The 57,671-nt window shown below is 36.5% G+C and carries 59 protein-coding genes (1 of these 59 running past the window's edge); 22 read left to right on the top strand and 37 right to left on the bottom strand.

Going from position 1 to position 57,671, the window contains the following annotated elements:
• Positions 1 to 765 carry the 5' portion of a transporter substrate-binding domain-containing protein gene (locus FHL05_RS00875; RefSeq protein ID WP_153521803.1) on the bottom strand. It extends 45 nt beyond the left edge of the window, so the window shows 765 of its 810 coding nt (coding positions 1–765); it begins with the start codon at positions 763 to 765; its stop codon lies beyond the left edge, outside the window.
• Between the two features lie 525 nt (positions 766 to 1,290).
• Positions 1,291 to 2,280, bottom strand: a complete 990-nt coding sequence (locus FHL05_RS00870) for a choloylglycine hydrolase family protein (protein ID WP_153385402.1) — start codon at positions 2,278 to 2,280, stop codon at positions 1,291 to 1,293.
• A gap of 165 nt (positions 2,281 to 2,445) precedes the next feature.
• Between FHL05_RS00870 and FHL05_RS00865 the strand changes: the two genes are divergently transcribed.
• The gene (locus FHL05_RS00865) at positions 2,446 to 3,390 is read left to right on the top strand and encodes a Dyp-type peroxidase (protein ID WP_153385401.1); all 945 of its coding nucleotides are present in this window, start codon (positions 2,446 to 2,448) and stop codon (positions 3,388 to 3,390) included.
• A gap of 336 nt (positions 3,391 to 3,726) precedes the next feature.
• Here the strand turns inward: FHL05_RS00865 and FHL05_RS12785 are convergent, their stop codons facing one another.
• Positions 3,727 to 3,879 (bottom strand): DUF6095 family protein, encoded by a 153-nt coding sequence (locus tag FHL05_RS12785; protein ID WP_420360960.1) that lies wholly within the window; start codon positions 3,877 to 3,879, stop codon positions 3,727 to 3,729.
• A gap of 189 nt (positions 3,880 to 4,068) precedes the next feature.
• Between FHL05_RS12785 and FHL05_RS00860 the strand changes: the two genes are divergently transcribed.
• Together FHL05_RS00860 and FHL05_RS00855 are read left to right on the top strand one after the other, a co-directional pair.
• Positions 4,069 to 5,178 (top strand): SLC13 family permease, encoded by a 1,110-nt coding sequence (locus tag FHL05_RS00860; RefSeq protein ID WP_153385400.1) that lies wholly within the window; start codon positions 4,069 to 4,071, stop codon positions 5,176 to 5,178.
• 133 nt (positions 5,179 to 5,311) lie between these two features.
• Positions 5,312 to 5,614, top strand: coding sequence for a hypothetical protein (locus FHL05_RS00855; protein WP_153385399.1), 303 nt, complete (start codon positions 5,312 to 5,314; stop codon positions 5,612 to 5,614).
• 340 nt (positions 5,615 to 5,954) lie between these two features.
• Here FHL05_RS00855 and FHL05_RS00850 read toward each other — a convergent pair whose 3' ends face one another.
• The 10 genes from FHL05_RS00850 to FHL05_RS00805 all read right to left on the bottom strand — a co-directional run bounded on the left by FHL05_RS00850 (position 5,955) and on the right by FHL05_RS00805 (position 17,338).
• Positions 5,955 to 6,509: a ClbS/DfsB family four-helix bundle protein gene (locus FHL05_RS00850; protein WP_153385398.1), complete on the bottom strand. Its 555-nt coding sequence runs from the start codon at positions 6,507 to 6,509 to the stop codon at positions 5,955 to 5,957.
• A gap of 146 nt (positions 6,510 to 6,655) precedes the next feature.
• The gene (locus FHL05_RS00845; RefSeq protein ID WP_153385397.1) at positions 6,656 to 8,065 is read right to left on the bottom strand and encodes a C69 family dipeptidase; all 1,410 of its coding nucleotides are present in this window, start codon (positions 8,063 to 8,065) and stop codon (positions 6,656 to 6,658) included.
• 30 nt (positions 8,066 to 8,095) lie between these two features.
• Entirely contained in the window at positions 8,096 to 8,962 is an 867-nt protein-coding gene (sdaAA, locus tag FHL05_RS00840; RefSeq protein ID WP_153521801.1) for an L-serine ammonia-lyase, iron-sulfur-dependent, subunit alpha, read from the bottom strand.
• Positions 8,963 to 8,973: 11 nt separating this feature from the next.
• A complete protein-coding gene (gene sdaAB / locus FHL05_RS00835) occupies positions 8,974 to 9,645 on the bottom strand; it encodes an L-serine ammonia-lyase, iron-sulfur-dependent subunit beta (protein ID WP_153385396.1) in 672 nt (223 codons plus the stop codon).
• A 551-nt stretch (positions 9,646 to 10,196) separates the two neighbouring features.
• Positions 10,197 to 11,624 carry a C69 family dipeptidase gene (locus tag FHL05_RS00830; protein WP_153385395.1) on the bottom strand — a complete coding sequence of 476 codons (1,428 nt, stop codon included), beginning with the start codon at positions 11,622 to 11,624 and terminating at the stop codon, positions 10,197 to 10,199.
• A gap of 36 nt (positions 11,625 to 11,660) precedes the next feature.
• A complete protein-coding gene (locus tag FHL05_RS00825) occupies positions 11,661 to 12,020 on the bottom strand; it encodes a PqqD family peptide modification chaperone (protein WP_153385394.1) in 360 nt (119 codons plus the stop codon).
• A 12-nt stretch (positions 12,021 to 12,032) separates the two neighbouring features.
• Positions 12,033 to 13,946, bottom strand: a complete 1,914-nt coding sequence (locus FHL05_RS00820; RefSeq protein WP_153385393.1) for an OPT/YSL family transporter — start codon at positions 13,944 to 13,946, stop codon at positions 12,033 to 12,035.
• 459 nt (positions 13,947 to 14,405) lie between these two features.
• Complete coding sequence (locus FHL05_RS00815) at positions 14,406 to 14,585, bottom strand: hypothetical protein (protein ID WP_153385392.1); 180 nt, start codon at positions 14,583 to 14,585, stop codon at positions 14,406 to 14,408.
• Between the two features lie 2 nt (positions 14,586 to 14,587).
• The gene (locus tag FHL05_RS00810) at positions 14,588 to 15,928 is read right to left on the bottom strand and encodes a PTS sugar transporter subunit IIC (RefSeq protein ID WP_153521799.1); all 1,341 of its coding nucleotides are present in this window, start codon (positions 15,926 to 15,928) and stop codon (positions 14,588 to 14,590) included.
• Between the two features lie 27 nt (positions 15,929 to 15,955).
• Positions 15,956 to 17,338 carry a glycoside hydrolase family 1 protein gene (locus FHL05_RS00805; RefSeq protein WP_153521797.1) on the bottom strand — a complete coding sequence of 461 codons (1,383 nt, stop codon included), beginning with the start codon at positions 17,336 to 17,338 and terminating at the stop codon, positions 15,956 to 15,958.
• 174 nt (positions 17,339 to 17,512) lie between these two features.
• Between FHL05_RS00805 and FHL05_RS00800 the strand changes: the two genes are divergently transcribed.
• Positions 17,513 to 18,232 carry a GntR family transcriptional regulator gene (locus tag FHL05_RS00800; protein ID WP_153385389.1) on the top strand — a complete coding sequence of 240 codons (720 nt, stop codon included), beginning with the start codon at positions 17,513 to 17,515 and terminating at the stop codon, positions 18,230 to 18,232.
• A gap of 50 nt (positions 18,233 to 18,282) precedes the next feature.
• Here the strand turns inward: FHL05_RS00800 and FHL05_RS00795 are convergent, their stop codons facing one another.
• Entirely contained in the window at positions 18,283 to 19,305 is a 1,023-nt protein-coding gene (locus tag FHL05_RS00795) for an LCP family protein (RefSeq protein WP_153385388.1), read from the bottom strand.
• A gap of 152 nt (positions 19,306 to 19,457) precedes the next feature.
• Here FHL05_RS00795 and FHL05_RS00790 point away from each other — a divergent pair, with 152 nt between their 5' ends.
• Positions 19,458 to 19,946: an isochorismatase family protein gene (locus FHL05_RS00790; RefSeq protein ID WP_153385387.1), complete on the top strand. Its 489-nt coding sequence runs from the start codon at positions 19,458 to 19,460 to the stop codon at positions 19,944 to 19,946.
• Between the two features lie 38 nt (positions 19,947 to 19,984).
• Here the strand turns inward: FHL05_RS00790 and FHL05_RS00785 are convergent, their stop codons facing one another.
• Entirely contained in the window at positions 19,985 to 20,254 is a 270-nt protein-coding gene (locus FHL05_RS00785; RefSeq protein WP_153385386.1) for a hypothetical protein, read from the bottom strand.
• Positions 20,255 to 20,366: 112 nt separating this feature from the next.
• A complete protein-coding gene (locus tag FHL05_RS00780; RefSeq protein ID WP_153385385.1) occupies positions 20,367 to 20,690 on the bottom strand; it encodes a thioredoxin family protein in 324 nt (107 codons plus the stop codon).
• A 166-nt stretch (positions 20,691 to 20,856) separates the two neighbouring features.
• On the opposite strand from FHL05_RS00780, the gene FHL05_RS00775 reads away from it, so the two are divergent.
• Entirely contained in the window at positions 20,857 to 21,126 is a 270-nt protein-coding gene (locus FHL05_RS00775) for a metal-sensing transcriptional repressor (protein ID WP_153385384.1), read from the top strand.
• Positions 21,127 to 21,506: 380 nt separating this feature from the next.
• Here FHL05_RS00775 and FHL05_RS00770 read toward each other — a convergent pair whose 3' ends face one another.
• Together FHL05_RS00770 and FHL05_RS00765 are read right to left on the bottom strand one after the other, a co-directional pair.
• Positions 21,507 to 22,784 (bottom strand): L-cysteine desulfidase family protein, encoded by a 1,278-nt coding sequence (locus tag FHL05_RS00770; protein WP_153385383.1) that lies wholly within the window; start codon positions 22,782 to 22,784, stop codon positions 21,507 to 21,509.
• 162 nt (positions 22,785 to 22,946) lie between these two features.
• Positions 22,947 to 23,456 carry a MerR family transcriptional regulator gene (locus FHL05_RS00765; RefSeq protein ID WP_153521795.1) on the bottom strand — a complete coding sequence of 170 codons (510 nt, stop codon included), beginning with the start codon at positions 23,454 to 23,456 and terminating at the stop codon, positions 22,947 to 22,949.
• 98 nt (positions 23,457 to 23,554) lie between these two features.
• Here FHL05_RS00765 and FHL05_RS00760 point away from each other — a divergent pair, with 98 nt between their 5' ends.
• Positions 23,555 to 24,394 (top strand): oxidoreductase, encoded by an 840-nt coding sequence (locus tag FHL05_RS00760; RefSeq protein ID WP_153385381.1) that lies wholly within the window; start codon positions 23,555 to 23,557, stop codon positions 24,392 to 24,394.
• 61 nt (positions 24,395 to 24,455) lie between these two features.
• Positions 24,456 to 25,019 carry a sugar O-acetyltransferase gene (locus tag FHL05_RS00755; protein ID WP_153385380.1) on the top strand — a complete coding sequence of 188 codons (564 nt, stop codon included), beginning with the start codon at positions 24,456 to 24,458 and terminating at the stop codon, positions 25,017 to 25,019.
• A 290-nt stretch (positions 25,020 to 25,309) separates the two neighbouring features.
• Here the strand turns inward: FHL05_RS00755 and FHL05_RS00750 are convergent, their stop codons facing one another.
• Together FHL05_RS00750 and FHL05_RS00745 are read right to left on the bottom strand one after the other, a co-directional pair.
• On the bottom strand, positions 25,310 to 26,011 hold the full coding sequence (locus FHL05_RS00750) for a VIT1/CCC1 transporter family protein (protein ID WP_153385379.1): 702 nt from the start codon (positions 26,009 to 26,011) through the stop codon (positions 25,310 to 25,312).
• A 15-nt stretch (positions 26,012 to 26,026) separates the two neighbouring features.
• On the bottom strand, positions 26,027 to 26,716 hold the full coding sequence (locus FHL05_RS00745; protein ID WP_153385378.1) for a VIT1/CCC1 transporter family protein: 690 nt from the start codon (positions 26,714 to 26,716) through the stop codon (positions 26,027 to 26,029).
• Positions 26,717 to 26,917: 201 nt separating this feature from the next.
• On the opposite strand from FHL05_RS00745, the gene FHL05_RS00740 reads away from it, so the two are divergent.
• From FHL05_RS00740 to FHL05_RS00720, 5 genes are all read left to right on the top strand, one after another.
• Positions 26,918 to 27,376, top strand: coding sequence for a Fur family transcriptional regulator (locus FHL05_RS00740; protein WP_153521793.1), 459 nt, complete (start codon positions 26,918 to 26,920; stop codon positions 27,374 to 27,376).
• A complete protein-coding gene (locus tag FHL05_RS00735; protein ID WP_162000149.1) occupies positions 27,376 to 27,795 on the top strand; it encodes an arsenate reductase/protein-tyrosine-phosphatase family protein in 420 nt (139 codons plus the stop codon). Before FHL05_RS00740 ends, FHL05_RS00735 begins: the two co-directional genes overlap by 1 nt.
• 127 nt (positions 27,796 to 27,922) lie before the next feature.
• Positions 27,923 to 28,828 carry a metal ABC transporter solute-binding protein gene (locus FHL05_RS00730; RefSeq protein WP_153385376.1) on the top strand — a complete coding sequence of 302 codons (906 nt, stop codon included), beginning with the start codon at positions 27,923 to 27,925 and terminating at the stop codon, positions 28,826 to 28,828.
• Positions 28,829 to 28,833: 5 nt separating this feature from the next.
• Positions 28,834 to 29,502 carry a metal ABC transporter ATP-binding protein gene (locus FHL05_RS00725; RefSeq protein ID WP_153385375.1) on the top strand — a complete coding sequence of 223 codons (669 nt, stop codon included), beginning with the start codon at positions 28,834 to 28,836 and terminating at the stop codon, positions 29,500 to 29,502.
• A 2-nt stretch (positions 29,503 to 29,504) separates the two neighbouring features.
• Positions 29,505 to 30,302, top strand: coding sequence for a metal ABC transporter permease (locus tag FHL05_RS00720; protein ID WP_153385374.1), 798 nt, complete (start codon positions 29,505 to 29,507; stop codon positions 30,300 to 30,302).
• A gap of 231 nt (positions 30,303 to 30,533) precedes the next feature.
• Here the strand turns inward: FHL05_RS00720 and FHL05_RS00715 are convergent, their stop codons facing one another.
• The 3 genes from FHL05_RS00715 to FHL05_RS00705 all read right to left on the bottom strand — a co-directional run bounded on the left by FHL05_RS00715 (position 30,534) and on the right by FHL05_RS00705 (position 31,792).
• On the bottom strand, positions 30,534 to 30,812 hold the full coding sequence (locus FHL05_RS00715) for a helix-turn-helix domain-containing protein (RefSeq protein ID WP_153385373.1): 279 nt from the start codon (positions 30,810 to 30,812) through the stop codon (positions 30,534 to 30,536).
• Positions 30,802 to 31,185, bottom strand: a complete 384-nt coding sequence (locus FHL05_RS00710; RefSeq protein WP_153385372.1) for a type II toxin-antitoxin system RelE/ParE family toxin — start codon at positions 31,183 to 31,185, stop codon at positions 30,802 to 30,804. The genes FHL05_RS00715 and FHL05_RS00710 overlap by 11 nt, the downstream gene beginning before the upstream one ends.
• 169 nt (positions 31,186 to 31,354) lie before the next feature.
• A complete protein-coding gene (locus tag FHL05_RS00705; RefSeq protein WP_153385371.1) occupies positions 31,355 to 31,792 on the bottom strand; it encodes a Fur family transcriptional regulator in 438 nt (145 codons plus the stop codon).
• Positions 31,793 to 31,932: 140 nt separating this feature from the next.
• On the opposite strand from FHL05_RS00705, the gene FHL05_RS00700 reads away from it, so the two are divergent.
• From FHL05_RS00700 to FHL05_RS12495, 8 genes are all read left to right on the top strand, one after another.
• Positions 31,933 to 32,625 (top strand): response regulator transcription factor, encoded by a 693-nt coding sequence (locus FHL05_RS00700; protein WP_153385370.1) that lies wholly within the window; start codon positions 31,933 to 31,935, stop codon positions 32,623 to 32,625.
• The gene (locus tag FHL05_RS00695; RefSeq protein ID WP_153385369.1) at positions 32,622 to 33,998 is read left to right on the top strand and encodes a sensor histidine kinase; all 1,377 of its coding nucleotides are present in this window, start codon (positions 32,622 to 32,624) and stop codon (positions 33,996 to 33,998) included. The genes FHL05_RS00700 and FHL05_RS00695 overlap by 4 nt, the downstream gene beginning before the upstream one ends.
• A 390-nt stretch (positions 33,999 to 34,388) precedes the next feature.
• A complete protein-coding gene (locus FHL05_RS00690) occupies positions 34,389 to 35,891 on the top strand; it encodes an AMP-binding protein (RefSeq protein WP_153385368.1) in 1,503 nt (500 codons plus the stop codon).
• A gap of 2 nt (positions 35,892 to 35,893) precedes the next feature.
• Entirely contained in the window at positions 35,894 to 36,700 is an 807-nt protein-coding gene (locus tag FHL05_RS00685; protein ID WP_153385367.1) for an ABC transporter permease subunit, read from the top strand.
• A gap of 11 nt (positions 36,701 to 36,711) precedes the next feature.
• Positions 36,712 to 37,422, top strand: coding sequence for an ABC transporter ATP-binding protein (locus FHL05_RS00680; RefSeq protein WP_153385366.1), 711 nt, complete (start codon positions 36,712 to 36,714; stop codon positions 37,420 to 37,422).
• A 343-nt stretch (positions 37,423 to 37,765) separates the two neighbouring features.
• On the top strand, positions 37,766 to 37,996 hold the full coding sequence (locus FHL05_RS12425) for a hypothetical protein (protein ID WP_153385365.1): 231 nt from the start codon (positions 37,766 to 37,768) through the stop codon (positions 37,994 to 37,996).
• A gap of 97 nt (positions 37,997 to 38,093) precedes the next feature.
• On the top strand, positions 38,094 to 38,909 hold the full coding sequence (locus FHL05_RS00670; RefSeq protein ID WP_153385364.1) for a MerR family transcriptional regulator: 816 nt from the start codon (positions 38,094 to 38,096) through the stop codon (positions 38,907 to 38,909).
• A gap of 91 nt (positions 38,910 to 39,000) precedes the next feature.
• Entirely contained in the window at positions 39,001 to 39,909 is a 909-nt protein-coding gene (locus FHL05_RS12495) for an alpha/beta fold hydrolase (protein ID WP_162000148.1), read from the top strand.
• Between the two features lie 52 nt (positions 39,910 to 39,961).
• On the opposite strand, the gene FHL05_RS00660 is transcribed toward FHL05_RS12495, so the two are convergent.
• The 13 genes from FHL05_RS00660 to FHL05_RS00600 all read right to left on the bottom strand — a co-directional run bounded on the left by FHL05_RS00660 (position 39,962) and on the right by FHL05_RS00600 (position 55,504).
• Complete coding sequence (locus tag FHL05_RS00660; RefSeq protein ID WP_153521791.1) at positions 39,962 to 40,945, bottom strand: aliphatic sulfonate ABC transporter substrate-binding protein; 984 nt, start codon at positions 40,943 to 40,945, stop codon at positions 39,962 to 39,964.
• On the bottom strand, positions 40,942 to 42,459 hold the full coding sequence (locus FHL05_RS00655; protein WP_153385362.1) for an AMP-binding protein: 1,518 nt from the start codon (positions 42,457 to 42,459) through the stop codon (positions 40,942 to 40,944). The genes FHL05_RS00660 and FHL05_RS00655 overlap by 4 nt, the downstream gene beginning before the upstream one ends.
• Positions 42,416 to 43,618, bottom strand: coding sequence for an acyltransferase (locus FHL05_RS00650; protein ID WP_153521789.1), 1,203 nt, complete (start codon positions 43,616 to 43,618; stop codon positions 42,416 to 42,418). Before FHL05_RS00650 ends, FHL05_RS00655 begins: the two co-directional genes overlap by 44 nt.
• 117 nt (positions 43,619 to 43,735) lie before the next feature.
• Positions 43,736 to 43,933, bottom strand: a complete 198-nt coding sequence (locus tag FHL05_RS12420) for a hypothetical protein (protein WP_153385360.1) — start codon at positions 43,931 to 43,933, stop codon at positions 43,736 to 43,738.
• A 537-nt stretch (positions 43,934 to 44,470) separates the two neighbouring features.
• The gene (gene argH, locus FHL05_RS00640; RefSeq protein WP_153385359.1) at positions 44,471 to 45,853 is read right to left on the bottom strand and encodes an argininosuccinate lyase; all 1,383 of its coding nucleotides are present in this window, start codon (positions 45,851 to 45,853) and stop codon (positions 44,471 to 44,473) included.
• Positions 45,850 to 47,091, bottom strand: a complete 1,242-nt coding sequence (locus FHL05_RS00635; protein WP_153521787.1) for an argininosuccinate synthase — start codon at positions 47,089 to 47,091, stop codon at positions 45,850 to 45,852. The genes argH and FHL05_RS00635 overlap by 4 nt, the downstream gene beginning before the upstream one ends.
• A 131-nt stretch (positions 47,092 to 47,222) precedes the next feature.
• Entirely contained in the window at positions 47,223 to 49,529 is a 2,307-nt protein-coding gene (locus FHL05_RS00630) for a glycoside hydrolase family 65 protein (RefSeq protein WP_162000147.1), read from the bottom strand.
• A 196-nt stretch (positions 49,530 to 49,725) separates the two neighbouring features.
• Entirely contained in the window at positions 49,726 to 50,535 is an 810-nt protein-coding gene (locus FHL05_RS00625; RefSeq protein WP_153385357.1) for an SDR family NAD(P)-dependent oxidoreductase, read from the bottom strand.
• 16 nt (positions 50,536 to 50,551) lie between these two features.
• Complete coding sequence (locus tag FHL05_RS00620; RefSeq protein ID WP_153385356.1) at positions 50,552 to 52,882, bottom strand: glycoside hydrolase family 65 protein; 2,331 nt, start codon at positions 52,880 to 52,882, stop codon at positions 50,552 to 50,554.
• Positions 52,883 to 53,048: 166 nt separating this feature from the next.
• Positions 53,049 to 53,300, bottom strand: coding sequence for a RodZ family helix-turn-helix domain-containing protein (locus FHL05_RS00615; protein WP_153521785.1), 252 nt, complete (start codon positions 53,298 to 53,300; stop codon positions 53,049 to 53,051).
• 384 nt (positions 53,301 to 53,684) lie between these two features.
• Complete coding sequence (locus FHL05_RS00610) at positions 53,685 to 54,173, bottom strand: hypothetical protein (protein ID WP_153386738.1); 489 nt, start codon at positions 54,171 to 54,173, stop codon at positions 53,685 to 53,687.
• A 134-nt stretch (positions 54,174 to 54,307) separates the two neighbouring features.
• Positions 54,308 to 54,763, bottom strand: coding sequence for a flavodoxin (locus FHL05_RS00605; RefSeq protein ID WP_153386740.1), 456 nt, complete (start codon positions 54,761 to 54,763; stop codon positions 54,308 to 54,310).
• A 132-nt stretch (positions 54,764 to 54,895) separates the two neighbouring features.
• Positions 54,896 to 55,504, bottom strand: a complete 609-nt coding sequence (locus FHL05_RS00600) for an NAD(P)H-binding protein (protein ID WP_153386742.1) — start codon at positions 55,502 to 55,504, stop codon at positions 54,896 to 54,898.
• Between the two features lie 218 nt (positions 55,505 to 55,722).
• On the opposite strand from FHL05_RS00600, the gene FHL05_RS00595 reads away from it, so the two are divergent.
• Positions 55,723 to 56,295, top strand: a complete 573-nt coding sequence (locus FHL05_RS00595; protein WP_153386744.1) for a sugar O-acetyltransferase — start codon at positions 55,723 to 55,725, stop codon at positions 56,293 to 56,295.
• Between the two features lie 61 nt (positions 56,296 to 56,356).
• On the opposite strand, the gene FHL05_RS00590 is transcribed toward FHL05_RS00595, so the two are convergent.
• Positions 56,357 to 57,421: a baeRF8 domain-containing protein gene (locus tag FHL05_RS00590; RefSeq protein ID WP_153386746.1), complete on the bottom strand. Its 1,065-nt coding sequence runs from the start codon at positions 57,419 to 57,421 to the stop codon at positions 56,357 to 56,359.
• Positions 57,422 to 57,671 lie beyond the last annotated feature (250 nt).

Raw genomic sequence — 57,671 nt, 5'->3', positions numbered from 1 at the left:
ATAATTCGATTTGTTACTGGAAACGACCTGATTGACTTTCTTGATTAAATCCTTTGTAGTGCTCTTTGACATTGCCACCGCAGCTCCTGAGCTTGCATCTTTATGACGCCAACTAGTCATGGCCAATTTCGGATTTTGTCGTAGAAGAATAGTAGCCGTTGGTACATCGATTGAAAAAGCATCCACCTTGTTATTATTGAGTGCTAAAGCTAAATCCGTTACTTTTGAGAATTTCGTCAATTTTGCATTGGGGAACTTCTTTTCAATCATTGGCTGCTGCGTAGAGTTATTAATGACGGCAATACTAGACTCGGATAAATTATTAATGTTCTTATTATATTTATTCAAATCACTCTTCCTAACTACCAAAGTATTCGTACTACGGAAATAAACTTTTGAAAATGTTGCACCTTTCTTACGTTCTGCTGTAGGACTTAAGGAAGTTACCAACATATCAACCTTTCCAGATTGAACTGCTGGCAAGAGGCCATCCATATCCATTGTTTTGATTTTATATTTAACGCCTAGTTTTTTCGCAATCTTTTTAATCAATTTAACATCGGCACCTTTAGTCTCTTGCTTGCCATCTTTATTAACTTGATATTCATATGGTGGATTGGAACTGATCATTCCGACCGTTAAAGTACCTTTATTTTGAATCTTCTTTAATGATGAACTGCTGCTATTTGAATTGCTTCCACAGGCTGTCATGAAAACTAACATTACCAATAAAATAGAACCAAGATACCAAAACCTTTTTTTCATACTTTAAATCTCCCTTCCAACTAACATAACGTTATATAACGTTATTTATATTGTGGATTATATTCTAATTATTTTTTAATGTCAATCTAATTTTAAATTTCAACAATTATTCTTGTAATCACCGAAGAATAGGCGTTTATAGCCCTGTCAATTTTAAGCCAGCTTCAAATAAGATTAGCCAAAAATTAGACTAATTATCTTAAATTAGATATTTTTTAATTTAAAGAGTATAAAAAAAGGAATCTCAACTTTTACGATGAGGTCCCTTCATCAAGCCCTCATTTGATAAGCAAAAATAGGGCTTGACATATCAATTGTCTAAGTCCTACTTCAAATCAAAATGACGAGCAAGGTTACTAATACATTACAACTACTTTGATTTTCATTAAACATAATTAATAACCTCCTTATTGAATTGTGATTATAGTAGCACTTATTTTTTTATCTTCAAAATCTTTTTGGCACAAAAAAGCGTCATATCAATTCAGATTACACTGATATCACGCTTTCTTAATTATTATTTTTTTAATTCAATGCCTTAAATTCTTGATTCATATCTACTGGGAATTCTTTTGGTTCCTTTTGATTCTTGATCAAGTTATCAGTTAATTCAATCGAATAAACTGTTCTATTGCCATATGGCACGAAGTACATAACTTTGTTCGTCAAATCAAGCACTGTTTGATATTGAGTGTAGCTGGCTTCCCCATCTTCTTTGAGGTTAACGCCACGAGGAATAGTTACGCTATCGAGCATATGTAAAATTGTATTTACCGCTTGCTTGGCATCTTTTGGTTCTTCAGTTGCATTGCGAATAAATGCTGTTCGAACAAAACGGTCAACTGCAGTGAAGCCTCCGGGCAATCTGAACGTACCATTTTGTCCTAAAGGAATAACTTCTTGGTCGCCAAATGTTTTAGCACCAAAGTTAGTTGTTTGAGCACCTAAATAGTTAGCCAAGTTAGTCTTATGCCAATTGTAATCAGGTGTATTCGTCATCACGCCTACTTTATCTTCTTGAAGAGTCAAGCCATTTCCTTCTGGTTCAAGAATATAGGTGGCTCCTGTAGCATCGCTGAAAATCCAGTGAAGTGGTTGATTTTGTCCCATAACGCCACTATTTGATTCAATCAAGTGAACTTGTTTGAGATTTTCTTTCAAATCTTCAATTGACTTGTTATTACCCAAGGCCCAAAGAATAAATTCTTCAGCAACTAAATTGATTTCACCATCTGTTGGTTCTGTTTCATATTTAGCAGCGTGAGAGAAGTATAATTCTGCAGCAGACAATCCGTATTCATTGAATCCATCAGCTACCATATAGTTATTGCCGTATTTAGCACCGGTTCCCATAACGGCGTAATCTGCGGTATATGTTTTATTATCATAGGAAGAAATCCATTGATATTGTTCTGGCAAAAAAGTTGGTCTGCCATTTAATTCAAAGGCAAAATCCATTGTTCTTGCCAAAAATTTTGAGCCGTCTAAAGCTCCTAAACTAAGACTAGTACACATATTTCTGTACTTCCTTTCAGGAATTATCAAAAAGCAATTATTAATTTAATTATTCGCCAATTTAGGAACATAATCAAGAATTTTATTTTGCAGATTTTAATTATAACAATTGAATTTATAGTATGATAAGCTAACTGTGTATACAAATATTCTGGAGGTAAATTCATGACAGTCGACATAAAAAAAGCTCAAGATGTTTACAAAGATGCCGGTGAAAGTGTCATCTTCACAACATTGATGCTAAACCATAAAGATTTGCAAAAAGAAAAAGATGCTATCGCAGAATTTTCCGATATGTCTAATTCGATTATTAATAGTATGAGAATTCGTGACCCCGAAGCTCAAGCTCACATTGCTTGGGGATTTGGATCAGATGCTTGGGATTATCTTTTCCCAGACGCTCCAAAGCCAAAAGAACTAGAAAACTTTAAAGAAATAAAAGGCCCTAAATATACAGCTGTTTCTACACCTGGCGACATCTTCATTCACGTACGTTCCAAGAAAATGGCCGTCTGTTATGAATTAATGGACCAATTTATGGGTATTTTACGCCCTATCACTTCAGTTGAAGATGAAACTCACGGTTTCCGTTATATTGAAGGTCGTGCCATTATCGGTTTTATTGATGGAACTGAAAATCCAGCTGGTATCGAATCAATGGATTACACTTTGATCGATGATGATGAAGACCCAGAATTCGTGAATGGTTCTTATGCTTTTGCTCAAAAATATACCCATAACATGGATGCTTGGAAAAAACTTAAAACTGAAGATCAAGAAAAAGCCATCGGACGTCACAAATTTTCTGACCGCGAACTAGATGATGATGAAAAATTACCAAATGCCCACAATGTTGTTTCTAAAGATGAAGAAGGCGGCGTTGAACATAAAATTGTCAGAATGAACGTGCCATTTTCAGACCCTGCAAAGGATATCACCGGTACTTACTTCATTGGCTACTCAAAAGGTTTTGCTATTACTAACCGTATGTTGAAAAACATGTTCACTCAAAGTGACCGTTTGTTAGATTTCAGTACGCCAATTACCGGTAACCTGTTCTTTATCCCATCTAAGACAACTTTAGAAAAAATTGCTGATGGCGATTATTAATTAAATAATAAATGTTTCCTGTGAAACATTGTTTCATACAAAAAAATAGGAGAAATATGTCAAACAATGACATGTCTCTCCTATTTTTACGATTCATTACTTTTTATTTGGACTAAATCGCCACAAACTCTTTACAAATAGCAGTGATAATAAAACTAGCAACGCTCCCGAAAAGACCAAGGATATGCGTCCTAGGAAAAATCCGGGATCTACGGTCATCTCGACTACACTTAAGAGCATTGAGACTAAAACCAAAAGAGATGTACGTTTCAAAATCATGGAAATCCCTCCCCTATTTGATAGTTCGATTATACCAATTACAAAATAAATTGACCATTATTTAGGAAAAATTAGGTAAATTCCTGCAAAAAAGACAGCTACTCCAATTATTAGAGTTATGTAATAAATTAACTCTTTTTTAGCTTTGAATGAGATACTCATAATTGCTATTCCTAAGATAAACATTATTATCGATAAAATAATTTGCATTTATAATCCTCGCTTGTGATTGAAATTTAGTATACTATGGTTGCAGTATAATGGACTTTTTATAAAAATATTTTTTGAAATTAATAAGTTTTAGAAGTTTATTTTGATTTTTTTGTATAATTATCTTTTTTAACAGTACTTTTATCTTTATACTATATAAGGTACTTCTTTTTTGTAGGGGAAACGTAAATGGCTGTATTAAAACGAGTATTTTCTGATAAAGTATTATGGATTGCCGGGGCAGCAGCAATCATTACTTCTATCTTCATAAGTCCACCGCAATTGATGGACATTAACTGGAAAACATTGGCATCGATACTTTCTATGATGATTATAATCCAAATTTACGATTATTTGGACTTTCTAAAATATTATGCCGCGTACATGACACATAAAGCCAAGACCACGCGACAAATGATCTTCATGCTAGCTTCCTTATCTTTTTTTGGAGCGATGTTCTTAACTAATGATGTTACAATTTTAACCTTAGTTCCACTGTTTTACCAACTTTCTAAACGAATAAAAGTTAATCCTATTCTACCAGTAATTATCATTGCAATGGCAGCAAATTTAGGAAGTATTTTTACTCCGTTCGGAAACACGCACAACTTGTTCTTATTGACACATTTCAACCTTGGCATTAAACAATTCTTTATTATGTCGACTCCAATCACAATCGTAACTTTTTTGGCGGTATTTCTGATTACCAGATTTTTCCCCAAAGATCCAATTGAATTGACTGAATTGCCTGCTGTCGAGTTGAATATTCCTAGTTTGGCTTTAACGGTTGCCGTAACAATCGTAATTTTCTTAGGGATATTCTCCGTTATTCCAATGTGGGGATCTTTGATTGCAGCTTTATTGTTAGTAATCTTCATTAATCCTCATATTTTGCAGTCGGTTGACTATTCGATTGTACTGATTTTCATGTGTTTCTTTATTGCCGTTGGTAATATCAACCGTGAACCAGCAATCGTCAATCACTTGCAACAATTTATTCAAACAAGAACTAGCACTTATTTGACTTCAATTATCACTAGTCAATTTATCAGTAACGTTCCTACGACTATCTTAGTTTCTAAGTTCTCAAAATATGTTCATGCCATCTTCTTAGGCTCGAACATTGGTGGACTTGGTTCTGTTGTAGCTTCACTTGCTAACTTGCTAGCTTTTAAACAATATCGTTTCTTCTTTAAGAAAAATCCTGGTAAGTATCTCGCAATGTTTGCCATTATTAATTTCACGATGTTAATCATTATCGGTACTATTGGATTCTTCTTAATTGATTTTGGACTATAAACTACCCACTCTTATTTTAAAGAGTGGTTTTTTTTCAAGCTAATTTTTAAAAAAAGTATATACTTTTACTGAGAAAAACGTTTACATAGTCTAAATATTGTTGGATAATTGTTTTAAAAGGAGTTAATTTATTATGAAATTATTATCTTCCATTGTAATTAATTTGATTGGTATTCTAATCATTCTCGTCCCATTATGGTTGATTGGACGCAAGAATACTTCTATTTCGATGAAACCATTTAAAGATGGCTTTTACACTTATGCTTGGGCGTTTGAAAGCAATAAATTAAAACTTTTGCACAGCTCTACTTATGCTAAGGGGTCTTTGATTGGTACGCCTCAGGGGCAGAGATTTGAGATTAAGGATGTTTCTTCTTCTAAGTTTTTGTTTGGGTTTCAGGAGAGGTTTGATTTTGTTACTGAGAGGGTTCAATAGGTTTTTGGGGTTATTTCAAGGTTAGAAGCTTTGAAATGGCCTTATTTTTTTGTGGAATAACCATGGGCCTATTTTTAGATAACCATGGTTTTTCTGCTGCATAGTGGAAACGAGCTCCACAAGCCAGCTACTTCCGGTTAAGCCTATTTCCCAAACTGCTCGCACAGTACGCGAGCACTTCGTGAAATTGTCTTAATCCTCGGTAGCTCCCGGGCTTGCTGCGCTCTCTTAATAACAAAAACCCCAATCAACTTGCCTATATATACTACAAGCAAATCAATTGAGGTTTAATGTTAAAGCCTGAAATTTAAGTCCGTATTCCTCTACCTTCATTTCAGTCCTATGAATTAACAGCATTTTTCTTGTCTCTAAGATTAAAGTTCTTCCACTTGCGAACTTGGCGGCTGTAATTATTGAATGGTGATACTGCATTGATTCTGATCCATTTTGCTACTGGCCACATGGCTTTGGTCGTTGCCCATTTACGCTCTCCGGGTTTGAATAATTCATCATGTGACATATCGGAAATCCAGGAAATCAATTCGGCTACTACGCTTCCAAGTTCTGCTTTCTCATTTTCAATACCGTTGGAACCGTATTTAATATTAAAATCGTGGTACAACTGACGCATTTGATCCCACTTGTATCCGGGAGTTGGGGTTGTAATCTTTTCCCCACCTGCTTCGGCTTTTTCCCATGATAAAATCATATTAATCCAACCAACTTGATATGAGAGCATCTCTCTTGGTGTTTTATCTACTTGATCAATTCTTTCATCAGCGACATCATCGCCAATACCCTCATACTCATCAATGAATTTATGATAACTCTCTTTAATCTGGTCTATCAATTCTTCTGAATTTTTATATACCTGCATGCCTTCGCTACCTTTCATCGATTTTGTTCCCACAACGGGGAAGTCCCAATATCTATTATAGACTCGAAACTGTCACTTTGGGGAAAAAAAGCTCATGATATATCAAAAAAGTAGTGAGAAAGCGTTTTAATTGTGTTATATTAGTTGGTTATGCAAAAAAATCTTTATAAATTGGGGTCCATTTTGAAAGTTAATCGGGATAATTCTGTCCCTTTCGTCACTAAATCAGCTAGATGATTTTGAGTTGCTTTGTCAAAATGTTCAATGATTTCTTTATTTTTGCTCGTCAAATATTCAGTTAATTGCTCCACTGAATATTTTGGTGCTTCATTCTCTACTGAATGAATTTTTGCTCGAGCCCACTTTGACAGTTTGATTTGATAATCCAAATTGTCTTCAACGAAAGCTTGATAATGGCTCTCAACTACAAAAGCTAAAGTTTCGTACAACCAATAGGCACTTTTCAAATCTAATTTTTCTGGTACTATGCGATATGATTCGTCAGTATCATTAGCATTGGTAAAGAACGGTACATAAGCAGAAAAACTTGGAATACCATAAGCTTTCCATTCGATGGCTCGAGAATCTTTTAACTGTAAGATATGAGAATTAGCTGTTCTTGATAAGGAAATGGCCCGATAGCGATTTTTATCTTCCTCATTACCACTGCCTAGAGGATCAAATTTCGTTTCGTTATAATGCGATTTCAAAATTCTTTGGATATCTTCCAATGAAATTTTCTTTTCAGGCTTTCTTATAAATGGCAAGTCTGATGATTCCGGGTCTTGTTCAATTGAAGGATTCAATAATTTTTGACCGTACCAAACACGTGGCGTGTTGTAATGGCGGTCTTTTTTAGTATCTGTTCCGAATATATGACGAAAATTCCAGCCAGAGAAATCAGGGTTCAAATTATACTTTTCGACAAATTCTTCAATTCCAGACGACCAGATATAATTCTTCGAGTCGTCGAAATCAATGTCTTCAATTCCAATCTGATTAGCCGCTACTGCATAACAGTCATCCGGAATTCGAATTGCTACAAAATGGTGCCCTGTGGCAATTTCCATGTACCAAACTTCATTTTTATCGCTGAATAAGACGCCATTTCCTTCAGCCGAACCAAATTTAGCAATCAATTTGCCTAAATACTCCACGCCAGCTCTAGCAGAATCGATATAAGGCAAAACTAAGGTCGTGATTGAATCTTCTGCCACGCCATTTTCAACCAATGGATCATAGGCGAGAACTTTTTCGTTGGCAAACACGCTTTCAGTTGCGCTCATCGCCACATTTTTTTCGTTGATACCATCTTCTTCATACAGGCCTTCGTCTTGATTAGCATCGGGAGACGAAGTGTAACGCAAGCCCTCACTTGGCAATTGAACCGTTAAATTATTGTATGGCGAGACATATGTTTCTTTTCGATTATGAACTTGTGGCTGGACAAAAAATTTCTTAGGCCAATTGGCAACGTAATTATCCTCATTTCTAGCTATGTAGGTTGCTCCATCTAATGAAGCTTTCTTACCTACTAAGATAGAAGTACAAGCAGCGTGTTTGTGTTGTTTCATAGTGCATCCCTCTTTTAAAATTAAAAAATATTATTCACCGAAAATATCTTTTTTCAGTTTCAAAGCTGTTGGCGTAGTAGCTAAACCACCTTCAGCTGTTTCCTTAAAAATAGATGGCATCTGTTGTCCAACTTTGTGCATTGCTTCGACTACTTCATCAGTTGGTATAACACTTGTGATTCCTGCTAAAGCCATATCGGCTGAAATCATCGCTTGAGAAGAACCCAAAGCATTACGCTTTACGCAAGGAACTTCTACCAAGCCAGCCACAGGATCACAAACTAGTCCCATCATATTTTGCAAAGTAATTGAAACTGCTTCAGCTGCTTGTTGAGCACTGCCGCCTTTAGCACAAACTAAAGCAGCTGACGCCATAGCTGAAGCTGAGCCGACTTCTGCTTGGCATCCACCTTCTGCTCCAGCAATTGAAGAATTATTGGCAATCACTAAACCAAAAGCTCCAGCTGTAAACAAAAAGTCAACTTGTTGTTCGCGAGTCATTTTTAAGCGGTCTCTGACAGCTACTAAAACTCCAGCTAAGACCCCAGCACTACCTGCAGTCGGCGTCGCACAAATCAAGCCCATCTTAGCGTTGACTTCATTGACCGCTACAGCATTTCTGGCTGCTTCAAGAATCGGTTGTCCGCTTAAAAAGTCGCCTTTTTTGATATAAGCATCCATTTTTTTAGCATCGCCACCAGTTAAACCAGTTACTGATCTAACGCCAGCAATTCCTTCCGCAATCGACTGTTCCATAACTTTTAAATTGCGTTCCATTTGTGAACGAATAAATTCTTTTGAACGGTTTGTATTTTCCATTTCCGTTTGAACCATCAAGTCGGCAACAGAATCATAATCAGCACTCTTTTTAACTAACTCTTTAATTGTATAAAACATTGTCTCATCCCCTATTCAAAGTAAGTGGCATTATCCACGTTGGGCAATGCTTGGAGTTTTTTCAAAATATTTTCCTTGTCATAGCGTTCATCGACTTCAAGTATCATCAAAGCCTTTTCGCCCTTGGCTGTTCTGGTAACGGTCATCGTACCGATATTGATATCGAATTCGGAGAACACTTCCGTTACTTTGGCAATCATCCCAGCAATATCTTTATGGACAGTAATGTATGTTGGCGTGCCTAAACTCAAAGACATCTTAAAACCATTGATTTCAGAAATTTGGATATTTCCGCCACCAATGGAGATTCCGGTAACTGATAATTGATGGTCTCCTTTGACCAAATTGATTTTAGCGGTATTAGGATGATCGACTTTATCGCTTTTAGGTACGAAAGCTACCTTGATTCCTTCTTCATAAGCAATCTTCAAGGAATCGGATAATCTTCTATCGTCTGGTTCCATTCCTAATAAACCGCCGACAATGGCTACATCGGTTCCATGACCGCGATAAGTTTTAGCAAAGGATTCGTAAAGATCGATAGTGATTTTTTCTGGCTTTTCGCCAAAGATATCGTGAACAACTTTGCCAATTCTGGCTGCTCCGGCAGTATGGGAACTGCTGGGTCCTATCATAACTGGACCAATGATATCGAAGACACTTTTGAAACGGATATCTTTCATGATTATTTACCTCGGTTTTTCTTGTTTTAGTGATTTTTTTATATATTATTTATAAGTTTACAATTTTTTTGGTTTGAGGTCATTGTTATTAGTTGGAGTTTTATGGACATTTTAGATAGTTGGAATTGTCTTATGGACGTGTTTTATTATGGGCTTTGTGGAGATTTTTAGACATAGAAAAAACACCTAATCTGGATTTATCTCTGTTATTTTTGGAGATTTTTTGGGATTGGGTGTTTTTTTTGGTTTGGTTTGGTATTTTTTGGTTGGAGATTCGTTTCGTTTTGCTGATTTTTGGTGAAGCGTTTTGAAGTTATCAAGTCTTATTATGTCTAAAATTCCTGATTTTTTGCTTATTAACGGAAATTTGCTTTGGAATTTTGAATTTTTAATAGCTCTAAACTGATTCGCTTCTTTGCAGCATAGTGGAAACGAGTTACACAGGGGCAACTCATTGCGGCTAAGCCTATTTCCCAAACTGCTCGCAAAATGCGCGAGCACTTCGTGAAATTGTCTTAGTCCTCGTGAGCTGGGCGCCCCTGTTTCACTCTCTAGAGATTTGGATCCATCTTAAATGTCAACTTGGACAGCTCCGTTCCTTGTGTTACCAAATCTGCTAGGTGTTTCTTTGTTTCTTCATTATAATGTTTAACTATTTCATGATTTTGCTCTGTTAGGTATTCTGTTAATTCTTTACCTTCCATTTTCACTGCTTTTTGGTCGACTGCATCGATTTTTCTTCTGGCCCATTCTGATAAGGCTTTTTGATAGTCTAGGTTTGGTTCTACGAATTCTTTGTAGTGTGATTCTACTACCATTGCTAAGGCTTCATATAACCAATAGGCGCTCTTTAGGTCCATCTTTTCTGGTGTATAGCTGTATGATTCGTCGATGTCGTTGGCGTTTGTAAAGAATGGTACTTGTGGGCAGAAGCTTGGGATTCCAAAGCCTGTCCATTCTACTCCGGCAGCTCCATTCTTGTCTGAGTCTCTCATTTGCAAGATGTGTGAGTTGGCTGTTCTTGATAGTGAGATTGAACGATATGTTTTCTTGTCGTGCTCGCTGCCGTTTCCTAGTGGGTCATACTTTGTTTCATTGTAGTGTGACTTCAATAGGTATTGAATATCCTCAACTGAAATTTTCTTTTCAGCTTTTCTGATAAATGGCAATTCAGCTGATTCTGGGTCTTGTTCAATCGATGGGTTCAAATAGCGTTGTGCAAACCAAACACGTGGCGTGTTGTAGTGGTGGTCTTTTTCAGTATCTGTGCCAAAGATATGTCTGAAGTCCCAACGGTCGAAGTCTGGGTTCAAGTCATGCTTTTCTACGAAGTCTTGGATGCCATCAGCCCACATGAAGTTTTCGGGGTCGTTGAAGTCAATGTCTTGAATGGCAACTTGATTAGCAGCTACGGCATAGCTGTCATCTGGAATACGTACGGCTACCCATTGGTGTCCAGTAACTACTTCCATGTACCAAACTTCGTCTTTGTCGTTGAATTGCAAGCCATTTCCTTCGGCTGAACCATATTTAGCAACTAACTTACCTAAATACTTTACTCCATCGCGAGCGGAATCGATGTATGGCAAGACTAAGGTTGCTAAGGAATCTTCAGCTAAACCATTTTTAACATATGGATCAAAGGCTAAAACTTTTTCATTGGCATAAACACTTTCGGTAGCACTGACACCAACATTTTTTTCGTTAAAGCCATCCTCTTCGTTTGGTCCAGTACTTTGGTCAGCGTCAAGCGTTGATGTATAACGATAGCCACTTTCTGGATAAGGTGCTGTCATCTTATTATATGGTGAAACATAAGTTTCTTTACGGCCTGAAACAGCAGGTTGAACGATAATTCTTTTTCTATAAATAGCATTCAAACGGTCTTCATTTCTGGAGATGTAAGTTGCTCCATCCATTGAGGCCTTTTTACCTACCATGATTGATGTACATGCTGATAATTCGATGCGATCTGTCATTTTTAAATCCCCCAGTAAATTTTTATTCTTATTTCATTATGAAACTCGTTCAATTAAATGGTCAACGTCTTCTATTTGTTGTAAGAAAAGTATCAATCTGGTATAGCGATACTTATCGGTGTCAGGAAACTTTTCGGCTAGTTCCTTGCCAATCTCATAAGCATTTCGATGTCCATTAACCTTGGTGAAGACGTAGCTTCCATATTCATCCATCTCTAAATAAGATTTTTCAGGAATGTGAACGTGTAATTTCCGGAAAAATTTTTGAATGGGATGATCTTGTTTTCTCACAATGGTAATGATGCCTGCTTTTCTTTGATAAGTTACTTCAGGGTTCTTCTTAAATACCATGTGCTTTAAATCTTCTTCAGTTAATTTAGGACGACGCTTTGCCATTTAACTTACCTCCTACTTGGCTTCTTTTTTAATATTGACCAAAGGTAGAATAATTGAAACGATTAAAACTGCCAGTAATATTAAACCAACGGCGTTGCTGCCAGCAAATCCTGTTGGCGTCTTGTCGCCTAATACGTTGGTTACGTGCAAGATTATTCCGATGAGTCCAATGATTGAACCTCCGGCGATTAATCCTGATGAAAGACTGATACCGCTTTGAACTCTTTTATCTTGTAATTGTTTATCTTTAGTAATTTTTTCAATCAACATTTTAATCAAAGCACCGACTAAAATAATTGAAGTAGTCGAGATTGGTAGATAAAATCCTAAAGCGACAGTCATAATTGATAGTCCCAGCATCCAACAAACGACCGCAATAACGACACCGATAATAATCATAATCCAAGGAAGATTTCCTGACATGATTCCGGTTGTCAATGTTGCAATCAAGTTAGCTTGTGGCATACCAAATGGTGGATTTGAACCGGTAATCTTCAATTGTGGTTCGAGAATTACAGTCATTCCGACCACGATAATGACACCGATCATAGCGGCAATCATGAAATACTTCATCATTTCATTTTTATTGCCACCGATAACGTAATTTACTTTTTGAGTCTGCATGTAGGCACCACCAACAGAGATGGCTGTAACGATGAAGACTCCAAATAATAATAGAATTTGATTATTAGCATTGCTAGTCCAGCCAAAGATGACGAAGACTAAAGTCATAATAACTAAAGAAGCAATAGTCATACCAGATACAGGCGCATTGGAACACCCAATAGTACCAGCTAATCTGGCAGATACGATAACGAATAACAAGGCCAAGATAATTGAAAGGATTCCACCAACGATTGCCATGGCAATGTTACCAGAGATAAAGAAACCTACGACAAAAATTGCAATAACAGCAATCAATAATGACCAAATTCCTAAGAGATTACGATCATCATTGTTGCCATTTCTAGCATTTAAAGTCTTCTTGATTGAAGTAATGATAACTGGAATCAACTTAACGGCACCAACAATTCCACCGCAAAGCATCATACCAGCACCAATATATTTCGAATATGATCCTGCGACTTGGTCGACGCCCATTTGATTGACGGCAACACTGACATCGTTCCAATCCTTAGCATGATTGCCAGCCATTTGGGTAAAGTTAGCAATCAGTGGCGTGATACCAAAATTCGATAGCACTGAACCAGCAAACATTGTCAAAGCAACATCTAAACCAACAACGAATCCGATTCCGGCTAACATTGGATTAACTTCAGTCGACATCTTCCAGCGATAAAACGAATTACCAACATAGGTGATGGTACTGTTAATCCAACCGAACACTTGGGTCGTGAACAGAGTCAAGACTCCACCGATACCAAAGCCGATTCCCATAAATTTCAAGGAATCCCCTCCGGCTTCGGACGCTACTAAAGCTTCTGAAATGGCCATTGATTCAGGGTAGACCAATTTTCCATGCTCTTCGACGACTAAATAATTTTGAACTAATGAAGACGTTCCAATCGCAAAGAGTACAGCCAAGGCCCCAACTAAAACCCCAGCAATGAAATTGATTCGACCACCGATAACAATAATGGCGGGCAAGACGTAAATCATTCCACTGGCAATTGATTCACCACCACTGGACATCCCTTGGAGAAGGTTCTTGCCGAGGATTCCCTTCTTTTTTGCAAAAGCAGCAACTAATCCTGAACCAATAATTGATCCTGGTATCCCTGCAGCAACTGTCAATCCAGCTTTCATCCCTGAATAAGCAGTCGATGCGGCGAAAATCACTGCCAAGATGGCACCCATAATCATAATAATCGAGTTGCCACCATGATTATCTTTATCAGTCACATATGGAACGTATTTCTCCCCAGAAATTCCTCCATATGCTGACTTAGACAGGCTCTTTTTCATACAAAATGCCTCCTACTTATACTTAAAAAGTAAGCATTAATTTAATCGAATAAATTAAAATTCTTTAGAAATTACGCCCTCCTTTTCTCTTTTTCATTCCAATTCCAATGTTAACGGTTGCAATAATTAAAAACAATATCTTTTTGTGACCTTTGTCACATTATTTCGACTAATTTCCTTAAAATATCATTTTTGTTTAATTACCGTAAACACCTGTCTTTGAATAGTATAACAGATTGCCTTTATATCAATCATTAAGAGCTTTCTAATCTAATTAGTAATTCCAATCAATTTCTTAAAACTTGTGAGATAATTTACAAACGTCATCGATTTTTACTAAATATTTAGTTCAAAGTTTTACTCTTTTACTCTCAAAAATTATTTTTTATTGATTAAAACTCATTTTTTAATTAAGTATCAAAAAATGGCAAAATTCTATATAGAATTTTGCCATTTTTATTATTTAATTTTTTTACTCTGCATCTTTTTATTTTGCAATGAATTGTACAAAGAAATAATAAAGAGGATTGCAATTGCAAAGGTGCTTACGGTTGTGATGCTCAACCCAAAATTTACTAGGTCAAATAATCCTAAAAGAATCAAACCAGCAATGGCGAGATAACTGAACCAAACTTTCATAATTAAGCCTTAGGGTCCAAATTCATTTCAGCTTGCTTTGCAGCAACACGTTCACTGATCTTCATAAATGGAAGATATAAGAAAACACCAATTGCTAGGATAATGACTTGTAGGATAACGGCCCGCCAATCACCGGCTGTCGATAGATATGGACCAATCAAAGGCGGCGTTGTCCATGGTACTAAGACGACTGTTCTTGATACCCAACCTAGAAGCGTTGCGTAGTATCCCATCAAAGCACCAATAACTGGGAATAATACGAATGGAATCATCAATGGTAAGTTGAAGACGATAGGATAACCAAAAATCATAGGTTCGTTGATATTGAAAATACCAGGTGCCAACGATAGTTTAGCAACATCTCTACCAGCTTTAACTTTACTGAAGAGAAGAATAGCGATAATTAAAGAAATTGTTGAACCAGAACCACCAACTAAAACGTAGTTTGATACGAAAGAAGTAGTGATGATGTTAGGAATTTGTGCATGGTGAGCATAAGCTAACATATTTTGGTTCATATTGATCAATACCAGTGGATCCATCAAAGAACCTGAAATAACTGTTTGGTGAATACCCAAAGTAAAGAGGAAGTTAGCACAGAAGTAAATGACACAAAAGCCAACAATACTTGTGTTAAATCCACGAAGTGGTTCTTGAATCCAATCCTTGATTAAATTGATCAAATCGGCGTTGAACAAACCAGCTAATAATGCAGCAATCAAAGCAAAGATTGACATCAAAATCAAAGCAGGAATCAAAACGCTGAATGATTGACTAACTGCAGGTGGAACATTTTCACCTAAATTAATCTGTAATTTTTTGATACCAGCTAATTTGATAAAAATAGCCGTAGCCACAAGTCCGACGATGATACCACCGAACATACCTTGTGTACCAGTATTTAGATAACTCATACCACCAGTAACAGTGTGCATGGTCTTACCGTTCATACCAGCTAAAGAAATAGAACCAGGCATCATGATGAATAGACATGCCAAAGACATGGCAGAAGCCGCAATCGGATTATTGAATCCTTTATTACGAGCCAACATGAAGCCAATCATAGGTGCAACTAAGACACCGGCAACGTTCAAAGTACCATTTGATATGGCATTACCAAAAACTTGAACTTTTGCTAAAGTAGCACCCTTGAATAACCAAACGAAAACCGTGTTATTAAGCAATGTACCTAAACCAGCGATAATAAAGACTGGCAAGATAACAGCGAAAGCATCACGTAACGATCTTAGATAAACCCAATTACCAACTGTGACAGAAACCTTAGTGAATTTATCTAAGAAAGAATTATGTTCTAGTTTTTCTGATGTTGATTCACTAGCCATAAAATTCGCCCCCAGAATATTTTTTTACTACTTTAAATCTGATAAATCTGAGCCATTAGTTTTAATAACGTGTTGCAACCACCAATAGCTCTTCTTTGGAACACGTTTCATATCTTTCAAGTCATGGTTAGTTCGGTTGACATAAACCGTTCCATAGCGCTTGTCCATATTGCCGCTGGAACTTGGGATATCAATTAGGCCCCATCCTAAATAACCGATAACTTCGACGCCATCCTCAAAAATAGCATCTTTCATAGCTTGAATATGCTCACGATGGTATTCAATGCGCTCATCGTCTTGAATCTCACTACCATCGAATTCTTCACGTAAACCAATTCCATTTTCAATTGGAAACATTGGGACACCGTACTCGTTGTAAACCTTAGTTAAAATATCTCTAAATCCTAAGGGATCGATTTGCCAACCAAATTCCGATGATTTCAGATATGGATTCTTTTTTACGCCCTTATCAAGGTAATAATTAGGAATAGTTCCTTCTGGAACAAGATCTGAACTAATCGTATCGCTCCTATAATAGCTAAATGCAATAAAATCTGACGTCACTTTTACAAGCGCCTCATCATCATTCAACTGATAATCCATATCAATCTGATGGTTTTTAACAAAGGTCAAAACTTCCTTTGAATAACGTCCAAAGACAAAGACATCCAACAAGTCGCGATTCAAAAATTCATTGATTTGACGAGCGTATAAGATATCTTTGGGCTTTGGAGAAGCTGGATACACTTCGCTATAAGCTAACATCCCCCCAGTCTTGCAATCAGTTTGTTCGTGAATATAGTTAACAACGCCAGCATGAGCCAACATAACGTGATGACTGATTTGATACAATTCATCAATTGTTTTATCACCCTTCAAATAACCAGCAATCCTAAATGCGCCGCTAGTGTGATAGAGGTTTTGTTCGTTAAAAGTAATCCAATACTTGACTCGGTCACCAAAACGCTTAACCATTTCAATTCCGTAACGAACAAAAGCGTCCACCACATGACGTGATAAAAAGCCGTTATATTCTTCTGCTAAGTGCAGTGGCATATCGAAGTGATACAGGCAAATCATTGGCGTGATGCCACGTTTTAGTAACGCAGTAATCAGCTTGTCATAAAACTTGATTCCTTCCTCATTGAAATCCCCATCACCCATTGGATTAACGCGACTCCATGATATTTGGAAACGATAGAAATTCATCCCTTCTTTTGCCATCAAATCGAAATCTTCGTTGTAACGATGATATTCATCAATAGCATCATGCCAATCTGACGCATCCTTTGTGGCGGGTCTGACATCGTAAACCGACTTGCCTTTTCCTCCGATATCAAAAGCACCTTCAGTTTGCATGCTGGAACTCGAGTTGCCCCAAGCAAAATCCTCTGGTAATTCTTCCGTCATATTACACCGTCCTTTCGTTTATTTATCTTTTGAATACGCTTTCATTATACATCGTTTTCGACCTATGTAAATACTTATTTTATAAAAAGTATATACTTTTATTTAAGGGCAGAAAAAGACTAATAAAAATGCTAAACTTAGTAGGAAACACTATCGAGAAAAAAGAGAACAATTATGGCATATAAATATAAAGAGGTCGCTGACAAATTACGCCAGCAAATAAAGACTGGCAAATATGCGCCTGGGGAGCTGATGCCAGATCAAAATCAAATGGCTCGAAATTTCGGTACTACCCGCATTACTGTCCACAAAGCTATTCAACAGCTAGTCGTTGAAGGGATGGTTTACTCAAAGCGTGGTGCTGGTACTTTTGTTCGCAAAGATTATAAAATCGATAAAAGCGAATTTGGAGTTGTTTCCCCAATCGACAAACCTTTGGGAGCTACCAGAACCAATGAGGGCAAAAAAGTTACCAGTAAAATCGTTGAATTATCAGCCCGCATCCCTACTAAAAAAGAAGCTGAACAACTATTGATTCCAGACACCGAACCAGTTTATGTGATTCGAAGAGTCCGTTACGTCAACAAAGAAGTTTTTGCTTATGAGCACACTATCATGCCCACTTCTATCACGACCTTAACCGACGATATTTTGAAAAAATCGATTTATGGACATTTACAAAGCGAAGGCCTAAGCATTGAGGGCTCTCATCGAGTGGTCAGTGCCAAAAAAGCTGATCAAGATGACATTAAAACTGGCATTGCAAAAGAAATTGGCGAACCCGTTTTAGTCATCAATCAATTAAGCTATCTTGATGATGGTCAACCATTTGAAATTTCTGAATCGCATTTCCCTTATGAGCACAGTCAAATAATCGCTGATGTCACATTATAAAAAATACTCCACAACACTTAGATTCTTCATCTAAATGTTATGGAGTATTTTTAATATGTATTGTTGCTGTAATAAGTCTTATCTAATCCATAAGTCTTATAATCAGTATTATCTTCATCATTGAAGAACGATTTATTTTTCGCATTCAATTTGGTTTCCGTGTTGTCTAATGTAGCTGAATCAAGTCCTAAATTAGCACGTAACTTATCTGAAGCCTGTTGGAGCGTTTGCGTAGGCAAAACTTGATACGAACTTTGATTGATCCAAGCCGTCTGTCCTTGCAGCTGATTGAAGCTCATCGATTTAGAAGCATTATGATACTTCAAAATAATCTGGTCGATTTGACTAGTCGTTAAATCAGTATTGATATCTGAACCTAACGATTTAATCAAATCAGGCAATTTAGCAAGATACTTAGGCTGCTCAAGTTTTTTGACGACCGCCTTTAAAATTTGTTGCTGACGAATTTGACGACCATAATCTCCACGTGGGTCTTGATACCTCATCCGTGCATAAGTTAAAGCTTGTTTGCCATTTAAGTGATGCGTTCCTTTAGGAATCGTTATCCCATCAAATGACACATTGAGATCACTCTTGACAGTCACGCCACCGACGAAGTCAACTGTTTTTTCTAAGGCTTTCATATTGATGGCTACATGATAATCAACTGGAACGCCTAAGAAACTGCCCACTGTCTTTTTAGCCATCGTTGCCAAACCAATATTATAAGCAGCATTGATTTTTTGAACATTCTTTTCCTTATCTCCGACCATTTCAGCTAGAGCATCACGAGGAATCGAATAGGCAACAGTCTTTTTCTTAGCTGGATTCAAGGTCAAAAGCATCATCGTATCAGAATTCCCTCGATCGACTCGGCCATCAGTTCCTGTATCGGCCCCCAATAAAAGAATTGAAAAAGGCTTACCCTGATTGATTTTCTTGGAAACACTGGAGTTAGCTGTATTCAATGAATTTAGCGATTGTTGGGTTTTATAAACAAAAACTCCACCAATTGCTAAAGCCACTAAAACAACTGCTCCGAATAATATAGAAATAATTTTTAATTTTTTCATATTGTTTTCCTTATATTTTAGTAAACTTCATTATAAATCACACCCTTCTATATCGGCAAATTTCAAAAAGAGACATTTTGCCATAATATCGCTTTCATATAATAAATAGCAATGTTACGCTCGCTTTAGGAAAAATTTAAGGAAGTGAGCTCATGTCAAAATTAGCACAAGCACTGATTGTTCTCGATTTTCAAAAAGCACTTCAATATAGTTATGACTTTAAAGGATTGCTCAAAAAAGTTAATGACCGTATTACTTTATATCGACAAGCTAATTTACCAATTATTTTTGTACAACATCATGATCAAAACGTTGTTCATGACAGTGATCTATGGAAGTTCCCCAAAGAATTGGACAAACAAAAAGAAGACCTAATCGTAGAAAAATCTCACGACAATGCCTTCTTTAAAACGAATTTGAATGAACTGTTGATGCAAAATAGTATTCGGACCCTTGAAATTTGTGGTGCACAGACAGAATATACCTGTAATGCCACTATCGTCATGGCACATGGATTAGGTTACAAGATTTTAATGGAGCACGATATGACGACAACTTTTGACAACGATTATTTAACAGCTGAAGATACGATTTCATTTTTTGAAGAACTTTGGAGCAAGCGTTTTGTTGAGTTCCAATAAAAAGTAAAAAAGCCGCTCAATTCGGCTTTTTTGACTCGTTATGCATAAGTTGCTCCACTGTGAATCAGTTCGTAACCATTCAAATTCAAATCGCCTAAAATTTGATTGATTACTCTGTCAGGAAATTCTGCTCGGTCTTTATGAACTAAATAGAATTTGGATAAGTCATCTGAAATAATCCAATGTCCAATCTCGGTTAGCTCTGGATAGTCGTTAGGATTGAAGTCGACTGACCGGTCGAAATCGATTGTGATTATCTCACCGTCGTCCCATCTAAAAAATTTACTCGTCACTGGTAAATTTATCATCATCACGCACCCTTTCATCTTAATGTAACCGTTTCCATGAACCATATTAACACCTTTTGAGCAGAAAAAAAGCGTGAATCTTATTTTGCAGATTCACGCCAAAAATAATTTTTTACATAAACTTCTCTAAAGCCATGCGGAACTTAGCTTCTGGTTGGTAACCAACGAGACGTCCGACAACATTGCCGTCTTTTTTAACGATAAATGTTGGGATTCCTTGAATACCGAAATTATTAGGAGTATCAGGGTTGTGATCAACGTTCATAGAAGTGAACTTAATCTTATCCCCTAACTCATCTTTTGAAGATAGCTTCTCCAGAATTGGGTTCATCATTTTACATGGAGGACACCAATCAGCATTAAAATCAGTGATTACAAGTCCCTCTTTTGTCTCGTCATTGAATGTCTTATCAGATAATTCTGTAATATTAGCCATCATTCAATCTCCTTCTCATATCTTTATACTGATAATATACCCCCTAGGGTAAAATGACGCAACTATTTTGATTTTATAGGACCCTGTGGAAAAATAAAGCAATTATTTGCTACCCTTTACCCATATGGGTATAATTGTAACAACAAATCAAATTGGGAGGTTAATTATGGCACAAACACAAGAAGAAATCGCAAGCAAAAAAATCGTCAGTCGTCTAAAAAGATCCCGCGGCCAATTAGACGCCGTATTAAGAATGATGGACGAAGAAAAACCCTGTACCGACGTTTTAATGCAATTATCAGCAGTTAAATCAAGCGTTGATAAAGCGATGAAGTTAGTGATCGCCCAAAATATTAGGAAGAACTCAAATTGTCATGATGAAAAACAATTGGAAGAATTGCAGAAGTCATTGGATTTGATGTTGAAAACAAAATAGAGAGCGGAGCAGGGGCGCTCAGCCCACGAGGATTAAGACAATTTCACGAAGTGCTCGCGCACCTTGCGAGCGGTTTGGGAAATAGGCTTAACCGGAAGTAGCTGGCTTGCGGAGCTCGTTTCAGATAGAGAGCGGAGCAGGGGCGCTCAGCCCACGAGGATTAAGACAATTTCACAAATTGCTCGCGCACCTTGCGAGCGATTCGTGAAATAGGCTTAACCGGAATGGGTTGCCCCTGTGTAGCTCGTTTCCACTATAAAACTAAAACCAGTGGTTATTAACAAAATAACGCATGGTTATATAAATATATAATTTAAACAGTAAAAACAAGCGGCAGCAACCCTAAAGAGGTTACCACCGCTATTTTTATACAATAAATCTCAACTCTTATTCATCATAATATCCAAAATAACCGGATCAGTCTCCTTCAACCCCTGACTACCCAGTTCACCAATCCCCCGAATAGTCTCATCAACATCGTTGCAAACCAATCCATTGCTACTAGGAACAACAATCCCCTTCATAGCCAATTTCATCCCACGATACATCGAAGAAACCGAGCTAGCAACTTTCATTGCACAAGAACAGCCTGCCCCATCGCAGACCATCCCTACCGAATCTCCTGCCATATTCTTGATTGACATAGAAGCAGTTTCAAAGTCACCGCCTAACAAATAACAAGCACCAACGCTTGCACCCATAGCAGCTGAATCTGCCGCGCAAAAGGCTGAAAGCACTGGCAAAAAAGCGTGAATGTAAATTGCCGTCAGATGCGATAAAGTTAAAGCCCGAATCAATTTTTCCTCAGAAGAATTATTTTCTTTAGCCACGACCCAAACGGGAACTGTCGCTGAAATCCCTTGATTTCCAGAACCAGAATTGGACATTGCTGGTAAAGTTGCACCACCCATTCGAGCATCTGAAGCAGCAACGGTATAAGTCAAAATTTGATTTTCCAAAGTAGCTTTCCCAGAATCTTCAACTAATGAGCGGCCTAAGTTCATCCCATATGAATTCGTCAAGCCTTCTTTTGACAAAGCCACGTTTAAATCAGCGGATTTTTTCATGAAGGCAATTTTTTCTAGTGGAATTTCCATTGCAAAATCCCAGATATTTTCGAATTTTTGCGTCTGCATGTAAAGTTTCAAAGCTGATTTAGCATGAGGCTTAGGACGATCTTTTTCATATAATATTTGGTCATTTTTAACTATTTTAAAAATATTCGTGTGGTCATCGGCAATATAAACTGTCACGCTATCTTTACCACTGACAACTGTCACATCAACATACAAATCATCATCAACTTTAGCTAAGCTAACTTTGACTTTTCCCGAATGTGCTAAGGTTTTGATTTCTGGCAGGTCACTATTTTTTATCTTAGAAATAACTTTTAACTTGGCATTGGGGTTACCAACTAGAGCACCAGCTGAAGCGGCAATTTGCAGGCCTGGCTCTTTAGTTCCTGGAACCATGACGGCCATTGCATTTTTCATGATATTTAAAGAAACATGCACGTCGATTTTATCTACTTTTTTAGATGGCAGATATTTTGCACAGACGGCCGCTCCATATGCTACGGCTACCGGTTCAGTACAACCAGTTGCTGGTACTACTCCTTCGTGCAGTGCTTCAATAAACTTTTCAAATTCTCGCTTCATTGTTAAAACCTCGCAGTCTAATTACTTTTGTTTATTTTTGTAATCGCTTTCAGTATAACAATTGTTGGGAGATTTGGGAATGTTGATTTTTAACTCATAAGACTAAACAAAAAATCACTACCCGTCTCTTAGGTAGTGAAATAATTAAAACTTAGCATCAATTTATTTATATTCTGATTGATACTGTTCTTGATATTCAATTAATTCTTTAATATCTTGACACTTTGATAGAGCCGCTTGATATTGTTCATGAATATCGGGATTTACCCTTTCACCCTCATCTGTATCGACCATATGAACTTCCTCAGTACCAGCCTGCAATGAAGTTTTAAAGTACCACATTTTATAATGTAAAAAGTCTAATTGATCTTGTAAATTTTCAATTTGATTCTTTACTGATTTTTCTTCGTTATTAAGTAAATCATATCTTTCCTGAAGAGTAATATCACCTTTCATACAAAGATTAATGAAATGGCGAATCTCTTTAATAGTCATTCCACATTTTTTCATACAATCAATTACTTCTAAAAAATTAAGGTCATTATCTTTAAATGAACGTCGACCAGCTTGATCACGATCAACAAATGGCAATAATCCATTTTTATCATAAAATCTTAAAGTAGACGTTGGTAAATTCAATTTTTTAGCAACATCGCCAATTAAATATCGCAAAATATTTCAATCCTTTCTTGACTTAAACCATGGTTTAAGCAGTATTGTAGCACACGTAATTAAGAAATAATTATTTAATTAGGAAGGAATTTATTAAAATGAATAAAACATGGTTAGTAACCGGTACGCATACTGGTTTTGGAAAACAATTAGCAATTAAATTAGCACAACAAAAGAATGTTAATTTAGTCGCTACTTCAAGAAAGCCAGGTCAATTAGATTATTTGGATCAATATGATCATGGTCAAATCATTAAAGTTATTCTCGATGTAACTAATCATAGTCAAGTTATTGATGCAGTTAATTCAGCGATGGACCATTTTAAACAAATTGATGTCTTAGTAAACAATGCCGGAATAGGCTATTTTGGTACTTTTGAGGAATCAGCAATTGATGAGGCTAAATATATGTTTGACGTTAATGTTTGGGGGCTAGTCGATATGACTCGTCAAGTGCTTCCAATCATGCGCAAACAAAAATCGGGAGCAATTGTAAACTTTTCATCCATTGGCGGACTTTATTCATTCCCAACACTTTCTTTCTATCATGGAACAAAATATGCTGTTGAGGGAATCACTGATTCAATCCGCAAAGAGGTCGAAGGTCTTGGTATCAAAACTATGCTAGTAGAACCCAGTGGATTCCGTACTGACTGGGCGGGACGTTCTTCACATAAAACTCTACCAACTCATGAAGACTATGAACAATTTGTTGAATTTATTAATCAAAATGCAACTGGTGCACACCATGAACCTGGTGATCCACAAAAAGCTGCTGAAATTATCATTGATCAAGTTGTAAATAACTTTGACAATCTACCTATGCATCTACCTTTGGGTAAAACTTCTTCAAACCTTGCGATTAAAAAGTACGAAGAACTTTTGAAAGAATTTAAAGACTTACGTAAAATTTCATTGTCAGCAGATCAGCCGGAATAAGGTTAGAATTGATTATGGAAATACAAATGGTTTCAATATCCGTAAAATAGGAGAGATATAAATGGCTAAGAGTGAATTACAAAAGCTTGAAGATGGTGAATGGTATAAATTAACTGACCAAGAAGTTGCTAATAGAAAGATTAACTCCGCAACTTTATGTCGAGATTTTAATGCTATTCCAGAAAATCAACCGGATAAGCAAGAGGCTAAAGCTCGTGAAATTTTTGGTTCGGCTGGTAAAAACTTGATTGTTCATAGTCGATTAAATGTAGATTATGGTAAAAATATTCATATAGGTGACAATTTTTTATCTAACTATAACTTAACTATTTTAGATATTGCACCAGTTAATATTGGCGACAATGTTTGGATTGGTCCAAACACTGATATTTATACTGTTAATCATCCATTGACTGCTAAAGGTCGCAAACAGCGACTTGGAATTGGTAAAGTTGTTAACATTGGTAATGATGTTTGGATTGGCGGCCACTGTACAATTTGTCCTGGAGTTACTATTGGCAATGGTGCGGTTATTGCTGCTGGTGCTGTTGTAACTAAGGATATTCCTGATAACGTTTTGGTTGGTGGCGTTCCAGCTAAAGTTATTAAAAAGATTGAACAATAACTAAAAGTATAATTGTGTTTAGATACATTAAAAGAAGCTGAACTCTTAATGGGGTTCAGCTTCTTTTTTGGTTTTGATGATGATAATTTTTTCTTTGGGGATGTTTTTAACTTTAATAACATACGGTTATTTGCTGTATAACCATTGGTTCTGGCTATATAGTGGAAACGAGCTCCACAAGCCAGCTACTTCCGGTTAAGCCTATTTCACGAATCACTCGCAAAGTGCGCGAGCAATTTGTGAAATTGTCTTAATCCTCGGTAGCTCCCGGGCTTGTTGCGCTCTCTGTTCTACAACATCAATCCAACTGAATAGTGAATAGCCATAGTAATCAATCCAACGATAATATTTCTTACCATCGCTGTCTTGACTAATCCATCACCTAACTTAGCACTTAAATATCCTGTCAAGGCAACTGATAGGGTTACGGCTAATATTGTGCCGGGCCATTTGATTGAGGCTGGCAATAGGGTCATGGCTACTAACGGAAAGATTCCACCTGCTGAGGCTGATACTAGTGATGAAAAGGCTGCATCCCAGGGGCTCATGTAATGTCCTAATTGTAGGTCATACTTAACTCGGACAACGGTTCCTAAGGCATCTTTTTCCATTAATTCTTTCGCAATTTTATCGGCAGTAACTTGCTTAACGCCACGGTCGACGTAATAGGCTGCTACTACTTCTAATTCATCTTGATAATTAGTTTTAATTAGGTCGCGTTCTTTTTCGATAGCGGCTCTTTCTGTATCTTTTTGCGAACTTACTGAAGCATATTCACCTGAAGCCATTGAAAAGGCACAAGCTAGCAAGTCAGATAATCCGGCAATAAAGATAGTGAAGGTGTTGGTCGTTGCTACGGCGACTGAGAACAAGACACCGACAACGGTCAAGATACCATCGTTTGATCCTAGAACACCAGCACGGAGAGTATTGGAACGTTCGGCCATAGTTTTCTTTTGTTTTTTAGGTTTAGTCATAGTCACTGATTTCATTTTTCTTCCTCCCTACTAGTGTGCAAATAGCGAACCAATTGCAAAGGTTACGAACATTGTTAAAAGTCCGGAGACAACGTTTCTAATAACAGCTTTGCCTCGTTTAGCTCCGCCAAGGGTTGCGGCAGCGTATCCGGTAATTACTAAAGCGATGATAACGGCGATGACAGTCGCAATCATTCTGATATTTTCGGGAAACATCGTGATTGAGACCAATGGCAAAATCGAACCGGTTGGGAATGATATCATTGATGCCAACGCAGCTGAGATAGCACTAGTCTGCTCTTTAGGATTAAAACCATATTTTTCACGAACAGCAACATCTATCGGATCATCGCTTAACATTTCGGTAGTGGCTTGAGTTGCTAATTCATTGGAAATCCCAGTACTTTGATATTTATCACGAATCGAATTGAATTCTTCTTCATAATGCCCATCTAAAGCGGCTGATTCTTTTTCAATCGCACGCTTTTCACTATCACGTTGGGTACTTACAGAGACCCACTCGCCCATTGCCATTGAGATAGTACCGGCTAACATTCCGGCAATCCCTGACAAGAAGATAGCGTGACTGTTGCTTTGGGCTCCAGCAACACCGATAACAATTCCGGCAACTGAAATGATTCCATCATTAGCGCCCATGACACTGGCACGCATAACATTGATCTTTTCAGCTAAACTTTGTTTCTTTTTTTCTTTAGGCATTTAGCTCACTCCTTAATTGTATCTCAGATTGGAATGGTTCTCATCTGCTAACGAGTACATAATAACGCAGGCTTTCTGAAAAGTAAACAATTAGTGACATAAAAGCGATTTCAGCAGAAAAGTCTTCTTTTCTTGGAATTATCATATATTTAGTAATATAATCAAGCTGTAATGATTCTTAGATAGAAAGGAAGATTGCTCATGGCTAGTAATGCCGTAATGGAAGAAACGTTACAGGTCTTGAAAGAACACAAATTAAGAGTCACGCCACAACGCCACATTATTTTGGCCTACTTAGTTAGCCATCATAATCATCCAACAGTTGAGACAATCCGCGACGGTGTGGGCAAAGAACTACCTAACGTCGGTTCATCTACGATTTATAATACCTTAAACACCTTTGTTGACCATCATTTAGTCGTTGAACTTCAAAACGGTGACGGCAGTACCCACTATGATTACTTTGGTACTCCCCACTATCACGCTATTTGCACGAACTGTGGACGTATTGTCGATGTTACGTATCCCGGTTTTGGCGATACCGAAAAAAACTTTGAAGAAAAGACTGCTGAACTATCTGGATATATGATTTCCGGCAATCATATGGAAGTTTATGGTCTCTGCCCTGAATGTCAAATCAAATTAGGAATTAAAAATTAGTGAAAAAAACTATCTACTTTATTTGTAGTGGCAATGCCTGCCGTAGCCAAATGGCTGAGGGCTATGCTAAAAGTTTCCTACCTGATTGGGACGTCAGAAGTGCCGGAATCAGAGCTGATGGACTCAATCAAAGAGCTGTTCAAGCTATGTCAGATGATGGAATCGATATTTCAGATCAAAAATCACAAGTAATCGATGAAAAGTTTATGCAAGAAGCTACAATTGTTATTACTCTTTGTGGCGAAGCACGTGATAAATGCATTATTCCTCAACACGCTCGCTGGTTGCATTGGCCTATAAACGACCCTGCACTAGCTTCTGGCAGCGAAGAAGAAATTGCCAAAGCTTTTATTGAAGCTCGCGATGAAATCAAACAAGACGTTTCTAAATTAGCCGATTATTTAAAGAAGCAACTTTAGTCAGAATCACAGAGTTCTCTGTGGTTCTTTTTTTGTTTTTATTCAAATGATAAATTTTATCATTTACATTTTGATGAACTTACATTAAGATTAAATAGTAATTTTTATTATTAAGGGAGAAAAATCTATGTTTAAAAAGTACCGAATACTTTTTGGAATCATTCTTATCTGCAGTCTGTTTTTAGCATTTTTATCAGGCTGCTCTAACAAAAAAGTTTCAAGTTCTTCACAGAAGCTAAACATCATCACCACAACCGATTTTTATGGCGAAGCTGCTAAAAAAGTCGTCGGTAATAAGGGAACTGTTACTTCATTGATCAACAACCCCGCTATCGACCCTCACGACTACGAACCAACGACTGATACTGCTAAAAAAGTTAGTAAAGCTGACATCACGGTTGCTAACGGTTTAGGTTATGATTCTTGGATGAATAAATTGAACAAAAAATCTGATGATTCCTTCATTAAAATAGGTGAAGACGTCATGCACAAAAAAACTGGCGACAATCCTCATATTTGGTACAATCCTCAAACTATGCCTAAATATACGCGCCTCTTAGCTAAAAAATTAGCCAAGAAAGATCCTAAGAATAAACAATATTATGAAAAGAACGCTCAAAAATATATCAACTCGTTAAAGCCTGTGCAAAACGAATTAACTAAACTCAAGCAACTGTCAGAAAAATTGCCTAACAAAAATGTTTATGTCAGTGAACCTGTTTTTGACTATTCAATTTCTGCTTTAGGCTTCAAAGTCACTAACAAGAGTTTTGAAAAGGCAGTTGAAAATGGTACTGATCCAACACCGTCTGAAATCAAAAAAATGCATCAAGGCATCAAAGACAAAAAAATTGCCTTCTTCGTTCTCAACAGTCAAACTGACAGCAAACTTGTTAATAACTTAGTAAAAATGGCAAAGAAAAATAACATCCCCGTTCTCAAAGTGACTGAAACTTTGCCTAAAGACAAAACTTATCAAGAATGGATGTTATCGCAATATCAACAATTATCTAAAATTTTACAAAGAGAGTGAACAAATTGATTAGAGCACAAAACTTAACTAAACGATTTGGTAATCAATTAGTTTTTCATGACTTAAATTTTCAAATCAACGATGGCGAATTCATCAGTTTAATTGGACCAAATGGTTCTGGTAAAACAACGCTAGTTAAAATCCTCATGGGACTGGAAAAGAAATCAAGTGGCGAATTATTAATCGATTCCAAACAAACGATTGGCTACGTCCCCCAATTTCGCAACATCGACTTAGACTATCCTTTAGATATTGAACAATTTATTCGTCTCAATCTAAAATTTACGCTCAGTCCTGCTAAAAGAAAAAATGGCAATGAAATGATCAAGACAATCTTAGAAAAAACTGGTTTGACTAACTTAAAGAATCGTCCTTTAGGTTTAGCTTCTGGTGGCGAGAAACAAAAAGCTTATTTAGCCCAAGCACTTTTAAATGACCCCAAAGTTTTAATTCTCGACGAGTCAACAGCCAGCCTTGACGTAGAAGTGAAGTTACAGCTGATGGACCTAGTTCAAGAGTTAAATCGAAAATATCATTTAACAGTTATTTTCATCAGCCACGATTATGATTTAACTAAAAAGTATACTAAACGAGCTTTGTTATTTAAAAATAAAACATTGACTGAAATTTCAGCTCAAGATATTTCAGAAGACATGTTTGGGATGGAGGCTTAAAAATGTTTGAATATGAATTTATGCGTCAAGCCTTCATTGCTAGTACCTTTATCGCAATTACAGCCGGTATCGTCGGCGTCTTCGTTGTTTCTAGAAATATGTCCTTTTTATCGCACACTCTTTCAGAAATTGGCTTTGCGGGAGCATCGTTTGGTATTTTAGTGGGCATCTCTCCTTTAGCTGGAATGATTCTGTTCACTTTAGTCAGTTCAGTCGCGGTCGGAAGTCTAAGTAGCGAATCTTCCAGAAGAGAGGCCTCAATCAGTGCCATTTCTTCACTCTTCATTGGTTTAGGGATTCTTTTCCTATCGCTTTCTTCTGAATCAAGCAGTTATGCAACAAACATTCTCTTTGGAAGCATCGTCGGTATCAGTGCTAAAGAAGTTCAACAATTATTGATTTTAGCTTTGTTTGTAATTTTTATTTTCGTAATTTTTTACAAACCATTAACTTTTGATTCCTTCGACCACATCGGGGCTCAAGCTTCAGGATTAAAAACGCGTTTGCTTTCGATTGCCTTTTTAGTAACTTTAGCTTTGAGCGTCAGTATCGGTGCCCAAATCGTTGGTTCTTTGTTAGTCTTCGTTTTACTAACACTTCCCGGTGCCACAGCAAAATATTTAGTTCACTCGATTCCAAAACTCATTATGGTGTCAGTTGGATTATCTTTAGCAGGCGTTTGGTTAGGACTTTATCTAGCCTTCATCACTAATTGGCCCGTTACTTTCTTCATTTCAGCCTTTGAAGTTATCGCCTACTTCTTAGGTTTGACTTATAAGAATTGGAAACTCAATCATTAATAAAGAAGGCTGGTCATAACATGGTCAGTTTTAAAACATTAAGTAAAATGTCTCCTGGTAATTGAACTTTATTACTAGGAGACATTTGTTTTAAGCACAAAAAGCTATATTATGTTCCGCGTTTCAAGTTTAGGAGCAGAAATAGTTATATCTCAAACTCTTTTTAATTAATATTTGAAGAAATAAAAAACCTCCCTCTGAATCACAACAATTAGGAAGGTCTATCTCAACTTAAGAAATACTAATTTTTAATTTTTTGCCCATTACTGATGCGAGTATTGATAGTTTATCTACACTAATATTATGACCAGTTTCAATTCGAGCTATCGTTGATTGTGGCATATGAGCTTTTTGAGCAAGTTCACTTTGAGTCCAACCGAGCTCTTCTCTTGCTGTCAACAATGCAACAGCACTATTCATTTGATCATTATATTTATCAAATTCTTTTTTAAATTCTGGATTCTTTAAATCTTTTTTTAATTCTGAATCAAAACTAATATTATTTTTCATTAATATTCTCTCTTTCGACAATCTCTTTATATTCTCTCCTCAGCAATTTAGCATGTTCAATAACTCGAGGCGGTGTTTTTCCTGTTTTTTTAGTAAATCCATTGGTAAGCATGTATTTATTGTTAATAATATGAAAATATAAGACTCTTTGAATATTACTTCCAAGTTTTGATCTCACTTCATATAAGTCATTATCAATCTTTTTAACCCATTCCATCCTTTCGGAAATATAGAGACCATGTTCTTCGATATTGTATATTGTTGCCTTTAACTTAGCTAAATCTTTTAGTGGTAAACTACCATAAAATTCTCTAACTTCATTTTTGCCATCTGGACGTATATATTCTTCAAATTTCAACTTATATTTTTTCATATAGTTATTATAGCATATATGCTATTAAAGACACATGTTAAGGCTTATTTACAATCCTATATTTTAGTGTCCCCCCATTCTCTTTATGTCAAGAATTTCAAGAATAGATAATCCAAAAAAAAGTTCCAAGTCAAAATTGAATTCGACTTGGAACTTTTTAAATTGCTTATTAATTTTCGACAGCTAATTTCTTCGTGCATTCTGGGCATAAACCATAAACCTCAATTGCGTGACCCTCAACTGTATATCCTGGCAATTGATCAGTGAAGAACTCCATTGGACAAGCCTTAAGTTCAGTTACCTTGCCACAATTTTTACAAACGAAATGGTGGTGATGACGGTGTCTGAAATCACACTGATATTTAACTAGCGTATGATCTTTTTCTTGATACTCGACCAAACCGATTTCAGAGAACTCTTTGAGATTTCGATAGATGGTGTTATTGCTCATCCCTGGGTAAAGTTTGCGCATATAATTGACGATATCATTGATGGAAACGTATTGAACGGTAAATTTGCCTAAGTAATCCAACAAATCTGTCCGTTGTTTAGTTACTTTATAATTATTTTTTTTGAGAATTTCTATTGCTTTTTCCACGAGTCTCATTCCTTTTTTCTAATCATTTGTAGTGTACCATAATTAGTAATTATTACGCATTAGAAATGTTTTTAGTTATAATTAAGGTAAATTTGCTACTATTTGCTAGTATATATAGTAGAAACTATTGGTTGGGAGATTTGTTGTTAATGAAAAATACAATTTTAATCGTTGAAGATGAACGTAGTCTTTCAAGTTATGTCGGGAAAGAATTAGAATTTGAGGATTTCAATGTCATTATCGCTAACGATGGCGTTGAAGCCTTAGATTTGTATGAAAAAAATCAAAACAAACTCTTGTTGATCCTTTTGGACTGGATGTTACCAAAATTAGATGGTATGGAAGTTCTCAGAAGAATCAGAAAGAACGACCAAGTCCCAGTTATTGTCATGACCGCTCGAGATTATGTTGGCGATAAAGTTGCTGGTTTAGATAACGGTGCTGACGATTACATCACAAAGCCTTTTGAAATCGAGGAGCTCTTAGCTCGGATTCGTGTAATCCAACGACACGTTGAACACATGACAGAACCTGAACAAACCTATCAAGTAGCTGATCTGACTTTAAATACCAAATCGCATCAAGTTACACGAAATGGCGAGAATGTTCAATTAACTAGACGTGAATACGACCTCTTGCTCTTTTTCTTGCAGCATACTGGACAAGTCTTCACGCGTGATGAGTTACTCGACAACGTCTGGGGAAAAGATTTCCTTGGTCAACAAAATGTTGTTGATGTTTATGTCGGTTACCTTCGTGGAAAAATTGATGGCAAAAAAAATAAACCGCTGATTCAAACGATTCGCGGCGTTGGCTACTCACTTGAGGATGTTATCGAATGAACAAAAAAGTAGCGCCTACTTATCAAGAACTGATTAACAATGCCATCAGAAAACTAGTTATTATCATTACTGTGTCAATCAGCATATTGATTTTAGTCGTCGTAGGTATTCAGCGCTATTCACAAACTGTCAGGGATGCGCAAGGTCAGATGATGAGTCTTTATCGAGCTAACATCGATGATATTCCAAGTTTTATCCATTGGAACAATCAGAATAACCGTCACACGCGCCAAAATACGGTCATTCGTGTTAAGACGAAGCAGTCCTCTATCACGGCATCTTCTAGTCGCATGGGGCCTGATATCATCACGACTTCAGCTTCTAAAAAATTTATCAATCAACATAAGTTTAAAATTTTACCTGGTCAACATATCGTTTATGTCCAAGGCTACGGATTATTCTTATTCTACAAAAATTCTGAAGATGGTACGACTTATCAACTTTGGGCTAGTTTAAATAATTTAATCAGTAGTATGATTTTGCTTTTGATAATCATTAGCATCATCACCTTCATTACTTTAGGCTTTGGAACCTGGTGGGCAGCACAATTATCTGCTAAGTTAAGTTCGCCAACAATTGCTTTAGTAAATGAAACGAGAAAGAAAATTAAAGATACTGATGCTGACCAGCCAACTTTGCAAGTTCCTAAGAGTCCTCAAGAAATCAGTGAACTTGGTCATGTCTTCAATGAATTGTTAAAGACGCAAAATAAACGTCTGCAACGAGAACGGGACTTCGTTTCCAATGCTTCTCACGAATTGAAGACGCCAATCGCTGCCATTCGTGGAAATATTAATTTAATTAAGCGTCACGGCGATAAGCATCCCGATGTTATCCCTGAATCGCTTGGTTTTATTGATGAAGAATCATTGCGGATGCAAAATCTAATTAAGAACCTCTTAGATTTATCAAGAGCTGACCGAGCTGAGCTGATTTTAAAGGATGTTGATTTCTCTAAATTAGCTCAAAATATTGGTACGCAATATCAAAAGACGATTGCTCAGCACTTGAAATTAGAAATCGAACCAAATTTACATATTTCTGGAAACGACGATACTTTGAAGCAAATCATCGTCGCTTTATTGGACAACGCTAATAAATATTCTTCGGAAGATAAGCCGATTACTTTGAGTTTAAAGGAAGTCGATGGCAAAGCTCGTTTGGATATTGCTGATTTGGGAATCGGTATTCCTGATGATCAAAAGAGTTTGATTTTCCAAAGATTTTATCGGGTCGATGTTTCTCATTCTACTGAAATTAAAGGTAGTGGTTTGGGATTGTCGATTGTTTCGCAGTTGGTTAAGTTGAATAATGGAACGATTGAGGTTTTGGATAATCAGCCTTGTGGTTCTATTTTTCGGGTTTGGTTTTAGGATTGCTTATTATTATTTATGAGTCTCCTTTTTGGGGGCTTATTTTTTTTACTATGATTTTTTGATGGATAACAATTGCTCCCATGCTGCATAACCATACCCTTTCTGCTGCATAGTGGAAACGAGCTCCACAAGCCAGCTACTTCCGGTTAAGCCTATTTCCCAAACTGTTCGCATAGTACGCGAACACTTTGGAAAATTGTCTTAATCCTCGGTAGCTCCCGGGCTTGTTGCGCTCTCTTGCTTTCTAAGTTTTTCTTATATAAACCTTATCAAACCTAAGTAGTTCCTTCTCATAAATCCTTGTAAACTATGTTTATTCAATGAAATAAATAAACTAATAAAAAATAATGATTTATCGTAATGAAATGAAAGGACATGGTACTACTTATGTCAGAACTTACTGAAAGATTAAACCAACAATTGCTTGCTGGTGCTTCTCGTCCTTTGATGCAGGATGCAAAGGCGCACTGGTACTCTGGTAACGAGCTTAACTTAGAAAAAAATGTTTGGAAGAATTACTGGAAGAACAAGGGTATTGGTCACAATGATATTGTTTTGATTGCTTTGACTAATTCAGTTTCTTACACTTTGGTCACTCAAAGTTTGTGGGAGATTGGTGCGATTGTTCAACCTATCAATCCTAAGACTACTGAAATTCAAATTAGCGAATTGGAAAATCAATATCACTATTCTGCTATTGTCGTTAACAGCGATGTTTCACAGATGAAGTTTTTGGAGCCTACTTTCTCCAGTCAACCTCGTTTGACTACTTTGCATGAACCTGAGGTTCAAATTTATGTTCGTAACAAACATGTGGCTCATTTAATTGATGATCCAGATGATGACCAAATCGGTCTTATCATGCACACTTCTGGAACTACTGGTAAGCCCAAACGTGTTGGTTTGACGCATCGTCAATTGTTGGCTGGTGCTTTTAATGTCATCGATAGTGAGGAGTTGACTGAAAAAGACAGTACTTTCATCTTAATGCCAATGTTCCACATCAATGCCATGGTCATCTCCAATTTAGCAACACGTTTATCTCATGGACAATTGCTCTTTAGACCAAAGTTCAGTGCTCACCTCTTTTGGAAAGAAGTTGGCGATGAAATGGTTACATGGGTGTCACTCACTCCAGCAATCGTTGCGATTCTTTTGCAACGTGAAGAAAAGCCGGCTGAAAACAACTTGCGATTTCTCAGAACTGCTTCAGCCCCTCTCTTACCAAGTATTCACAAAAAGTTCCACGAAAGATTTAACATTCCCTTAATTGAAAGTTACGGTATGACTGAAGCTGCGGGTCAGATTGCACAAAATCCACTCGAAAAGCCTATTCAAAATACTGTTGGAACAATCCATAAGATTGAAATTAAGATTTTAGATAAAGATTTAAAGGAACTTCCTATTGGTTCTGTTGGTGAAATTGCCTTAAAGGGCGACAACATCATTACTCACTATCTCGACCCTCAACCTGAGGCCTTTGACAATGGATTCCTTTTGACCGGAGACTTAGGTTCACTTGATATCAATGGTTACTTAACGATTGCTGGTCGTAGCAAGGAAATGATTATCCGTGGCGGTGAAAATGTTAATCCTCTTGCCGTTGAAAACTGCTTAGTCAATTTGAAATTTGTTAAGGAAGTCGCCGTTGTTGGAACTCCTGATTTGATTTACGGTGAAACTGTTACCGCCGTTATTGTTCCTAAAGAACAGACTAAAGAACATCAGCACCAACTTGCTTTGTTGAATGAATTAGCAAATGAGCAATTATTACCTGTTGAACGTCCCACAAAATACATTTTTGATATGAAATTACCTAAGAATGCTACTGGGAAAATTCAACGTACGCTTCTAGCTCAAGAAGTGACTCAACAACTTAAGGAGGCTTAAAAATGCAAAAATCTGTCACTTTAGATAGGAAAAAATCTTTTCACCTTCCAATCAATAAACTCTTACCATTTTTGATACCGATACTTGTTCTTTTATTATGGCAAATCAGCAGCAATTTAGGCTGGTTATCCAGTTCTGTCTTGCCTTCACCAATTGCAGTAGTTCAAGATGGCATCAAATTGACGATTTCAGGCGAACTACCTAAAAACTTAAGTATCAGTTTATATCGGGCCACAGTTGGTCTTTTGATTGGTGGTGGAGTTGGCTTTATTCTAGGATTTGTTAACGGAATGTCTCACACTTGCCGTTTACTATTTGATTCATCGATTCAAATGTTTCGTAATATCCCTCATTTAGCCCTTATCCCCTTAATCATCCTTTGGTTAGGAATCAATGAATCAGCTAAGATTTCTTTAGTTGCCATTGGTACGATGTTCCCAATTTATATCAACACTTTCCACGGAATTCGTTCTGTTGATTCAGATTTGATTGAAATGGGAAAATCTTATGAATTATCGAAAAAACAATTATTTTTCAAAATTATCTTTCCAGCGGCTTTACCACAGATTTTAGTTGGTATCCGCTACGCTCTAGGCGTGATGTGGACCACATTGATTGTTGCTGAAACAATTTCTGCTGATTCAGGTATCGGTTATATGGCTAATAATGCCGAAGACTTCATGGATATGGAGACAGTTGTCTTATGTATCGTCGTCTATGCTATCCTCGGAAAAATTTCTGATTTAGTCGCTAAAGGTTTTGAAAGTCTCTTATTAGATTGGCAAAATACTGGAAGGAGCAATGTTTAACGAGTGAACCAATGATTACTGTAAAAAATTTAAATAAAATGTATGATAATTTAACCGCATTACACGATATTGATCTAACTATCAACCAAGGTGAATTCGTAGCCTTAGTTGGTATGAGTGGTGGGGGTAAAAGTACCCTCTTGCGGTTGATTGCCGGACTAGAAAAACCTACTTCCGGTTCAGTTTCTATCAACGCTGATGATTCAAAATCATTGACACGAGTTATGTTTCAAGAAGATAGATTGCTTCCCTGGATGTCCGTTTTAGACAATTTATCCTTTGGTTCAAAGGATAAAAATACTAAAGCGCATGCCGAAGAATTATTGAAGCTAGTTGAATTGGAAGATTACGCAGATCACTTCCCTAATCAACTATCTGGTGGTCAAAAACAACGTGTCGCCTTAGCCAGAGCTTTGATGACTAATCCTAAGATTCTGCTATTGGATGAACCTTTAGGTGCCTTGGATGCTTTGACTAGACGTAAGATGCAAGATCTTATTTTAAACATCTGCAAGAAACAAGCATTGACTACCATCTTAGTCACTCACGATGTTGAAGAAGCTGCCCGCATGGCCGATCGTATCATTGTAATGAAGAACTCAACTAATTCTTATGAAGAAGATTGTCCTAAGAATCGCAATGCTGGTCAAATCGGTATTGTAGCCGATCGTGTCCTAGGTGAGATTTTAGACGAAAAGAAAACCCAAAAAGAATCTGCTTAATAGTTTCTTCTTAAACTTCGATTAGTATAAGATTCCGTCCTCCATAGCAAAGAAAATTTGGCAAAAGCGATGTGGGCACGACTTTAAGCCTTTGCCAAAATCGGGCAAAGTCTTAAAGCTCGGCCTTATTCTAAACAATAAATTGTTAAGAATAATTTCACATCTGAGCCAATTTTCTTTGCTATTCCGGACTGGATAGTGGTTTTATTTTGATAACAAACAACAAAAATATCTATTTGGATAACAGTTTATCGACTATATCTAGATAGATATTTTTTTGCTTTTGAATTGCTTGAAATAAACAATAAATGACGTTATCCAGTCGGGAGTGGCAGCTTTGTGGATGCTCAGTACTGAAATTTCACTTAGCGATTTATCGCTTAGTGAAAGACCAATCTTTGAGACAATTCCCGGTTTTGGAATTGGCTTAAAGTTGCGTCCAGTACGTTCCAGCGTCCACAAAGCAGAACGGACGACGGAATCCTGTACTAACTTAAGAATCAAAGAACAAGTCTTAATGGGCTTGCTTTTTTTGGTATTTTTTTATTTAAATTATTATTATTTTCTAATGTAAACTTTAATGTTTTAATTATCGATTAAGAGACTTTTCTAATAAAAGCTATGGTAAACTATGAGCTATCGAAATTGCCACGCTAAGGAGAAATTCTTTAATGTTAAAAATCAGCGAATTTGCTAAACTTGCTCACATCACTAGACGTTCTTTGATTCTCTACGATAAAAACGAATTATTTAAGCCTGCCATGGTCAATAAAGAAGGTTATCGCTTCTATGAATACGAGCAAGTTAATGAGTTAGCGACAATTCTAACTTTGAAAAAATTAGGATTATCGATTGCAGAGATTAAAAATATCAAGCAACAATCTGATATTTCTAATGACTTGTTGTTAAAATTAAAATCTCAAGTCAACGACCAAATCAGCGATTTGTTAAAGGTCAATACTTTTATCGACCGCAAATTGCTTAAAACAAGTGCTCCTAAAAAAGACTTCTATCAACCCTTTGAAGTCATTCATCAAGAATCTTTTTTCTGGCGTTCCAATATCTCAGACAATTGTTCTTCGCGACAAATTGCCAAAATCTTTTCTGAATTTCACAGTCATTTGGAACAATTCATGGGTATTAATGGAAATTACTCCGGTTTTATCATTGATTTGCCTAAAGCAGGCGAAGATAAAACTTTAGAGAACACTAATTTCAATCTCATCAAAGAAGCCACGATTCCGATAAACGACAACTTTATCACGACTATCACTCGCCCTGCTGGCAACTATTTAGCAATTGATATCCCCAGTCACTCTGGAGATAGCTGTCACAATCTCAAAAAGGGTCTCTCTATTTTAGAACAGTTGATTGAAGACAGAAACCTAGCAGTTGAGAAAAAGCTCTGGCATCTCAATTTAGGCAAGAATTCATCCCTACCCGATGCTCAAAATATTATTCGTTTGGAAATGCTGATTCGTGACTAACTGCAATTATTGCTCTTTTTAGTTGCAATCAAATTACCAACTGGCTTATTATTACGGGGCAATAATAATTTCAGTTAGGGATAATTCAACTGTGAAAAAATTTACGAAAATTACACTCTCGATTGCTGCTGGTGCAGTAATTTCTGACGTCATCATAAGTGATCTGTTATTCAATTATGCTTTCAACAGAAACGGCTTTAGTATTCGAGTCAAAAACACTTTAAGTCCTAACAGTCGTTGGTTCATGGACCAAAAACAAACTATCTGGGAACAAACTTTGCCAAACGGTCTTAAAATTCGTGCTCGCTTCTTGCCAGCTGACGACAAATCCTTTAAGACAGTAATCGTAGTGCACGGCTTTGGCAGTTCCAGTAAATACATGGGTTCATATGTGCGGATGTTTCACGACGCCGGTTATAACGTTTTAACTCCAGATTTACGTTCCTTTGGACTAAGTCAAGGCCAATATTCTGGTTACGGATTTCAAGACCGACCTGATATGGTCAATTGGATTAAACTGATCAATCAAAAATTTGGCAATAAATCAGAAATTGGCTTGTATGGCATCAGTATGGGAGCTTCCACTGTCATGTATGCTTTAGAAAAACCTCTGCCAAATGTTAAATTTGCGATAGCTGACTGTGGCTATTCTTCAATTTCTGGAGAATTGTCTTACCAATTAAAGGATATGTTTCACTTGCCAAGTTTTCCCATCATCCCTACGACAAGCCTCTTGAGTAAACTTTTAGCTGATTATAACTTTTATCAAGCTGACACGAAAAAATTTTTAAAAAATAATCTGGTTCCCTTATACATTATCCATGGAGCTGAAGATAAATTTGTTCCTACTAAAAATGCTTATCAAAATTTCAACTACAATAAAGGTCCTAAGAAACTTTGGATTGTTAAACATGCGGGACATGCGGGATCTCTTACTCAAAGCAGACAAACTTATATCGACAATGTCACAGCTTTTGCCAAAAAATATTTTTCAAACTAAAAAGGAGTTCTATCTGGTTAGTTAAAAACTACCAAATAGAACTCCTTTATTTTTACTTGTAATCGCCTGTATCATCAATTTTTACTTTATTATCAATCAGATTTTCACTATAGAATAAATCAGCAATTTTTTGCTCTTCTTTAGCATACTTACTGCTCATCTTCGAAATTCCATAAGTTCTTCTATTAACCATTTTCTTAACAACTGATTTAGAAACTTTCAGCGATTTACTCATCATATCGATTAATTCACTGTGATTATTATTAGCCCATTTCATATCTTCTTCGAGATATTTAATCAAATATTTCGAAACCTTCGTATTTGATTTAGCGTAACTTTGTAAAGCTAAGATGTAATCACGGTTATTAGTAATACCTGTTCCATCAGTCAGCATCTTACCATTTTGTGTCAACTGAGCTTGAGCTGTGTATGGATCCCAAGTTGCCCAGGCATCGACTTTACCTTTAGAAAAGGCAGCACTGGCACCAGATTGATCCATGTTGACCCAAGTGATGTCATCAGCACTCATACCAGCATTTTCTAGAGCTGATAATAGCATGTACTGAGAACTAGTTCCTTTAGTATAAGCAACTTTCTTACCCTTCAAAGCCTTAATTGAGTCGATTCCAGAATTCTTTTTAACTAGGATTCCTGAACCTTTAGCCTTCGAATAACCAGCAGCGACATAAGTTAATTTCGTACCAGTTGATAAAGCAGAAACTGGTGGAGTATCACCTGTTCTAGCATAGTCGATACTGCCGGCCTTTAGGGCTTGCATCAAGGAACTTCCATCTTGGAATTGTTTCCAATTGACAGTGTAGCCTTTAGCCTTCATCTTTTTAGCAAATTCGCCACGTTCTTTCGCGATATCGAAAGGATCGCCCTTTTGATAACCGATTGTGACTTTCTGCGTATCAGAACCAGAAACTGAAGCTCCAGCATCAGTTTGCGTAAAGCCATAGATAGCGACTGCGGCCCAGAAAATTAAGACGACACTGATTAATAATTTTTTTAGTCTGCGTTGTTTTTTTCTCATGCACCTCTACCTACCATTGTTGTCATAACTTGTTCACGTAATTTTAAACGGATAACCTTTCCAGTTGCATTACGAGGATAATCGTCAACAAAGAAAATTCTTGTTGGTTGTTCGTATTTTGCCAACGTTTTTTTAGCGTGATCTTGGATTTTTTGACGTAATAAATCATCATCTTGTTGTCCGCGAGGAATAATAACAGCTGTTACAGCTTCACCATATAAATCATCCGGCGTTCCAATAACAGAAACCTCTTTAACAGCATTCAACTGGCTCAAAGCATTTTCAACTTGTGCTGGTGCAACTTTTTCACCGCCACGACTGATGATGTCCTTCTTACGACCTTTGACGAATAAGTAACCATCTTCATCGAAATATCCTAAATCACCAGTGAGAAACCAGCCATCTTGAAATGAATCAGGATGTGGATCTAAGTAGTCGCTGATGACGTGATCGCCACGAACGACAATTTCACCCGTAATGTTGCTTTCTTGAGCAATTTTTCCATCGACCATGATTTTGACATCGGTCTTAAATGGCTTACCTGCGGAACCAACCTTTGGAGCGTCAAATGGATTAATCGTGCATTGACTAGCAGTTTCAGTCATGCCATAACCTTCCAAAATTTGTGTGTGGAAACGAGTTTGAAAGGCGGTCAACTTATCTAATGGCAAGGCAAACGATGAACTTCTAACGAAACGTAAGTTGATATCATCGCTATAACTTTCATTAGCTTTTTTATTGATCAGTAAAATATTAACGATGGTTGGGACAACTGAGACCCAAGTAACGCCATTATTACGTACTTGATTCCAAAATCTGGAAGCACTGAATTTCTTTGAAATAACGATTTTTCCACCAGATAAGCGAGTTGAAAGAATCGATACAGCTTGAGCATTGATATGAAACATTGGCATAACTACCAAAGTTGTATCTTCTGGCGTCATCTTGTGACTTTCGATATCATGTTCAAAACCATTTAAAAGCAAGCGATGCGTAATACCGACACGTTTAGGCTTACCGGTCGTCCCGGAAGTATTCATAATCAAGGCCAAATCGTCTTCCGCAGGAATTTGTTCATCATGGCCAACTAAATTACGGTCTCTAATAAGTTTTAACATGGGATAAGTTTGTAAATCTAATGTCGTAACACTGGCTAAACGGTCTTCTAAAACGGCATCAACTAAATCATCGCTGACAATCGATAAAACATAATCATGTTCATTTAAGGCTTGCTTCAATTCCTCTTTAGGAGTCGTTGCAGAAATTGGATGCATGATTGCTCCAACTTCCCAGATAGCTTGCGTAATTACAGGATAAGCTGCGGTATTAGGTAAACAGACCAACACCACATCACTTGACCCAACGTGTAAATCGACTAATTCGTCGCGGACCTTTTTAACATCTTGAGTAATTTCATTGCCGTTAAACCAACGACCTAAAGTTTCATCTTTAATAACTTTTTCATTAATATTATTCTCTAACTGCTTGTTTAATTGCTTCGTTATTTTTGACATTTTTTCTTACTCCTTTATTGATGTGCCACTGTGGACGTCCAATCAATACTCCAAATGGTGGAATCTTGTAACAGAACCACGAAATCAAAAATGATCCGCCGAGTACAAAGGCATATCCTAATGGAAGCAATAGTAGTGTCACGATTGAAGGCAACTTAACGACACTAAGGATTCCATACAAGAATGTGATAGGAATCGTTTGAACTAAATAGATTCCAAATGAGACTCTCGACATGTTCTTGACCATTCGATCTGCCCAAGCTGGCAATCCATGATGTCTAGCATGAGCGTATTGACGTCCAATCCAAAAAACAAAAACAATCATGAATGTGTCATAGATAAAGATAAATGGTTGGTGAATCGATTCAGTTGCTGACATGCTCAAATGTAATATATTGATATTTCCAAAGAACAAGCCAACTGTACCAATTGCTAAAGCTAGAGTTGACCAACCGATAACTCGGTGATTCTTTTCGATGAATTTATCGACTTCGTTGTAGTGAATTGCTACGAAAGCTCCAGCAATGAAGTAGAATTCATAAACTAAAACATTTAATCCATAGGCTCTAAACAAGTACCACCAATTGTCACGATCGACACCTGGTAACCAATACTTGATTCCAATAACTAATAACAACTGTATGATGGCACTAGTTACTAAAATAGCCATATGATGGTTCTTAAGTTTCTTAAACATGTAGATCAGTAATGGGAAAATCAGATATAACTGGAAAGTTACCAAAATATAGTACATGTAATATTTATTACCATGAATTATGGCATCCCATAAGTTCTGAAAATAATTAGGCCAATTTAACGCGACTCCAGCCGTAATGGTCGTAAACCACATCATGATGGCGTTCCAACCAATATAGGGAATTCCGACATTGATATAACGTTTTCTCCAAAATTTGAACCATTGATGTTTTCTATTGTAATAATTAAGCACTAAAACTAGACCTGTAATAAACATGAAGCCCATTCTAGTAAAGTGAAGCATCAAGTGACTTGCTTCTAAGAACAATTCACTTCCCGACCCACTGCCAACATTGTTTTTAAAAGCAGTAGTTGTATGGTTCAACAGCACACCACCGATAAAAAGAACACGCATCAGGTCGACCTCATATAAATATTTCTTTTTCTTTTTTACTTCTGACAAAAGGCCACCTCTGTTACTTTTCTTACTTTTCTAAATCATATATAAGTTATAGCATCCTGACACCGCTAGGTCTTGATGAATAGCTAAGGTTAAAATAAGAAATTCTTAGATACATCTTTAGAAAGCAAAATAAAATTCTAAAAATATCATTGTTTTTTTAGTTAGGTTAATGTTAGATGTCGTCGTCCGTTCTGCTTTGTGGATGCTGGAACGTACTGGACGCAACTTTAAGCCAATTCCAGAACCAGGAATTGTCTCAAAGATTGGTCTTTCACTAAGCGATAAATCGCTAAGTGAAATTTCAGTACTGAGCATCCACAAAGCTGCCACTCCCGACTGAATAACGTCTTTTATTGTTTATTTCAAGAAAATTCAAATCAAAAAAGCATTCAATGTAGATATACAGTCGATAAGCTGCTATCTGCATGGGATGCTTTTTGACGCTAACTACATTTTTAGTTTATTCCATAATAAAACAATTTTTAAATTCCAAAGAGATTAAGATGATTATTATATCTTCCATATGTCATTCCATAAAAACCATAATGTACGAGATTTATTGAGTTTACTTTATTCTATAGTCCCTAATATTCAGAACCTTTTGGTTTTTTCTATATCCAACTATCAAAAAAGAGAACCCTATAATATAGGATTCCCTCTTAATTACTTGTAAAAAATAAAACCACTATCCAGTCCGGAATAGCAAAGAAAATTGGCTCAGATGTGAAATTATTCTTAGCAATTTATTGCTTAGAATAAGGCCGAGCTTTAAGACTTTGCCCGAACTTGGCAAAGGCTTAAAGTCGTGCCCACATCGTTCCAGCCAAATTTTCTTTGCTATGGAGGACGGCATCAAATTTCCAATTCTTTTTTAGCCTGCTCAATTTGTTCTCGAACTTGCTTAAAACCTGTACCGCCATAAGAATTTCTTCTTTCGACAGCTACTTCTGGTTTCAAAACCTGATAAACATCTTCTTCAATCAATGGTGAAATTTCTTTAAATTCTTCCATTGGAATATCTTGAAGATTTTTACCATTTTGCAGCCCCTTTAAAACTAACTGACCAACGATTCCGTGCGCTTCACGAAAAGGTATCCCTTTAGTTGCCAAGTAATCAGCTAATTCAGTTGCATTGGAAAAGTCATGCGTTGTTGCTTTATACATTTTATCTTTATGAACTTCAATCGTTGAAATCATTCCATTAAAGACTTTTAAAGCTGGCAAGATTGTTTTGACGGTATCGAAGACGCCCTCTTTATCTTCTTGCAAATCTTTATTATAAGCTAATGGCAAAGATTTCATTGTTGAAAGCAGTCCCATTAAATGTCCAAAGACCCGTCCACTTTTTCCACGAATCAATTCAGCCATATCCGGGTTTTTCTTCTGCGGCATGATTGAACTACCGGTCGTATACTTATCGCTTAACTCAAGATAATCAAATTCATAACTGACCCACATACTCAATTCCTCACAGAATCGTGACAAATGGAGCATCAAAATTGAAGCATTGCTCAAAAACTCTAATGCAAAGTCTCGGTCTGACACTGCATCGAGTGAATTCGTATAAACATCCTTAAACCCTAATTCTTTAGCCGTAAATTCTCGATCGATTGGAAAGGTCGTTCCAGCTAAGGCAGCTGCACCTAAAGGCGAAATATCGGTATGCTTTTGGTTGAACATGAAGCGCTCAACATCCCGTTTCAACATCGAATAATAAGCCATCAAGTAATGACCATATGAAATTGGCTGGGCGTGTTGCAAATGAGTGTATCCCGGCATAATCGTTTCGACATTTTCATCAGCTAGTTTAACAAGTGTTTTTTGAATCGTTTTGATTTCTTCAATAATCTTAGGCAACCTTTTTTTGACATACAGGTGAAAATCAGTCGCTACCTGGTCATTTCTTGAACGACCTGTATGCAATTTTCCAGCCACCGGGCCAATCTTCTCTGTCAGAATGCTTTCAATATTCATGTGGATATCTTCATTTTCGACAGTGAAATGCAGCTTTTGTTGATGAAGATCCTTTTGAATATCTAGCAATCCGGCAATGATTTGGTCGCTATCAGTTTGATTGAGAATCTTAGTTTTCTTAAGCATTTTGACATGGGCTAAGGAACCTTCGATATCTTCATCAGCCATCAACTGATCAAAATGAATCGAAGCTCCAAACTCATCTACCCAAGCATCGGCTTGTTGGGAAAATCTGCCACCCCAAAGTTTTTCGGTACTCATTGGTTTACTCCAGTTTGATGACTGACTGTTTTTTTACTCTTAGCTTTTTGAGTTACTTGAGCTGAAACTTGTGTTGGCAAGCCCCAAAGTTTGATGAATCCTTGAGCAGCTTCTTGGTCGAATGAATCGGCTGAAGTATAAGTTGCCAAATCTTTATCATAAAGTGAATTTGGTGATTTACGTCCTTGAACTAAGACGCTACCTTTAAATAATTTCAATTTAATAACTCCATTGACGGTCTTTTGACTTTCATGCAAGAAAGCCAGCAATGAATCCATCAGTGGTGAGAACCACAAGCCATTGTAAATCGTGTCGCTCAATTCTTTTTCAATATAAGGCTTGAAATGCGCCAAATCACGTTCCAAAGTCAAATCTTCCAACTCTTGGTGAGCCTTCAACAAAACTGCTGCAGCTGGTGTTTCATAAACTTCACGGGACTTGATTCCAACCAAACGATTTTCGATATGGTCGATACGTCCAATTCCGTTATCACCGGCAATGACATTCAATTCTTGAATCATATCTGAAAATTTCATTTTTTCGCCATCTAATGAAACGGGAACGCCTTTTTCAAAAGCAATCTCAACGCTAGTTGGTTCGTCTGGCGTCAATTCGATAGGCTTGGTGATATCAAAGGCATCTTCTGGAGCTTCATTCCAAGGATCTTCCAGCACGCCACATTCATTAGCACGACCCCAAATATTGGCATCGATGGAATATGGAGAATCCAAATCAATTGGAATAGGAATATTGTGTTCCTTAGCGTACTCGATTTCTTCTTCACGTGACCAGTGCCAATCACGAACTGGTCCAAGAACCTTCATTTCTGGTGCCAAAGCGTGGATAGCAACTTCAAAACGAACTTGATCGTTGCCTTTTCCGGTACAGCCATGGGCAATGGCAACTGCATCATTTTCTTTGGCAATTTCAACTAATTTTTTACTAATAAGAGGTCGGGAGAGAGCAGAGAGAAGAGGATAAATACCTTCATAGAGGGTATGTCCTTGTAAAGCTACTAAAGCGTAATCGTCAGCGAATTCATCAAGTGCATCAATCGCGATAGCATCAACTGCACCGGCATCGATTGCCTTAGACTTAATAAAATCTAAATCTTTTCCTTCGCCAACGTTAATGCAACAAGCAATTACGTCATAACCTTTATTTTTTAACCACGGAATGGCAACTGATGTGTCCAATCCGCCTGAATATGCTAGTACTACTTTTTTTGTCTCTGTCATAATATTGTTCTCCCTTTATTAGAAAAAAATTAATGTATGGAAATGATAATAGCACCTTATATTTTATTTTTCAACCATTAAATTAGAATAAAATTAAATGTTTTAATCATTTTTAATAAAGGCAGGTTTTACTAAAGTTCAATTGTCAGTCTTTCATCAGGTTCTAGTTGATAAATTCTTTTTTGATGAATAAATTTGACCCGACCATCAGCGACGATTGAAAAGTGCCGATGAGTTACTAAAATATTTAATTTCTTAGTTTGCCAAATTATAGAATAACGTAAATAATTCCAAGTCTTAGGAATGTGTGGTTGAATCCTTAAATTATCATGGTCGATTCTAACGCCGCCAAATCCTTCAACCACTACCTTCCAGACCCCGGCAAGTCCAGCCATATGCAGTCCCATAATAGAAGAATCCATATTCTTGCCTAAATCTATTTGACAACTATTTTCAAAGTAATCAAAGGCACGGTTGTATAATCCTAAGTCATTTGCCAAAATAGCATGACTGGAAAATGATAACGAAGAATCGTGGGTTGTCTTAGGCTCATAATAATCCCAATTCTTATCCAACACTTCTTTGGAAAAATCATCTTCAAAAAGCAACAGCAGTAATAGAACATCTGCTTGCTTAGTTACTTGCAGCTTATCCAATTGCTTGAGGTCAAAGTCCTTAAATATGTCAAAATTCTTGTTAGTCTTCTTATACTTGTCGATATTGATTTTCTTATAAGACAAATAGTCATCATCTTGGGGAATGACCGAATCAGCATTAGGAGCTGGCACATAAAGCATGGCCGATTTCAAAATTAGACTTCTAAATAATTTTTCTAAATTAATTTTTTTATTCAACTTTTCATAAGTTCTCAAGTCATTTTGTCGCAAATCCGAGATAATCTCAGCACCCTGTTTCATGCACCAATGTGCCATATAATTTGTGAACGCATCATTTGAAGCGTGTTCCTTATACTCATCTGGTCCAATCACGTCAGTAATTTCATAACGGTTCTTCTCATTGTTCCAAGTAATGCGACTAGCCCAAAATTTGGCACATTGCAAAATAATCTCATAACCCATTCGTTTAGCAAAAGTTTGATCATTCGTTGCTTTCAAATATTGTGTCACGCCAAACGCAACATCTCCAGTTACATGTTGTTCTGTCGAACCGGATAATATCTTCATTGGCTCGCCCGTGATGATATCCGCATTGCCCCACAAAGGAGCCGATTCAGCATCAGTTGGCATTGCAGCTTCCCAAGGATATTGAGCACCTTGATAGCCACCTTGATGAGCCTTTCTTTTAGCACCAATCAAGCCCAAATATCGATAGATCAAAAGATTTTGAGCAAACTGAGGGATATTGAACATAAAAAATGGCAACATAAAAATTTCTGTATCCCAAAAGGCATGGCCTTTATAACCTTCTCCAGTCATCCCTTTAGCACCAATATTCATCCCAAAATCATGAGGCATATTAGCTAGCAATTGATAACGAGCAAAGTTCACCGCAATTTGTGGCTTATTATTGTGAGCTGAAATTTCAACTAGACAATCATTCCAAATAGTTTCATCCCAAACTTGACTCGATTGTCTCAACAATTCCTGATAATCCATGCGTCCAACCTGTTTCAATTCTATCAACGAGTCTTCAGAAACATTTTTTTGCAAATCCTTATCGGTGCTAGAAAAAACCGTCGCATATTTGATGAAGACTAATTCTTGATTCTTGACCAAATCGACTGAATAATTAGCAAAAATCTGACGCCGGTTAATTTCCAAATGCGGATTTAAGGACAATTCTTCTTCATCCAAAAAAAGTCGATGATATTCCGTCAAAGCAAATTTAACTTGTGACTGTTGCGTGTGTGTCTGCATCTGGACAAACCGAGCATTGAAGAGCCGTTTAGTACTTTCAACAAAATGTTGCGTACCAAAATTAGTCTGCTGTCCATCGATGCCTGATTTTATTTGGAGACGAATATTTCTATTTAATGGCGTTACTTCTACTTTTGAGACAAAGAGGTGGCAATCAGCCATCGAGACAAAGCGACGAAACTTAAAATGTAATTTGATATCTTCAATTTGCCAATCAAAAGATCTTACAATTTCACCATTTTTTAAATTTAATCCCCGAGAATAATTAGTAACTATTCCGTGATTCAAACTCAATAATTTACCATCGACTTGAATCTCCATATTGACGATATCAGGTAAATTAGGCAATTCTGTGGCTTCATCTTGGAACTTGTCAAAAGAACCCATGACGAACATGTCGCGCTTTTCATTCAAGTAACGTTCCTCTAGAGCACCACGGATTCCTAAATAACCATTGCCTTGAAACATTAAGGATTCGTATTTACTCAGATGACGTATATCCGGAGCCTTGACACCAATCCACCAATCATCATCATTTCTTGTATCTATTCCGAATAACATCTTACTCACCCCTTTTGTCTGTATTATTTGTTTAAACATATAATATTTTGTACATTAAATATAGTCGCCTGATTTATAAAAAACAATTAAAAGAATCTCGTTCAGCAATCCTTTTTGTCCGCAAAAAAATAGCATCTATCAAGATAATCATTGAAATTATCCTAATAGATGCTATTACTGTTTTATAAATTTACTTTTATTTCATTAATTGATTCAAAATGCTGCGATATGTATGTGGCATTGCTTTTGCAATCATAACCATGCCATGATCGACTATTGAATTGAAATAACGACGTTTTGGTTTAACATCCGTTGCTGCTCTATAAAAGACTTTTGCCAAATCTTCTGAACTAGCGCTCGTTTTTAATTTTCCAAACAGACTATCCAACTTGTCGACCATATCAGAATATGGCGAATTGTCGGCTAGATTTTGACGTGCATTCTCTAGAGCGATTTTACTCCATTCAGATTTAGTCATCCCAGGTTGGACGATGACTGAACGAATCCCAAAGCGACGAACTTCTGAATCCAAGACATCGCTCCACATATTGAGACTAGCTTTAGTTGCATAATACCAACCACCTAATGGACTGTAAACATTAGCGCCAATTGAAGAAATATTCACGATACGACCGCTTTTTTGACGACGCATGACAGGTAAAACTAATTGTGTCAAATGACTGGCCGCAAAAACATTCACATCAAATTGCTGCTTAGCTTTTTGTACAGGGACTTCTTCGATTGGGCCAAATTCTCCATAACCAGCATTGTTAACTAAAACATCGATTCGACCTTGTTCTTTCACTGTTCGATCCACTAAAGCACGAACCGAAATTTTATCAGTCACATCTAGCTTTTGAGTGTGGATGCCTAACTCTTGCAAGTCTTGCAAGCGTTCAACACGTCTAGCTCCACCATATACTTCAAAGCCTTTTTCTTTGAAATATTTAGCGCTGGCCTTACCCATTCCCGATGATATTCCGGTAATTATTGCAACTTTAGTCATAAAATTCCTCCAAAAACTAAACTTCAGCGATAACTGGTAGCGTGATTTCTATTTCTGAGTTAGCCGGAATCTGGTATTCCTCACCAAAACTAATAAAATTGATTCCTTTACCAATTACTTCGACTGCTAGTTTGTCATTATTTATTTTTACTTTTAAAGCGCTGCCATGCCAAGTTATTTGATACTCCAAACCATCCCAAGCAAGAGGCAAATGTGGTTCAATCTTCAGTTTGCCATTTTCGATTCTAACGCCACCGAAACCTTCGACAGTCATGTTCCAAACTCCACCGCAAGCTGCCATATGCAATCCTTGAGCAGCTTTGCCAGCGTGAATGCCTAAATCGGTCTCACAAGCTCTTTCATAAAATTTATAAGCCGAATCATCAAGATTCAAATCACTCGCTAAGATTGAATGTGTCGACAATGATAACGATGAATCATGCGTCGTCTTTGGTTCGTAGTAATCCCAATTGCTTTGTTTGACCTCATCGCTGAAAAGATCGCCAAACAAATAAATCAATAGCAAAACATCAGCTTGTTTAGTGATTTGCATCTCATTGATTTGTGATAAATTATAATCTTTAAAAATGCTGCTTAGTTGATTGTTGACCTGATAACGAGATACATCGATTATTTTTTTATCCAAATATTGATCATTTTCAGGAATTACACCATCTGCATTTGGCTGTGGCAGATAAATCTTGTTGACCTTAACTAACCAATCAGCATAATTTTTGGTCAAATCTAATTTAGTATCCAATTTTTCATAAAGATTTGGATAATCTGTCTTTATTAGATTGTAGACTTTGATGGCTTTTTGCAGACACCAACGTGCTGTGTAGTTAGTATATGCATTATTATCAACATGTTCTTTATATTCATCTGGTCCAATCACATCATTGATTTCATAACGATCTTGATTACGATTATATTCTAAACGACTGCTCCAAAATATGGCTGCATCAAGAATCATTTCATAGCCCATTTTTTGAGCAAAATTTTGATCATTTGTTGCATTGATATAATCCATTATTGCAATAACGACATCGCTTGTGACGTGCTGTTCGATAAAACCTGACCAAATTTTCATTGGTTCGCCAGTGACAATATCAGCGCTACCCCACAATGGAGCACTTTCGCCATCATCTGGCCAAGCTGCTTCCCAAGGGAATTGGGCTCCGCGATAATTATTGAACTGAGCTTTTTTATGAGCACCTGCTAAACCATGATAACGATACCTTAGTAAATCGTGAGCTACGTTTGGCATCGTGAAAATATAATATGGCAACATAAAGACTTCTGTATCCCAGAAAGTATGGCCTTTGTAGCCTTCGCCAGTAATTCCTTTAGCACCAATATTCATTCTGGTATCACGAGGAGTATTAGCAGCCAATTGATATCTAGCAAAATTAATAGCCACTTGAGGACGAATATCTTTAGCCGAAATCTTAACAGTATTCTTTTGCCAAATATCTTTTTCCCATACTTTAGTCGATTTTCGTAATTGTTCATCATAATTAAAGGCACAGTTTTGCTTTAATCTTGAAACTGATTTTTCAGCCATTGTCTTTTGATCAACATCTCGATCGATACTAGTATAAACACTGGCATACTTTGTCATTGAAAAATGTTGACCCTGGTTCAAATGGATATCGTAGTTCGCAAAAATCTGCCGGCGACCCATATTGATAAAAGGCTTCTCGCTTAACAATACTTCGTCAATGTAGACATTATGTCTGGCATTAAAGACAAATTTGATGTGTGACTGTTGCGTCTCTTCCATCAACTGTAAGTATTTGTCCTCATAAAGTCGTTTGTCGCCTTCCATCAAATGCTGAGTTTCACTGTTAGATTGTTGTCCATCAATACCCGAACGTACTTGAATGTTCAGATTATCTTGGTCTGAAGCAATTTCAACTTTTGAAACCAATAAATGCTTATCAGACATCGAAATAAATCGGGAATACTTGAAGTCAACTCTCTTACCATTGATCAGCCAACTGAATTTCCGAACTAATTCACCATTCTTCAAATTCAAATATTTGTGATAGCCCTTTATTTGACCTTTGGCTAAAGATAGAGTTTCGCCATCAATCTTAAATTCCATATTCAAAAGGTCAGGTAAATTAGGTAATTCAGTCACTTCGCTAGGAAATTCATCAAATGTTCCGCTGACGAACATATTCCGCCGTTCATTGAGCTGACGCTCCTCAGATGTAGCTCGAATACCAAAATAGCCATTGCCTTGAAACATCAAGGTTTCCATTTTATTAGCCATTTCAGCATCAAAATTATTCGTACCAATATACCAACTGTTCTTGTTATCTGTATCTACGCAAAATTTCATTTCTCATCATCCGTTCTTTCGAAATCAGTTATTTCGAATTATTTTGCCTCAATACCGGTAATGTCGATAACATAAATGTCCTCAAAAATATTGTAATCGCTTTACGATAAAAAGTCTTCTAATATAAATAAAAAATCTCATATCGATAACGATACGAGATTTTTGTTTATACTCTATTATTATTTTCCTTGAGATTTTTCAAAATCAAATCACGCAATTCATTCAAATCAAAATTATACAAATCTGACAAAACAAATAATAATTCACCATCTAAAATCTTATTCTTGTCTGTTTCGATGGCACTTAAAACTGAAGTTGATGTTGAAAAATTATAATCAGTTTTGACAGTGTCAACAACTTGTTGCAAGGTTAATTCTTTAAAAAATCTTTTAGTACGTAAATATCTTCCTATTGTCATGCGTCAAATATAACCTATACCTTTCATATATGATATTTTAAGCTCGAAAGATAACCTCAGAACTTAATATAGCATTCCCTCCAGTAAGAAATATAACCAAATGAAATTATTTTCCTTATTAAGGTGTTTTCATTAATCTTTCTTAAAAAAGATAGTATCAGAAGTTTCTTAGAGAAACCTTAAAAATTATTTTTAAAAGGAAGTATTACCTATTTTTATTAAAAAAATCAATTTTTTTATTCAGTGATTGACAATTTATAAAAAAATAGATTCATTTGGAATATTCCATTGATAATAATAATACAACAATTTTTTTAATCATACTATTATTCTTACCTAAATAATAAAATCCCGACCACTAAATCGGTCGAGATTTTCGATAGTTTATTTTTTAATATCTTGTTGCAACTGAGTCAATTGCCCATTATCTGAAAGTTTTTGATATTGCTGATAAGCTTGGTACCAATTACCCTTACTAATAGCATTACGTAAAGGCGTGTAATCAGAATTAGAAAAAACTTCTTGAGCAACGATTTGAGCTTGCTCATTTGAAAGCGATGAAGAATCCTCAATCAATTTTTGAGTCTTAGATTGACTATTAGCTGCTGACATAATTTCAGACATTTTTTTCTTGCCTAAAATCGATGCTGCTTTATCAATCTTTTTATCCTTTTTGGGATCCCCGGTTTTTTTAGCCTTAACTTTTTTGACCAATTCAGACTTAACTACTTTATCACTAGCAGTATCATTGCCAGTTGTGTTGCGAAGTAAATTGTTCAATGGAAAGAAAAAAACAACCCCTAGAATTATTAAAATTAAAACGGAAACCAATGTTATAACTAATGGTTTTCTATTTCTTCTGCGATGACGCATATAATAACCACCCTTTTTAAAACATATTTCTACGCATATGTTGACAGTATGGCATTTACCAGATTTAGTTGCAATTACTTTTCCAATCTATTTTTTTGTAGCGACCATCATAATATTAATTTACAAATAATTATCTAAATAACTTGATTCAAAAATTCTTTCAGCTGTTTGTCGTCGCCAGTATATCTAAATCCTTTTGTAACTGTACTATTATTAGCAAGTTTTTTGACATATGGCATTGATTCGGCAATTGATGAACCGCCACTAGTAGTGAATGGAATAATTTTCTTATTTGAAAAGTCATATTTATCAAATAATGTGTAAAAAATCATTGGTACACGACCACTCCAAGTTGGATAGCCGAGAAAAATCGTGTCATATTGATCTAAGTTATCAAGCTGAATCTTAATTTCTGGACGAGTTTCATCTTCAAATTCTTGTTGCCCAATTTTTGAGTAATCACTGTAATCAACAGGATATGGCGTCTTTTTTTCTAGACGAACGATATCTGCTTGTGTGATTTCTTGAATCTTTTGGGCAGCTTTTTTAGTATTGTTGGAAAGTGAAAAATATATAATTAATTTTGCCATTTATATCACCTCATGAATTTTACTATGGCCCATCCTAAACCATCAAGTTGACTTGAGGTCAATATTTATTTATAAAAAAAGAAATACTTCCATAATTTAGGAGCATTCCTTTTTTTGCAAATAAGATATCCGCTAGGCTTCCTTACGGCAAATTGCTACACTCTCATGAGAATCAACTTTATCATTGTTTGCTGCTTTGATGATAAAATCGGCAACGCTGTTTAATGAAACATCCCCACTGACTCCGGCTTCTCCTTCGGGAACGACTTCATAGTTTAAATCTTGACTCTCATCAAACTGGCTAGGACGAACGATGGTGTAGTTCAAGTCCGAGCTTTCAATTGCTTGAACTGCTGCTTGGTAAGGTTTCAAAATGGCTTGGTTAGTCAAATTGCCAGAGGCTCCATCAGTTACTGGAACCTCATTATAAAGCCCCATTGAGGTAATGAATATTAGCCGGTCTACGCCATGTTTATCCATGCCCCCAATAATACGTTCTGCCGACAAAGCTAAGTTGCTATCGGCTGTTATAACAACGATATCAATGTCATCTAGGGCATCATCCAGTGGAATATCGTCGAGCACATCTCCTTGAACAACACGCCCACGATTTTTATCAATTGACAAAAATCCGGGGTTACGTGCCATCAAAGTCAAGTGGTCGTCAGTTTTGTTCAAAAAATATTTGGTAGCTTTTTGGCCGACTAAACTGGTAGCGCCAATAATTAATACATTCGTCATGATTAATCTACCTCCGATTTTTCTACTACTTCCGTGTTACACCTCTATCCTAAACCATTCGGATATTTTCAGCTTTAGTTTTGCAACGATTTTTTCATTATTTTCCTAATTGTCATCAATTTTTCAGGCTTATTTCAGTGTTTTCATAACTTATGATATGCTTAGTATGCATTTGCTTTAAATTAGTATGCATTTACTCTAAAAGGGAGATATTTTAAATGGAAATTGAACAAGACCCTGCGTATCAGCAGATGGTTAATGGAGAGCTTTACCTCGAATCAAAGCCATTAGCGGACCTTCGAATCAACGTTCGTAACAAGCTAATGAAATATAATCAAATTACCGATAGTAAAGAAAGAAACCGCAGCATCAAAAGCTTGATGAAATCAGTCGGCGATAGATTTTTTGTCGAACCAACGATTTATTTCAGCTACGGCGTCAACATCACGATTGGAGACCACTTCTATGCCAATCACGATGTCATGCTCTGTGATGAGGGTAAAATCACAATTGGTAATGATTGTAAATTTGGTCCCAAGGTCGGGCTTTATACGCCCCAACATCCACTAGATCCAGCAGTTCGTCGAACAGAAGCTGAAAGAACTGCACCCATTACGATTGGTAATGATGTTTGGATCGGTGGTAGTGCAAGTATCCTACCTGGAGTGACTCTAGGTAATAATGTCGTTGTTGGCGCGGGGTCTGTCGTAACTAAATCCTTCCCTGATAATGTTATTGTAGTAGGAAATCCTGCTCGCATATTGAGAAAGAATGAACCAGTCAAAAAATAATATTTAAGCACAAAAATCAAATAGGTATGACAATCGTTTTCGTGGTTGTCATACCTATTTTTTAATACAGAATTGCATTGATACTCGAATAATTTTTCGCACTAGGAAGATATAAAACTAGACAGTTTATCTTATTGATCAGAGATTTAATCAACAACTTGTTATGGGCAATCGAATAAGAACTGCCGTCATTAAAAGAAACTAACGATTTTACATCATGATTATTCAAGGCAAAATCGATAATCGCAATATCATTGATAACCCGATTTTGTTCATTAGCTTGGTGAAATTCGCGTTTGATTTTTTCAATCGTTGCCACCTTTTCAAAACTAAAGAATTCCTTCATCTTATTTTCAAATTGTTGATGCGAGTAATTCAAAACCGAAACATGCATCACGCCATCAATATAGTTACGATTTTGATATTCATTCAAAAAGACATTTACCACTTCAGGCAAACCAGCTAAGACAAATGTGTAGCCTTTATTTCGATAGAGTTCATTAAAACTCTGGTCTAAATATTGGTAATAAATCAACTGATCTTTTTGTTGTTCTTCTGATTTAGAACGATGACCATGAAAATTAGCTTGCAATCCCCCATATGAACCAGAGTTCAAATTGGAATTAGCATCAAAATCAGAATAATAGTCTGCAAAATTTAAATACAATCCTGGGATTTCTACCTGTTTTAAAGTCTGAATATCAAAAACATTAATCCTATCACGACTGAGATTGATTAAATAATCAGCACTCGTCTTATTTTCTTCTGGCAACAATAAATCTTGCACTAAAAAAGTATTACCAACATGCTCTTTTGGCAAAACGGCATGTCTCATTTGACAAATCTCTAAGCCTTCATCATTTCCAAAAATCAGTAATGAACGGTATTCGTTATGCCATAATTCTCGATCTAAAACTAAAGATTCTAATTTCTCAACCAACTGATTCCACAAGCGGCGAGGATAATTCAATTCCAATTGTTTTTTAACGCATTTTAATAAATTCTTATAGGTAAGAATGTTTTCATCAATCTGCGGAGTTCCTTGATGAATCGGCAAAATAATACTTACTTTAGGTTCTATTTTAGAAGCCAATAATTTCATTAAGCGTTTGTTTTGTAGTTTCATAGTTCATCTCCTTACATATAATTCTTATCATCATCATTAGATTATTATCATAATATCATTTTGCCGGAAAAGCTGTCTATTTTTTATAATTTTATTTATCCAAATTATCCGAAAGAATTTTTTGGCGAATTTTATAATCAAGTTAGCCACTTTCAATAAAATTCCAAAATAAAAACACCAAGACGAAAAAATCAGGTATCATTGGAGTTCTCCACAAACAATGAAAGAGGTTTTTCGTCTTGATGCAAGA

It is taken from the genome of Companilactobacillus halodurans (genome assembly GCF_009600995.1).
GTDB lineage: Bacteria > Bacillota > Bacilli > Lactobacillales > Lactobacillaceae > Companilactobacillus > Companilactobacillus halodurans.
This window is presented reverse-complemented; position numbering and strand designations above follow the sequence as displayed.

Bases quoted from the DNA above. Each gene is read 5' to 3' on its own strand.
- FHL05_RS00870 (WP_153385402.1), bottom strand. From the start codon at position 2,280: ATGTGTACTAGTCTTAGTTTAGGAGCTTTAGACGGCTCAAAATTTTTG.
- FHL05_RS00865 (WP_153385401.1), top strand. From the start codon at position 2,446: ATGACAGTCGACATAAAAAAAGCTCAAGATGTTTACAAAGATGCCGGT.
- FHL05_RS12785 (WP_420360960.1), bottom strand. From the start codon at position 3,879: ATGCAAATTATTTTATCGATAATAATGTTTATCTTAGGAATAGCAATT.
- FHL05_RS00860 (WP_153385400.1), top strand. From the start codon at position 4,069: ATGGCTGTATTAAAACGAGTATTTTCTGATAAAGTATTATGGATTGCC.
- FHL05_RS00855 (WP_153385399.1), top strand. From the start codon at position 5,312: ATGAAATTATTATCTTCCATTGTAATTAATTTGATTGGTATTCTAATC.
- FHL05_RS00850 (WP_153385398.1), bottom strand. From the start codon at position 6,509: ATGAAAGGTAGCGAAGGCATGCAGGTATATAAAAATTCAGAAGAATTG.
- FHL05_RS00845 (WP_153385397.1), bottom strand. From the start codon at position 8,065: ATGAAACAACACAAACACGCTGCTTGTACTTCTATCTTAGTAGGTAAG.
- sdaAA (WP_153521801.1), bottom strand. From the start codon at position 8,962: ATGTTTTATACAATTAAAGAGTTAGTTAAAAAGAGTGCTGATTATGAT.
- sdaAB (WP_153385396.1), bottom strand. From the start codon at position 9,645: ATGAAAGATATCCGTTTCAAAAGTGTCTTCGATATCATTGGTCCAGTT.
- FHL05_RS00830 (WP_153385395.1), bottom strand. From the start codon at position 11,624: ATGACAGATCGCATCGAATTATCAGCATGTACATCAATCATGGTAGGT.
- FHL05_RS00825 (WP_153385394.1), bottom strand. From the start codon at position 12,020: ATGGCAAAGCGTCGTCCTAAATTAACTGAAGAAGATTTAAAGCACATG.
- FHL05_RS00820 (WP_153385393.1), bottom strand. From the start codon at position 13,946: ATGAAAAAGAGCCTGTCTAAGTCAGCATATGGAGGAATTTCTGGGGAG.
- FHL05_RS00815 (WP_153385392.1), bottom strand. From the start codon at position 14,585: ATGAAAGTTTGGTTCAGTTATCTCGCCATTGCTGGTTTGATTCTTTTA.
- FHL05_RS00810 (WP_153521799.1), bottom strand. From the start codon at position 15,928: ATGGCTAGTGAATCAACATCAGAAAAACTAGAACATAATTCTTTCTTA.
- FHL05_RS00805 (WP_153521797.1), bottom strand. From the start codon at position 17,338: ATGACGGAAGAATTACCAGAGGATTTTGCTTGGGGCAACTCGAGTTCC.
- FHL05_RS00800 (WP_153385389.1), top strand. From the start codon at position 17,513: ATGGCATATAAATATAAAGAGGTCGCTGACAAATTACGCCAGCAAATA.
- FHL05_RS00795 (WP_153385388.1), bottom strand. From the start codon at position 19,305: ATGAAAAAATTAAAAATTATTTCTATATTATTCGGAGCAGTTGTTTTA.
- FHL05_RS00790 (WP_153385387.1), top strand. From the start codon at position 19,458: ATGTCAAAATTAGCACAAGCACTGATTGTTCTCGATTTTCAAAAAGCA.
- FHL05_RS00785 (WP_153385386.1), bottom strand. From the start codon at position 20,254: ATGATAAATTTACCAGTGACGAGTAAATTTTTTAGATGGGACGACGGT.
- FHL05_RS00780 (WP_153385385.1), bottom strand. From the start codon at position 20,690: ATGGCTAATATTACAGAATTATCTGATAAGACATTCAATGACGAGACA.
- FHL05_RS00775 (WP_153385384.1), top strand. From the start codon at position 20,857: ATGGCACAAACACAAGAAGAAATCGCAAGCAAAAAAATCGTCAGTCGT.
- FHL05_RS00770 (WP_153385383.1), bottom strand. From the start codon at position 22,784: ATGAAGCGAGAATTTGAAAAGTTTATTGAAGCACTGCACGAAGGAGTA.
- FHL05_RS00760 (WP_153385381.1), top strand. From the start codon at position 23,555: ATGAATAAAACATGGTTAGTAACCGGTACGCATACTGGTTTTGGAAAA.
- FHL05_RS00755 (WP_153385380.1), top strand. From the start codon at position 24,456: ATGGCTAAGAGTGAATTACAAAAGCTTGAAGATGGTGAATGGTATAAA.
- FHL05_RS00750 (WP_153385379.1), bottom strand. From the start codon at position 26,011: ATGAAATCAGTGACTATGACTAAACCTAAAAAACAAAAGAAAACTATG.
- FHL05_RS00745 (WP_153385378.1), bottom strand. From the start codon at position 26,716: ATGCCTAAAGAAAAAAAGAAACAAAGTTTAGCTGAAAAGATCAATGTT.
- FHL05_RS00740 (WP_153521793.1), top strand. From the start codon at position 26,918: ATGGCTAGTAATGCCGTAATGGAAGAAACGTTACAGGTCTTGAAAGAA.
- FHL05_RS00730 (WP_153385376.1), top strand. From the start codon at position 27,923: ATGTTTAAAAAGTACCGAATACTTTTTGGAATCATTCTTATCTGCAGT.
- FHL05_RS00720 (WP_153385374.1), top strand. From the start codon at position 29,505: ATGTTTGAATATGAATTTATGCGTCAAGCCTTCATTGCTAGTACCTTT.
- FHL05_RS00715 (WP_153385373.1), bottom strand. From the start codon at position 30,812: ATGAAAAATAATATTAGTTTTGATTCAGAATTAAAAAAAGATTTAAAG.
- FHL05_RS00710 (WP_153385372.1), bottom strand. From the start codon at position 31,185: ATGAAAAAATATAAGTTGAAATTTGAAGAATATATACGTCCAGATGGC.
- FHL05_RS00705 (WP_153385371.1), bottom strand. From the start codon at position 31,792: ATGAGACTCGTGGAAAAAGCAATAGAAATTCTCAAAAAAAATAATTAT.
- FHL05_RS00700 (WP_153385370.1), top strand. From the start codon at position 31,933: ATGAAAAATACAATTTTAATCGTTGAAGATGAACGTAGTCTTTCAAGT.
- FHL05_RS00695 (WP_153385369.1), top strand. From the start codon at position 32,622: ATGAACAAAAAAGTAGCGCCTACTTATCAAGAACTGATTAACAATGCC.
- FHL05_RS00690 (WP_153385368.1), top strand. From the start codon at position 34,389: ATGTCAGAACTTACTGAAAGATTAAACCAACAATTGCTTGCTGGTGCT.
- FHL05_RS00685 (WP_153385367.1), top strand. From the start codon at position 35,894: ATGCAAAAATCTGTCACTTTAGATAGGAAAAAATCTTTTCACCTTCCA.
- FHL05_RS00680 (WP_153385366.1), top strand. From the start codon at position 36,712: ATGATTACTGTAAAAAATTTAAATAAAATGTATGATAATTTAACCGCA.
- FHL05_RS12425 (WP_153385365.1), top strand. From the start codon at position 37,766: ATGCTCAGTACTGAAATTTCACTTAGCGATTTATCGCTTAGTGAAAGA.
- FHL05_RS00670 (WP_153385364.1), top strand. From the start codon at position 38,094: ATGTTAAAAATCAGCGAATTTGCTAAACTTGCTCACATCACTAGACGT.
- FHL05_RS00660 (WP_153521791.1), bottom strand. From the start codon at position 40,945: ATGAGAAAAAAACAACGCAGACTAAAAAAATTATTAATCAGTGTCGTC.
- FHL05_RS00655 (WP_153385362.1), bottom strand. From the start codon at position 42,459: ATGTCAAAAATAACGAAGCAATTAAACAAGCAGTTAGAGAATAATATT.
- FHL05_RS12420 (WP_153385360.1), bottom strand. From the start codon at position 43,933: ATGCTCAGTACTGAAATTTCACTTAGCGATTTATCGCTTAGTGAAAGA.
- argH (WP_153385359.1), bottom strand. From the start codon at position 45,853: ATGAGTACCGAAAAACTTTGGGGTGGCAGATTTTCCCAACAAGCCGAT.
- FHL05_RS00635 (WP_153521787.1), bottom strand. From the start codon at position 47,091: ATGACAGAGACAAAAAAAGTAGTACTAGCATATTCAGGCGGATTGGAC.
- FHL05_RS00630 (WP_162000147.1), bottom strand. From the start codon at position 49,529: ATGTTATTCGGAATAGATACAAGAAATGATGATGATTGGTGGATTGGT.
- FHL05_RS00625 (WP_153385357.1), bottom strand. From the start codon at position 50,535: ATGACTAAAGTTGCAATAATTACCGGAATATCATCGGGAATGGGTAAG.
- FHL05_RS00620 (WP_153385356.1), bottom strand. From the start codon at position 52,882: ATGAAATTTTGCGTAGATACAGATAACAAGAACAGTTGGTATATTGGT.
- FHL05_RS00615 (WP_153521785.1), bottom strand. From the start codon at position 53,300: ATGACAATAGGAAGATATTTACGTACTAAAAGATTTTTTAAAGAATTA.
- FHL05_RS00610 (WP_153386738.1), bottom strand. From the start codon at position 54,173: ATGCGTCATCGCAGAAGAAATAGAAAACCATTAGTTATAACATTGGTT.
- FHL05_RS00605 (WP_153386740.1), bottom strand. From the start codon at position 54,763: ATGGCAAAATTAATTATATATTTTTCACTTTCCAACAATACTAAAAAA.
- FHL05_RS00600 (WP_153386742.1), bottom strand. From the start codon at position 55,504: ATGACGAATGTATTAATTATTGGCGCTACCAGTTTAGTCGGCCAAAAA.
- FHL05_RS00595 (WP_153386744.1), top strand. From the start codon at position 55,723: ATGGAAATTGAACAAGACCCTGCGTATCAGCAGATGGTTAATGGAGAG.
- FHL05_RS00590 (WP_153386746.1), bottom strand. From the start codon at position 57,421: ATGAAACTACAAAACAAACGCTTAATGAAATTATTGGCTTCTAAAATA.